Below are 49415 nucleotides of genomic sequence, written 5' to 3' on the forward strand. Positions count from 1 at the left end.
GGCCGCCATTTCAGCGGCAACGTCCAGGTCGACAAGGACAGATCGGGCGTTTTCGCTATTTTCAGTGATTGTCCGAAGGTTTTGTGCGGCAAATTCGAGGCGGTTCTGGTTGACGCCAATTGACGCACGCGCGGTCTGCAAAGAGTTGATAGCTGTGTCGACCAGACCGATACCTGTGTCGGCGTTTGCTTTGGTAGTAAGGTCAAGAGCTGCAATGTTAAGGCCAGCAGCACCGGAAACCACGTTTACAAGCGTAAAGGTCAGGTCGTCTTCCGCCGCGACTGCGCCTGTACCAACTTTGAAGCCCAGCGATGCCACAGAACCGTTAAGGACCTTCACGCCATTGAATTCAGTATCTTGTGCGATACGTTCGATTTCGGCGACAAGCTGTGTTGCTTCACCATTGATGAAACCGCGTTCGGCCGCGCCCAAGTTTTCAGATGCGGCCTGCACTGCAAGTTGTTTCATGCGTACAAGAATCGCGTCGATCGTTGTTACAGCACCATCCATGACTTGTAGGAGTGCGCCCGCCTGAGTGGCGTTGGTAGTTGCAACTTTCAAAGCTGCAACTTCTGCATTCAGTCGCGAGCCGATGGCCATGGATGCTGCGTCGTCGCGGGCGTTCATGACGCGTTTTCCCGAGGACAGCTTTGCTAGGGAATTTGTTGCCGAGTTATCTGAGTCGACCAAGTTGCGGTGCGCAACATTGGCTGCGTAGTTCGAGATTACGTTAAGAGCCATGAGTGCCCCCTAAACTGGATCAATACATATCCCATTATCGGGTCTGTTTGAACGGTCGGTGACCATTCGCGATGCCTGAGCTATCAGGCGGTTCGGGTGAGCACGCAGATTCTTTCTGGATCCGGCCTGCTCGTGAATTCTTACTTTCGAGGTCTTTGTACAAAAGTTTCCATCATCTATGCAGGACGTGTGCCAGTTTTTGAATTTCTGACTAATTGTTTGTTTTTATTAATTTATTTTGGAGTCTGGCAGGGCGCCGGGAGACGGGGACTCTGTTCGAAAGGAGCGGCTTATGATCTGGCTAGGAATATTAGTATCCCATTTGCGCGATGCGCTATTGGACCCGGCAAAAAATGCCTCTGCAATTTCAAGTGGGGGATGATTGTGATGGGCTGAAAAAAAAAACGCCGCCAATGTGGCAGCGTTTCACAACTTTTTTGCTTCAACTTCTCGTCCCGAAATCTCATCGGGATCGCGAGGGGGATCGTTAAAGGGCAAAATCAACAGGATACTTGTTGTGCGGAAAGACATGCTGCCACGCGGTTTGTTTGGCCGTATCTATGATGATGGGCGCTTGCAGGTTGACACTTAAAGACAGTTTTCCATCTTCGTGTTTGTCAATTTTGACAACAAATACAGCCGCCACGTCTTCTGGCGGTACCCCGTGCTGGGTTGCCGCGTCCTGAATTTCCTGAAAATCGACAATTTCGTTGCCCGTCATATAAGGATAGACGATGAATGAAACGTTTTCGTTGTCGTAGCTCTGCCAAAGTTTGTATGGCAACTGGGCATTTCCGGGAATATCAATCAAACCAAAATGACTGCTGTCCGAAAATCCCAGCATTTTCGCGTTCATGCTGATAGCCTTGCTTCGGTCAAGCGTCAGCTGTCCAAATCGCGTATTCAATTCGACGCTGTTGGCCTGCTCATCGAGCGGCTGGCTTGCGGCCATAATGTTGGTCTCCAGAATCATCTGATTTCTCAATTATTTTGAATATGGCGTTTTTTACCCACTGCTTCAACGAAGATAATCCGTAAGGGAGAGTTGTGTGCTCTTATTGAGGACCATATAGCTCGCTTGCAGCGAAGTTTCGTACTGCGCAAGAATGGCAATTGTCGAAGGGATGTCAGCAGCTTCGAAGCTTGTAACCGCTTCCTCGTAAAACAGTTTCAGATCAGTGTTCTGCGATTGAACATTTTCCGTATTGTGTAAGTCGACCCCGATACTTGTTTGAACATCCGTCAGGGATTTAATTGCGTTTTTTACATGCCCCAAAGCAACGTTGAGAGACGCAGGGTTTCCTGTTTCCGCAGCGATTTTCAATCCGCGGATCAATTCCTCAAACGCGCTTTCGTCAGCGTTGATCCCATATTCAATGGTAAACTCCTCGTTCAACCGTGCAGAGAGTTTTTGCTGGTTTCCCTCGTAATACGCATAGTCCGCAGCCGGGTTCGGGGCGCTAACCATTGATAATGATGTTTGCAGGTTGCCGATATCGGCAATTGCCAGCGGCCCGCCGCCGGTTGCTTCAATCACCAGCTTTACCTCGCCGCCTTCGGGATCCTGGCGCAATGTCGCCGTTGCTCCAGCGCCGGCAGCATTGATGTCATTCACCAAAGTTTGCACGTCTTGAGCATCGGTATAGGGAATAAGGGTTCCGTTGATATCAAGTGTTCCGCCCGGAGCCGTCACGCCGAGGCTTGCCAGTGTTGCTGTACCATCACCAACAGATCGTTCGGACATTTGTGTTTCAGGCAGGACTATATTATCAAAATTAACCGCACTGCTTCCGGTGTCCGAGCCACCAAACAGGTAGCGGCCATCAAGTTTTGTATTAAGCAAGACCTCAAGCTGTTCAAGAGCTGATCTCGCTGATATATTTATCGCGGCTTCGTCTGCTTGATCAGCATTTGTTGCACTCAGAATCTGGGTTTGCATATCCGTTGCAAGTTCCAGAATATTGCTCACTGCTGTTTCCATACTCTTCAGGCGCAAAGAGGTTTGCACACCATTACGATTATATTGTTCCAGGCGATTTAGATTGTTTTCGAAGCTCAAAAGACCCTGTGCTTCGGAAGCAATACCCGCGTAATCACGCGACTTGTAGCCGCTTGATGCCTGGTTCCGTAAATCGACAATATTAGATGCTTGGCCGAGCGCCTGATTGGTCAGCAAATTGTGATTGGTGAAAGTGGCAACTCTTCCGATCATGATAGATATCCTCTTCGCTACGCGAGGCTTTAAATGACGTTCATGAGGCTGTCGAACAACTCGTCAACCGTTGTGAAAACTTTTGCCGAAGCCGAGTATGCGCGCTGCAAAATGATCAAGTCTGACATTTCTTCATCCAGGTTTACCCCAGCAATATTTTGCAGCCTGTTATTGAGGTCGGCAGTTTGAGTCGCGCTAAAATCTGCCTGACTTTTGGCTGTTGATGCTTTGGCGGAATTTGTCGAAATCAAATAGGCCGCATAGCCGGTAAAGCTGGTTTTCTGGTTTGGCAGTCCACCTGCTGCATCAAAATCGATACCATCAGAGTCAAACAGGTCTGCCATTGCGAGTGCCGCGCTATTGTCACCGGAACTCAGCCCTGTTGTGATATCGAGGTTGATGGCGGTGATCAGGTTGCCGCCTCCGGCATCTTCTAGTCCCAGAGAATCTTTGTTTGAATCATTGATCATCAAGACATAGCCGCCAACACCGCTATCAAAGCGAACTTCTGCTGTCACATTCGCAGCAGTTAGCGTTGCATTGTTGTTGATCAAATTTGCAATGTCGTCCAGCGACGCGCCAGCCGGATAAGTCAAGGTCACGGCAGTTGTTGAGCCGAACTCGCCGCGAAGGACCAAGTCTCCGCCGGTGAGACCGGTAATTGCATCCGTGCCTGTTGCTTGTCCTGTTGAGGACGCATAGCTTGAAGCGTTCATCGTTCCGCGAATAATTCGTCCCGGATCGTCGGAGATCGAGCTATTTACGGTCAAACCCAGCGCTGTTGACGGTGAGTTTTCTGAAAGTCCGAGTTTGGATACGAGACTTCCTGTGTCGGAATAAGAGATGTTGGCGCCACTATCGGAGGTGATTTTCAGTCGACCTCTGCTTCCATCTTCCATGACGGTTGCCGACAGGCCCGGAATAGCGTTAATCGTCGCCGCCAAATCGGCCATGCTGTCTGAAGTGGTGTAGGGAACATTGATCCCGTTAATCGTCAATGTTCCAACTACAGAAAGCGCTGCATCGGGGTTGCTTACAGGGGATGAATAGAGGGTTGCGCCGGTTTCGTCACTGGCAAAGAAATCATTCAGCCCAAAGTAGTGTGAGAAGCCTCTGGTTTCGATGCCATTTACGTCAATCGCGCTATCCATTTCGTTGATCGCGACTTTATTTTCACCGATGCCTTCGATTATGAGTTTTCCGCTCGGCGAGGGTTCCAGGCGCGCTTGAACTCGTCCCGCGAGACCCGGTGCACTGTTGATCTGATTGATGATTTCATTAACCGTTGGCGGTGTCAGCCCGGCAAGGTCAAGGTCAAGATAGCTGGCCCCGGCCGCGAGCGAGCCGTCGGCATTCAGGGCCGCAATACGAACAGTGTTGCTTGGGCCGGCAGCCGATATTGTATCGCCCAGGTTGACAAGACGCGTTCCGCTGAGGTTTGCGGGAGGCGGAAATGCTGTGCCTTTATTATGAATTGCATTAAGTTCGTTACGCAGGTTCTGAGCAAGTTCATTTATCTGATCCTGCATTTCCGGCAGCTCTGTATCACGCATATCAAATAGGGCGCGTAGTGTGCCGGATTTGAGTTCGTCAGTGATGTCTTCACCATTCAGCGACAATCCGTCACCACCGTAGCCTGCCGAAAAGCTCGACGTTTCATTAAAGGTCAGCTGTTCAACATTACGGTCAAGCAGCACACGATTACCGGTGCCCGTCATGACAACGATTGAACCGTCACCACGTGTAAATGAGTTGATATTCATAATTTTGGACAGCTCGGTCAGCGCGTTGTCTCGTTTATCGAGCAAGTCGGCAGTTGCCTGTCCCAGATTTTTCAGTTGTACAATAGAGCTGTTTAGCTGGCCGATTTCGGACAAAAGCTGATTGGCACGACGAACGTCTGCACCGATTTGGTCGTCAGCTTCAGCACGCAGACTTTGTAACCGGTCAGACATTGTCGCGAACGATTTCACAACTTGTTCGGCCGCCTCGACAACCTCGATTTTTGGGGCATTCTGTTCGGGAGAGGTTGCGACTTGATCCATCGCGTTAGCAAGTTCGCTTATGCGCTGGCTAATCGCGGAGTTAGACTCAGGTGAGCCAAACATTTGCTGCAGGCTCTGATAAAAATTGAGACGAACTTCCGTGCGCCCTGCGTCAGCCATTTCGGCGCGCAGGGTTTTCATCAAGCCCTCGTCGATGTTCCGCGATATGCTTGAGACAGTCGAGCCCGCGCCAGTTCCGTTAAGGGTGATAGTTTCCTGCTGGGAAATCTTTCTCGAATAGCCGATGGTATTTACGTTCGAGATATTTGATGACGTCACAGCAATGCGCGCTTGTGCGGTATTCAAACCAGAAACAGCGCTGTTCAGTGCAGAGGTCAACGACATAACAAAATACCTCGTTAAAGGGTTTTATTCAGTGAAACCGAGAGAGACTTTTTCTGTTGCGGTTTCGAATAGCTGCTGATTGGTGCGGACGCTGCGTTTCCATATTTGTCATATGGACTGAAGTCGCTTGCCGCCTGCTTTTTTATCGAGTCGACTATTGTCTTTACGATGTGATCTGTGGTGCGCCGCATTGCCAAAAGAACTATTCGGTTTTTGTCGGCAACGTCATGAAAGCGTTCTTGCAGTTCTCTTAGCTCTGCGCGGATTTCTGTAGGTAGCTTTTTCAGCTCGTCCCCATGTTTGCGAAGGGTTGTTACCAACTGCTCATACCGCATGCAAAGCGCTGTTTTATCATTGATAAAACGTTCATATTCTTGCATTGGAATGGCCCGCATCCCCTGATTTTCACGCTCCAGCAGGGAAATCAGGTCATAAGTGACGCTTTTGAGTTCGATAACCATCTGTTCGGTGGTCATGGTCATTATCCTTCCTGCACCTTGAGGATTTCGCGTGTAACGGCATTTGCAATTCCGATGCCACCTGCGCGGGTCATTTCTTTGGCATATTCATCAACAAGCAGGGACCGCATCATGGTTTCGCCATGACCGCCGCCAAAGGTTTCGTTGGTTTCGATACCTGCAAACATGTGGCTCAGCATCTGGCCTAGAAACATTGATTCAAATTCCTGGCCTGCTTTACGCGCCTGGGCCTCGGTTTTGATATGTCCGTCTGTCAACTGGCTTGCACGGTTCGAGACATTGTTCTGACTGCCGTACTGGGCAGATGCCTGCGCCTGCGCCATCAATGCATTGGTGCTGTCGATCATCATCACATCACCTCGATTTCGGCTTGAAGTGCGCCGGACGTTTTGATCGCCTGAAGGATGGTGATCATGTCGCGCGGTCCGACGCCAAGGCTGTTCAGGCCATTAACCAGTTCCTGCAGGCTGACACCGCTTTCAAGCACGCCAAGCTGGTTATCCTCGCCTTCATCCACTTCGATATTGGTTCGGTCGACGGTTTCAGTCGTGCCGGTTTGCGAGAATGGGGAAGGCTGAGAAACTTGCGGAGTTTCAGTTACGCGGATGGTCAGGTTGCCCTGCGCGATAGCCACGCGGTTGATGCGAACATTTTCGCCCATCACGATCGTGCCGGTGTTTTCATCAATGACGACACGTGCGATCTGATCAGGTTCAACGCGAAGCTGTTCGATGTCCGTCAATAAAGCCACGACATTCTGATTGTAGCGTTCCGGAATGTTGATGCGAACGGTGCCGGGGTCGCTTGGGCGCGCGGCGATTTCTCCAAGATAGGCATTGACGGCTTCGGCAATGCGGCTGGCTGTGGTGAAGTCCGGGTTGCGCAAGACAACCGACATGTTCTGCATGGAATTGAGATTGAAATCGATTTCGCGTTCAACGATACCGCCATTGGCGATACGCGCGGAAGTCGGAACACCCTTGACCACGGTTTGAGCATTGCCGCCAGCAGAGAACCCGCCGACTGCAAGGTTGCCCTGGGCAACGGCGTAAACTTCACCATCAGCACCGACCATGGGAGTAACCAGAAGGGTCCCGCCCTGAAGGCTTTCGGCAGTGCCGATTGCGCTGATGGAGACATCAAGGCGCGACCCCTGACGCGAGAAAGGCGGTAGGGTGGCGGTGACCATCACGGCTGCGATATTGTCGGAATCAATGTCATCGATCTGGCTGCGCACGTTGATGCCGAGCCGTTCAAGCATGGCCACAAGGCTTTGGCGGGTAAAGTCGGCATCACCAAGATCGTCACCCGTGCCGTTCAAACCGACAACCAGGCCGTAACCTACCAGCATGTTGTCACGTACGCCTTCAAAGTCGGCGATATCCTTGATGCGCGACTGGGCGTTTGCCGGGACAACCTGCGTCAGGGCGATCATGCCGAGCACTGCTGCCTTTAATGCATATTTGCCTAGACCTTTGATCATATTCTTTGTTCCGCTTCCGGGGATGGGTTTGCCACCCGATACAATTTGCAAACACTTCTGCGAAAACCGTGCCAGATGGCAGAAAGCCAAAGCTTTGGATCACTGATTGTGCAAGTTGCCGGAAAATCGGTGTTTTTTTTGACGAGCAGACGAACTGCACGGCAATAGTGGGGTGCCGACCCGGCATTTTTTTCCCGTTGCGTCAGGCAACGCTTTGGGGGAGACTCGGCCTAACGGGATCACTGCCAAAGGGCTATGCGGATTGAGCCGACAGGCTTTGCACAGCTGATTGACGTAGTGATGGCTGCATGTTCGATCCCGGCAAGCTTACCACATAGCAGGCGGAAGTGAAAAATGAAGGTCAGCGGATCCAAAGCGACAGGCACGAATAGCACGACACGCAAGAAAACATCCGGCGGTGGCGGTGCGGGCGGTTTTGCTGATGCAATTCGTTCACTCGATTCCGCAGGCGGAGCAAGCGGGGCAGGTGGTGTGCATAGTGCGGGAACGGTCAGTGCGCTTGATGCATTGCTGGCGTTACAGCAAAGTGGTGATGCACTTGATTCCCCGAAAAAGCACGCCGTCCTGCGGGCCGAAAGCTTGCTTGAGCAGCTTGAAGGTGTGCGGGATGCTCTGTTGAGCGGGACTTTGCCTGCCAGCCGACTGCGCCAGCTTGTCGGGCTGTTGGATCAGCAGCGCGAAAATATCTCCGATCCAGCCCTTTCTTCTGTGCTGGACGAGATTGATCTGCGGGCACAGGTCGAGCTTGCAAAGCTTGAAGTTTCGGGTCTGGCCTGAAAATTTACGGTTTGGGCGATGGTTTTGGTCGCAAAACCCAAGGTTATGAAGGCTTTCAGGCTAATTCAGATTTATTTACTCAATCAGCTTGCACCCATTGCGCGCGCCCTCTATATTGCCGCGCGTTCGATGAGTCCTGTATAGAGGGCGTACATGACTATCACGCTACCACCAGACTATCGTCCCGCTGAGGACGAAGAGTTCATGAACCCGCGCCAGCGGGAATATTTCCGGCAGAAGCTTTTGGCCTGGCGGGCTGAACTGCTGCAAGAATCTTCGGAAACATTAGCGAGCCTGCAGGATGGCGGGGGACTTCAGGAACCGGATTTGACCGATCGTGCATCGGCCGAAACAGACCGGGCCTTGGAACTCCGCACTCGTGACAGGGCGCGTAAGCTGATTTCAAAAATTGATGCTGCTTTGCGTCGAATTGAAGACGGATCATATGGTTACTGCGAAGAAACCGACGAGCCGATCAGCCTTAAAAGACTTGAAGCTCGTCCGATTGCGACCCTGAGCATCGAAGCCCAGGAACGCCATGAACGGATGGAGCGCACTCGCCGCGACGACTGATCGCGTCGGGAATAATCACGGGTCGCGCCTGCGTTGATCCGGTCAAATGGCAAAAGCCAAAGCTCTGTTGGGGAATACCGGTTAGGGATAACCAAAATCAAAGGTCCGGCTGTAATTTGCAGCCGGACCTTTTTTGTTTTGGCCTGGTTCAGGCGAAACAAAACCGGCCTGTGGCAGGCCGGTTTTGGTCAATCGTGATTGCCCACGGGAATCCAGGAAAGCGCAGGCGATCAGGATCAATCAGAACGGTAGAATGACATCCATGATTTCGCTGCCGTAACGCGGCTGCTGTACATCTGAAATCGTACCGCGACCACCATAGGAAATACGGGCTTCCGCGATTTTGTCATATTCGACTTCGTTGGACGAACTGATGTCCGCGGCACGTATGACGCCCGCGATCTGAACTTCACGGACTTCGCTGTTTACCCTGATTTCCTGACGACCATGAATGACATAATTTCCGTTCGGAAGGACCTGAATGACGATGGCTGCCACGCGCAGGTCAATCGCTTCGTTACGGTCAAGCGTGCCACTGCCTCTGTTGGACGTCGCGCTGTCCATATCGAACATCGATGACGGGTTGATCGTTTCGGGCAGTACTTTGGTGAGTTCGGACTCGAGGCCAAAAAGGTTTGGCACCGCCAGATCCTCGCTATTGGTGCGGGAACGTGCGGTGGTGTTGGCCAGTGCCGCACTGTCCTGCATATCGACAACAACCGTCAGAATGTCACCAACCTGATTGGCGCGCTGGTCCTTGAAGAACGAACGTGCACCGGAACGCCATAGCGAGTTCGGATTGCTTTCTGCGATCTGCGGTGCAGGCATTGGCAAGCTTACTGGTCGATAGGTTTCTGACTGCGTGGGATTGTCGATTGCCGAGAGCCTCGGTGCCTCGCCGACTTCGGAAAGGCGTTTCATCGCGTTGCAGCCTGAAAGCAGTGCCGTGGCACCGATCAGGCCGGTTACAATTGCCAAACGGCGCATTGAAATCTGCATGTGATTAACAGGCATTTATTCCTCCTGGAATTCCTGCCTGTATCTACGCAATCCTCATGCCAGATTGCGGTTCCTGAGCGGGCAAAGCTTGCCGGGTCGGCAAGCCTTTGTCTTTCATCGTGAATTGCGGGAAATCGCCGTGCTATTGCGACATTGCGGGCAAAGCGCGAACTTCGTTCTCGGCAACAACTTCCACTTGGATGGTTTTGTTGCTGGTCATGTTCATGACGCGAATGATCGCGCCTTTTGCCCCGTCTTCAAGCGCTTTGCCGCGCGCGGTTAGCGACATGTTGGCGGTGAACAATCGGATCGTAACCAGTGCGCCGCGCCGAACAAGGATCGGATTGGAAAAGTCGCGGAACATCAGGGGTTCGTCTGATTTGATCGGGCGCAAAGCTTCTTTGCCGATAACATCGTTGATGTCGCGAATGGCGCCCGCTGGAAGACGTTCCGAGCGGACATTTCGGTATTCAACTTGATCCGGGCGCACGATCTCGCCACGCCGGACGGGTTCGATCACGACGGGAACCTGTGCCAGGGGGAAATATCTGCCGCTCATGCGGTAAGTGCGGCGCTGGGCTGTTTGCGTGCCGGTGGTGACACTGGCAATGAACCGGTTTGTCCGTTGGTTGACGTCAAGACCTGTGATCTCGACTTCGGCCGGTACATCGACAGGCAGATGGATTTGAAATGTCTCGCCGGAAAGGTCGACAGTAAAGGGCGGCTTTATTCCATGGTCGACAAGCGCATCTTTGATCGCTTCGGAAATTTCGTCGATGGAAATTGTCTGGCTTGCGCGGGTGATGACGATCTGGTCCGCCGTCGTTCGGGGGCGCCATGCAATTTTGTTTCGCTGCGCGATGCCATAAAGCCAGCGGTAATCAAGAACGGTTTGCCGCCCGGGCTGCGGGGAATGGGAAACCGGAATATCAGCCTGTTCAACGTCTATGCCGCTGAAAATGTCTCCCAATGTCACATATTGCCCTTCGACAACCGCATCAGGGCGCAACAGGATATTGGTATCCAGTTCTTGGGAGCTGGACGACGATTGCGCGTGAGACGGTACCGGGTTGCTCAGCAGCACCGGAAGCAAAAGGGCAAGGACAAGGAATATTTTCTGCATTTTCATCCGCCAACCATAGCACGGAACTGTATAAATCGCGTAAACGCAGTTAACGCGGGAAACCACTTTTTCCAAGGCTGCCCGCGCATTCATTTTCCAAGAAATTTTATCAGTTCGGAACCGTATCGAATTAACGCAGGTTGCTGACGGAGCTCATCATTTCATCCGTGGTCGAGATTGATTTGGAATTCATCTCGTATGCGCGCTGCGCCTTTATCAGGTTGGTGATTTCCTGAACGACGTTGACGTTTGAGGATTCCAGATAGCCCTGCTGAACGGTACCAAAACCAACAGAACCAGGAACACCGGTGGTGGCATCACCTGACGCCTCAGTTTCGAGGAACAGGTTATCGCCAAGCGCATCAAGCCCGGCTGGGTTGATGAAGGTTGCAAGCTGGATTTGTCCCAGATTCTGAAGTGCAACCTGGCCATCGATTTCGGCGAGCACTTCTCCTGAGGTGTTGATGGTGATGGACGTCGCGTTGTTTGGCACGGTGATACCCGGCTGAACGGCAAAACCATCTTTGGTTACGATCTGTCCATTGGCATCGAGTTTCATAGTGCCGTCACGGGTGTAAGCTGTTTCACCACTGGGCAAATCGATCTGCAGGTAACCGCGTCCCTGTATGGCAACATCAAGCTCGTTTTCGGTCAGAGATAGGGTGCCCTGACCCATATAACGCCCTATGGCTGCAGTTTTTACACCGAGGCCGACCTGAACGCCGACAGGAACAATTGTCCCAGTATCGGATGACGGGGACCCGGCGCGACGCAGATCCTGATATAGCAGGTCCTGGAATTCGGCGCGCTGGCGTTTATAGCCGGTGGTGGTCATGTTGGCGATGTTGTGCGAGGTCACATCCACGTTGGTGGATTGTGCCTGCATGCCAAGGGCTCCAATATCAAGTGATCGCATCTTCTGTCTCCTCGGTCTGCGCCATGGGCGCATATGAATTCTTTAGGGCGGGCGCCCGTTTGATCAGGCGCGAACATCGCCCAGTTTGCTAATCATGTTACGTTGACGCTCGTTCTCGCTTTCCAGCGACCGAGTCACAGACTGATAGGTACGCAACACATCAATCATCTGTGTCATTGAACTGATCGGGTTGACGTTGGATTTTTCAAGGGCACCCTGAACAACGCCGGGATTCTCAACCGGCTGGGCTCCATCGGGATCGTTCGGGTTTTCTTTGATGATGCTGTATAGGGAGCTACCTGTTTTATTCATATCCTGAACGTTATCAAACGTTACAACCTGCAACCGGCCTATCTGACCGATATCGGTTGAAATGCTACCATCGCCTTTGATTTTGACTTGTCCGTCTGCTTCATTGAAAAAAATAGGCTGGCCAGCATCGCTCAAGACCGGTAGCCCTTGATTGGTGACAAGCTGTCCGCCTGGATCAACAGTGAAGTTACCGTTCCGTGTATATTGCACACCGGTTGGGGTCTGCACTGCAAAGAACATATCCGGCTGGCTCAGTGCCACATCAAGCGGTTGTTCAGTGATTTCAATGTTGCCTACGCGTGTGTCGCGAAACTGCGCGATATCCTGAACAAGTGATATTTCACGCTCGCCGCGGAAAGGCGCGTCCTTGTTCTTCGCAACCCAATCGGTGAACATCATCTTTTCTTCCTTGTACCCGGTCGTGTTCATGTTCGCCAGGTTCTGGGAGATATTGTTCATCATGCTGCGGAGCGTCTTTTGACGCGACAAAGCGATGTAGGTAACGTTTTCCATAATTTTGCTTTCCCAAATCGGGTCGGTGTTCTGAACAGCTTGGAAGCGAAAGTTATGCCAGTTGTCTTAAGTTAATGAAATTGAACGATAAAATTTTGATCGGCATTTGTTGCCGCGCATCTTCTGAGCCTGCTTTGGCAGATCCTGCCGTGCATTATTGCCGGGTCACCTATGCCGCGGGTGATAATCGGTGGTTCCTGAACTAATGTGCTTTACAGAGTCGCTTGCATGGAAAGAGGCGGGAAACGGAATTTTAACGTCGAGGTATTATGTCTCATCATTCCGGCATAGTGTTTGCTGGATAGACAGGGTAACGGTTTTGAACGCAGGGTAACGCAGACCGATGGGTGATGATGTCGACGAAATAGAAATGGATGGTGGCGGGGGACGCAGCAAGAAATTGTTGGTCGTGGTTATCCTGCTGGTACTCCTGCTATTGGGTGGTGCTGCTGCGGCCTATTTCACGGGGCTTCTTCAGCCTGTGATTGACATGGTGACCGGCGGCGGAGGGGATCACACCGAAGAAGTGATTTCCGAAAGCGCCATCGAAGAGGCGCCGGGGGTTCCGCAAAATGTCGGGTTTGTCGATTTGCCGGAAATTCTGGTGAACCTGAACGCCGGAGGCGGTAAGCAAAGCTATCTTAAAATACGCGTCAGTCTGGAAGTTGCAGACCAGAGCATGTTGCCCCAGATCGAGCAAATGATGCCGCGTATTGTTGATAACTTTCAGGTTTACCTGCGTGAACTGCGACCGGAAGACTTGGCTGGCTCCGAGGGGATGTTCCGCCTTCGTGAAGAATTGCTGATCCGTGTCAGTGCTGCAGCAAAGCCTGCAAAAATCAACGACGTTCTGTTCAAGGAAATGCTGGTACAATAAGGTGCTGGCGGCAATGCCAGAGACACCATACAAGAAAGTATATGGGCAAGAAAGTAACGGGCCAGAAGGGCCAGGGACAAATCGCCGATGGCAGATGAAGATGATGATGACGCACTTGCCGCTGAATGGGAAGCCATGGCAGGCGGTGACGAGGATGGAGACGACGGTGGCGAGGATATGGCCGCCGAATGGGAATCCATGCTTGGCGATGAAGATGGCGGTGGTGAAGATGAGGATGTTGGCCCCGGATCTGCGCGTGTTCTGAACCAGGATGAAATTGACAGTCTACTTGGTTTTGATGATGGATCGGGCGCGGGTGACCAATCCGGCATTCAGGCGATCATCAACTCGTCGATGGTGGCATATGAACGTCTGCCGATGCTCGAAGTTGTTTTCGACCGGCTGGTGCGCATGATGTCCACCTCGTTGCGTAACTTCACATCCGACAACGTTGAAGTATCGCTTGATAACATCCTATCGCTGCGTTTCGGGGATTATCTGAACTCGATCCCCTTGCCCGCCATGCTGGGTGTTTTCAAGGCGGAGGAATGGGACAACTATGGGCTTCTGACGGTTGATTCTGCGCTGATTTATTCCATCGTGGATGTGTTGCTGGGCGGGCGTCGCGGTACGGCGGCAATGCGTATTGAAGGTCGTCCCTACACCACGATTGAACGCAATCTTGTCGAACGCATGATCCATGTGGTTCTCGGGGATTTGTCGGCGGCATTTGATCCATTAAGCCCGGTGACCTTCCGGTTCGAGCGCCTTGAAACCAACCCGCGTTTTGCGACCATTGCCCGTCATGCCAATGCTGCCATCGTTGCAAAGCTGCGCATTGACATGGAAGATCGCGGTGGTCGTCTGGAACTGCTGATCCCATATGCAACACTGGAGCCGGTTCGTGAACTGCTGCTTCAGATGTTCATGGGGGAAAAATTCGGTCGAGACTCGATCTGGGAAAACCACCTGGCGAACGAGTTGTGGCAAACCCATGTGAATCTTCTTGCGGTACTCGACGAGCAGATCATGTCGCTTGGCGATGTGATTAATCTGGAAGTTGGCAACCGTTTGGTTCTTAATACCAGTCCGACCTCGCCTGTCGAGGTTCGGTGCGGCGATGTGCCCCTGTTCAAGGGGATGATGGGGCGCAAGGGGGACAGGATCGCGATTCAGGTTCGTGACCGGGCGCGGCATAACGAGGACGACAGTTGATGGACTATGCCATCTATCTTGATCTGGTAATGATTGTGTTGCTAATTGCGACGATCATCTACGCCATGATCCTGAGCCGTCGTTTGGCGGCGTTTCGTCGCAATCGCGAAGAAATGCAGAACTTTCTGACGGCTTTCAATGCGGCAAACGAACGAGCCGAAGTTTCAATCCGCGCGCTGAAGGAAATGGCCGAGCAATCCGGCGAAAAATTGCGTGAAGATATCGAAAAGGCCAGTGGGCTGCACGAAGATCTGTCCTTTATGGTAGATCGGGGTGAAAGCATTGCCAACCGACTGGAAAAGGCGGCAAGTGATGTCAATGCCACCCGCCGCGGTGTCGGCGGGGCAAAGTTTGCCGAGGCCGGAAATGTTACCGGTAACGAGCGAAACAACGTTGTTGATGACAGGCAGGGTGTTGAAACCCGAGCAGAGGAACTGGCTGCCCGGTTGATGCGTGATGTTGAACGCGGCGCAATGCCTGGCGCATCGACGTCTTCTTCGACCGAACCGTCTGGTGGCGGATATGGTTCGGGCATGCGATCTGGTGGATCGCCCGTACACGAACCTGCTTCTGATCCTTATGAACAAGATGAAGATGCCGGGCGCTCCGAAGCCGAACGTGAACTTCTCGCCGCTTTGCGGTCTGTCCGTTAGAGGCGTTGCGGATAGGATCAATCAGATAAAATCGCCATGATTGCTAAAAAACAGTTAGGGCGTCTTTTTTCGACAAATTTGGTACCTACCTGTTAGTATATGATTTGAAATTCAATATGGGCGTGCAAGCGTCCCATTTGCCGGGTGAATGAATGTCTGCTGTGCGTATCCTGCCGTTGGTGGTCGTGGTTGGTTTTGTCGTTTTAACGGTCAAGATCGTCGGACTGTTTTCGGATGAGCCCAAAGGCGACGAAGCGGCTGATGCATCGGGTATCAGTGTGGTTCAGGTTGCGCGTGCCCAGGCTCCTGATCCGGCGGCGGCTCCGGATCAACCTGCGGAAACAGGTGCGCCCGGGCTTGATGACCCGATGGGGATGATGGAAGGTGACGGCACTGGCGGTATTGATGGTGCGGGTGATGCGCCGCCGATGCTGGGCGGTGATCCAACCCTTTTCACACAGGAAGAAATCGATCTTTTGCAGAACCTTTCGGTGCGGCGCTCGGAACTTGATCGAAAAGAACAGCGCCTTGATGAGCGCGAGAGCCTGCTTGCTGCTGCTGAAGCCCGGATTGACGCCAAGATCGAGGAAATGAAATCGCTTAAAACTGCGATCGAGGATTTGGTGGCAACCAAGGAAGAGCAGGAAAGTGATCGGATCAAGAAGCTGATCAGTGTCTATGAGAAAATGAAACCGAAGGATGCCGCGCGCATCTGGAACGATCTTGATATGGAAATCCTGTTGCAGGTTGCACTTGGTATGCGCGAGGCAAATACTGCTGCTGTTTTGGCGGAGATGTCGCCAGACCGCGCACGTGCTCTGACAACAGAGTTGGCTTATAAACAGGATATAAACATGTTGCCGCTTCAATAATCTCAAATGGTGCTGATCCGGGGCGCTGACCGTTATCTGGAAGGGCATCAACCAGACGATTATTACAGTGTGTTCAACATGATGGGTGTTATTAGGGAATTGTGAAAAGCCTTGATTAACCATTGTTAAATAGGTACATCACGATTATAGGGGCCTTACCCTTATGCACAGGGAATACAGGGGTAAGGGTGAGAGATTTGATAGCATGATGGAGTGGTGAATGGCCGTCGATCCGAATATGCCGATCCTGATTGTGGATGACTACAAAACCATGTTGCGTATCATCCGCAATCTCCTGCGGCAGTTGAACTTTACGAACATCGAAGAAGCGACGGATGGCAGCATGGCTTTGCGCAAACTGCGCGAAAAGTCGTTCAGCCTTGTGATTTCTGACTGGAATATGGAGCCGATGACCGGTCTTCAGCTTCTGAAAGAAGTTCGCGCTGATACAAAGCTGAAGGATCTGCCCTTCATCATGATCACCGCAGAGGCGAAAACCGAAAACGTTGTCATGGCAAAAAAAGCCGGCGTTTCGAATTATATCGTCAAGCCGTTCAACGCAGAGACGTTGAAGGGCAAACTCACCACCGTGATCGGTGAGTTTTGATTAGGGGCGCGGGGCTTTAGTCCCGCGATACCGTAGATGTCCAAAACGTCCAAAGACGAATTGCGGCAGCTGTTGCTGGACCTTAAAGCGCGTCTTGATGGCGATGAGCTTAAGGTCGAGCAACTGTCTGACCTGATGGATCAGCTTTCCCGCTTTGTTTCGGAAGGTGACAAGCCATCAGACGACCAGAAACGCCTGTTTGGTGAACTGGATGAACTTTCGGGCATCATTCGCAAGATGAAATCCGAAATAGCATCTTTGCGGCCGGACGATATCAAGGCGGAATATATTCCCAACGCAACGGACGAGCTCGACGCGATTGTCGATGCAACCGCCGGTGCGACGCATGAAATCCTTGATGCGATGGATACGCTTGAGGAATTTGCTGCAAGTCTTCCCCCTGAGCAGGCTGAAATCGTAACCAGCGCGACCATGCGCGTTTATGAAGCCTGCAACTTCCAGGATATCACCGGTCAACGTACGACCAAGGTGATCAAGGCCCTGAAATCAATCGAAGAAAGGGTCGAGGGTTTGGTCAAGGCATTTGGTGATGAAATTGCCAAATATGCTGCGTCCAATCCGCGGAAGAAAAAGGAACCTGAAGGTGAAGAAGCCTTGCTGAACGGGCCGCAGCTCGACGGCAAGGGGGTTTCGCAGGCTGACATCGACGCGATGTTTAGCTAAATGGGACGGTTATGGCGGAAATAGAGGACGACGGACCAAGACCACCAAGCCCGCCCGCAAACGGTGCCGTAGCACTGTTCCTCGCCCTCTATCTCCTGCTTCTGGCATTCTTCATCCTTCTGAATACGATTTCGACATTCGAAGAAGTCAAAACCCGCGAAGTACAGGAAAGTCTGTCTTCCGCGTTTGCGGCCATTCTGCCGCCAACCACCAGTCTGCAAACGGTAACCTCGATCGAGGGACCGGTGGTTTCGGCCGAAGATACCCAGGACAAGCTGGGATCATTATTTCAGACAGCGATCAAGGTCGTGCGCGTCCAGGTGATACAGCCGGGCACGCTGATGGAAGTCATCATGCATGTCGACCAGTTGTTTGAACCCAACTCGATTCTAATCAGGGACCGTCAAGGCGAATTCATGGATCAGCTCGCGGAAGTGCTGGCCGATGACAGTGGTTATGCGTCCTACGAGATGGAAATGGTCATGGGCAGCGAGGTCGGTTCAAAAGGCACTGTCGAGATTGCAAACAACCTTCAGATCGGTCGGGCGGGGGCATTCGCCCGCGACCTTATTGATCGCGGGGCCCCAGATAAAAATCTTTATGTTGGCATCGATCCGGGGGCTGATCCTTTTATCGTTACTTTCCGTTTCTTCTGGAATTTCGGTCCCAAAGAGCCGCCAGCACCGGTCACGACACCAGCCAACGCAGGCGGCACCAGCAATGGCGCGATACCGGCACCTGCGTCAAATGGTTCGGGTAACGCTGGCGGTGGAAAAATGCTTATTCCATTGCCCGGCGCAGGCCAGCCAGGGATAAACGCACCGATTCCCTTGGCTCCGCAATCCGGGGGGAACGGCTGATGGATGAACCAAAGCGCGATGATGGCCCCAAAGGGCCGCCGCCATGGATGCTCAGCCTTGCGGATCTTATTTCGCTTCTGCTGACTTTCTTCGTGATGCTGTTTGCAATGTCAAAGGTCAAGATTGACCGTTGGGACGAGGTTGTTGATTCTTTGTCCCAGTCAATAAAACCGTCACCGGTTGAAGAAAGCGATGAGCCCGTTGCGCAGCTTAATATCCCGCGTGTTTATCGCAAGCCCGCGATGAATCTTGATTACCTGAGCGCTGTGATCGATGACGCCATTGATGACAACGATGTACTGGGTGATGCCACGCTGAGCCGTGAAGCAGATAAGCTTGTGATTTCGTTACCCGGGGACATCCTGTTTTTCAGTGGCAGTTCCGAGATGACGGATCAGGCCCGCAAGGCGCTGTTTGTACTTGGCGGAGTACTTGGGAATATCGGGAACCGGATTGGTGTGCAGGGGCATACTGACCCGCGCCCGCTCAGCGGTCGCGGACTTTATGCTTCGAACTGGGAGCTCTCCCTTGCCCGTGCTGCTGCCGTTGCCAACGAACTTAAAAGATCCGGCTATACAGATTACATAAATATTTACGGATTTGCGGCATCAAGATACGACCAGCTTCCGGTTATGGCAGACGAGCAGACACGTTTCACAATGGCTCGTCGGGTCGACATTGTTATTGAACCCCATAGCGGAAGCGGGATCGGAGGTTCGTAAGAATGCTTTTGGTCGTAGCGCGTTTCCTGCTGGCTGCCGTGATTGTGGTAGCCAGTCTGGCAGTATTGCCAGTTACCGGAATGCGCCCCGCACTCGCTCAGGCGGCAGATCCCGTGATCATCCGCTCGGGCGCACATAGTGGCTATGGACGTATCGTTCTGCAATGGAACAAGCCCGTCAATTACACCGCTGAAATCATCGGTGACCAACTTGTTGTGCGTTTTGACCAGCCGCTGGTTGCTTCCATGCGCGGTGTTCTTGGCCCCGTATCCGATTATGTCAGCGATGGTTTTTTTGATCCGGACGGACGTACGGTCGCCTTCGTCCTACGAGACGATTTCGAAGCCCGTGTTTTCAATGTCGGCACCAATGTCGTCCTTGATATTCTGGATAAACCGGCTCTCGCACCTGCTCCTGTGCAATCCGCGTCACCCGCGCCAACGCCGCCGCGTCCTGCACCAAACCCACAAGGGGAAGTTGCGTCCGAACCATTCCCAACACCTCAAACCCGGCCGGATACTGCGTCTGTACCTGCAGTTGTTACACCTGCCGCCACCGCGCCGGAGCTTGAAATTCGGGTTGGGCGGCACCCGACATTCTACCGTCTGGTTTTTGATTGGCCCACCCGCACGGATTATGTGTTGAATGGCGATCAGGGTAATCAGATATTGGCCTTCACCAGCCCTGCCCGCATCGATGCTACTGGTGTAACGCGTCGGTTGCCGGAAGGTGTCACGTTGCGCCAAAGTGCAACAGATCCTTTATCTGTTGAGATCGCGACAAATCCGCCGCGCGCGTTGCGTCATTTCCGTTCAGGCAACAAGGTTGTTGTTGATCTGATGGGAGTCCAGGGCGACCCTGCCGATTCCAGTGCATCGAGAGCCGCTGCGCCGCCGACCACGGCAGCCAGACGCACGCCATCCCCAAGCCCCGCACCTACTGCGCCTGCCGCACCAGAAGTGCCGTCGCAAACAACTGTGGAAACGCCCGGTGTTGCTGAGGCTGCGGGGGGGAGCCCGTCGTCCCCCGTGAATGATCCGATTGCACGTGGTTTGGCGGAAAAACCCGATATTCCGATTTCGCCAGATGCTGTTGCGCCAGCACGCGAAAGTATTGGCAATCTTGCGGTGACAGTCGCCCAGGATGCAACCAAACTGACACTGGGCTTCCCGTTCAACCGTCCGGGGGGGGCTGCAATATGGTCGCGTGCCGGCTTCCTTTGGATGGTTTTTGATGTTCGCGCGAACCTTGATCTGGATGCCGTGCGTCAGAATGCCGCCCAGATCATCGGAGTGATCGAGCAGATCGACAGTCCTTATGCGACGGTATTGCGCATGACCATCCCTGACGGTGTGGGGCTTTACAGCACACCATCAGAAAATGGTGACTGGGATGTAACCTTGCAGCAGGGCTCCATGCAGCCGATCGAACGGCTGGGACCTTCTATTGAGCTCGATAATCAAACTCGCGCCCGCCTTGTTGTGCCGTTGATCAATATCAGCCCTACAATTCCGATTGAAGACCCGGAAGTCGGTGATTCGCTTCGCGTCGTGCCAACACGGGAAATGGGGTATGGCATCGAGACAGCGTTGCGGTATCCGGATTTTGAAGTTCTTCCGTCGGTGCAGGGCGTTGTCGTCGCACCGGTTAACGAAAGTGTACAGGTCACGAACCGGGATGATGGAAAGGCGGTTGTGGTGACGGCTGCCGACGGTTTGAATATCTCGCCCGAGGGGGCACGCCTTCTGGCATCGGCGACAGGGGTGCGCGCACGTGCGGGGGATGGCCGCGAAGGTTTGATTTTCGAACTGGATGATTGGCGTAGCGGTGGGCTTGATAACTATAGCAAGGCAATTCATCAGTTGCGTCGCGATCTGGCCGAAAGCGGTGATGAGCATCGGAACAAGGCACGTCTTGAACTGGCGCAATATTACCTGGCAAACGGGCTTGGCCCCGAAGCAGACGCGGTTGCCTCGACAATGGAAGATGACGACCCGCTGATTGCCCAGAAATTGCAGTTCCGTGCACTTAAGGCAGCAATCAAGTTTCTTGATCGCGAATATGACGAGGCGGCCCGCCTTCTGGAGGATGAGCGCCTGCGTGCCATTCCCGAAATGCAGTTGTGGCGTGCAGTGACATTTGCTGCGCGTGGTCGTCCGAATGACGGGGCGCGTGATCTGCTTGAAAGCGTTCATATCCTTGATAACTATCCGCCAGAATTATTGTCGCGGCTGGGGCCACTTGCCGCGGAGCAGGCCCTGATCGTTGGTAATCCGGACGCGGGTATGGACCTGATCGAGAAGATGCTTGTGACCAAGGGGATCAACCCGAGCAAGATCAAGGATGTCGAGTATCTGAAGGGCATTTTCGAAGAAGAGGCAGGCGAATTTGAACAGGCTATCGCAACCTGGGATGAGGTTGCCGAGGGCAGTAATCGCAAAGCGCGGGCGCACGCAATATTTGACCGCACCGAGCTTTTGATGCGGCTTGAACGGCTGACACTTGATGATGCGATCGAGCAGCTTGAAAAACTGCGTTTTGCATGGCGTGGCGATGGGTTTGAGATGGCATTGCTGCGCAGACTTGGCGAATTGCAGATCAAGAACAAGCAATATCGTGAAGGCCTTAATACCCTGCGTCAGGCGGCGATCTTCTTCCCCAACAGCCCGTCGGCGACCGAAGTCACCGATCTGATGCATAACACGTTCGAATCAATTTACCTTGGCGACGAGATCAACAACATCTCGGCTATCAAGGCTGTCGCGCTGTATGACGAGTTCCGCGAACTGACCCCGGCCGGAGAAAAGGGCGATGAGCTTATTCGTCGTTTGGCTGACCGCATGGTTGACGTTGAATTGTTCGATCGTGCCGAAGCTCTTCTGGAACATCAGGTCGATTTCCGCCTGACAGGCACCGAAAAGGCACGCGTCGGTGCACGTCTGGCGTTGGTATATCTGCTTGATAACAAGCCCGAAGAATCCATTCGCGTACTTGATAACAGCGATGTTCCCGGGGTATCCAGTGAATTGGAAACTCAGCGCCGTCACCTGCGCGCGCGCGCGCTCCTCGATACCGACCGCGGGGCCGAAGCCATGGCATCGCTTGAAGGTGACCTGTCCAAGGATGCCGAGCTTTTGCGTGTCGAATATTACCGGGATACCCGCGACTATCTCTCTGCGGCTGAAACCTTCCAGCGCCTTGTGGGCGAGGATCAGGGCAATGTCATTGAGAATTTTGGTGACGAACGGGCCCGCTATGTCCTGAACTGGGCCGTCAATCTGGCGATGGGCGGGCAGGAACGCACGCTTAATATGTTGAAGCGGCGCTATGGAATTGTTATGGCGCAAAGTCCGTATGCCGAAGCCTTCAGCCTGATCACCTCCAGTCCGTCTCAGGGCTTGATCGACTATCGCACGTTGGCAAACAAGGTTGATGAAGTCGAGAGTTTCCAAGGATTTCTGGGCAATTATCGTGATCAGTTGGAAAAGTCACAGCTTAGTGCTATAAACTAATAGTGATATTAGTGTTTTGATTGGCTTTCTGTATCTGTAAGGTTCGGAAGTCGGGTCTTGTCCTATTTGGTGGAAGCAGTGCTGTGATGGATCGTGCACTTAAAATGGTCTATTACGATGACGCGAAGGTTGAGCGTGATATTTTCGCGCAGCTTTCGCTTGCGCTGAGGCATTTTCGCGGCGTTGGTATGCCGCGCGACGAGGGTGCCACCCGCAAAATTCTTGATCAGATTCACCGTCAAAGCCGTGCCTTTGCTGCCATTTGCTATGGCTTCATGCGTTCCAAGGGAATCGGTGTGGCCGAGGATCAGGGCGAAGGCGAACAGTGGTACCGCGAAGCGGCATACTGGTTCCGCGAAGAGGCACTGGGTGGTGAAGGTATTTCGGCCAACAATCTTGGTTATCTTTATGCCAAGGGGCTTGGGGTTCCTGAAAACCCGGAAACAGCTGCCGAATGGTTTGAACAGGCTTCGGAAAACGGTTCGATCGCTGCCCTTTATAACCTTGGGGTCTGCTACCTCAATGGATGGGGGGTTGATCAGAGTGACGAGATGGCGGTTGAATATCTCCACCGCGCGAGCGAGCAGAATGATCCCTCCGCGGCAAGTGTTCTGGCTTATCTCTATCTTGAAGGACGCGGGGTAAGACGCGATCCGTCGAAATCGTTTGAATATAACCTGCGCGCGGCACGTGCCGGCAGCGTCGAGGCGGCATCAGCACTTGGTTATGCGCTTGGCGTCGGGCTGGGTGCGGAACGCAATATTGCCGAAAGCATCAGCTGGTTTGAAATGGCCGCGAACGAGGGCGATACCTATGCTCAGGCCAATCTCGCCATGTATTTCTGTCATTCGTCGGATCTGAAGCTGTTTAATCGTGGCTGGACCATGTTGATGAACGCGTGTGATCAGGGCGATATTTCTGCCAAATACCAGATGACACAGATATTGATCTTTGGCGTTGCCCATCGTGAGCCGGATTATGCTGCGGCACTTGATCTTGCCATGGACCTTGCTGAACTTAGCCACCCGGGCGGTTATCACCTGATCGGTGTGATGTATGAACATGGTCTTGGTGTGCCGGTTGATATGGCCCGTTCGGCAAGCTGGTATGAACGTGCCGCACGTAAGGGCTCGGCTAACGGGCAGGCGGCTTTGGGGCGGCTTTATGCGATTGGCAGTGGTGTCGATCAGGACAACATCATGGCTTATTACTGGCTGCGGATGTCAGCACCCTCGGCAGGAAGCCAGGCTTACCGTGAAATGGAAGCGGTGCGTGCGCGCATGAATGAACGTGAACGCCAGCAGGCGGACCGCTACGTTGCGGATAACCCTGCACCGCGCCGTGGCAGCTTTGGTCTGAAGCCACTTGAAAAGAACGTTTTCAAGACGGGTAAGCGCTCTGCCTGACGCAGGTCCAAGTCATAATCAAAAAGCCTCCTGCTTCTGCAAGGTGGCTTTTATTTTGGTGTTCTCGTAAATGCTGGCTACCCGCCAAAACTTTCGACCAGTGACCCCGATATCAGATACCATCCATCGACCATCACAAAGAATATCAGCTTGAAGGGTAATGAGATGATGACCGGCGGCAGCATCATCATACCCATCGACATCAGGATACTGGCAACCACCATGTCGATGATCAGGAACGGGATAAACAGCAGGAAGCCGATTTCAAACGCACGGCGGAGTTCACTGATCATGAAAGCCGGGATCAGAGCCCGCAGCGGAATGGTTTCTGGTCCGGTGACTTCGACATTTGCAAGATTGACGAACAGTTCAAGGTCGCGGTCGCGGACCTGCGTCATCATGAAGTCATGAACCGGTCGCACCGATCTTTCCATGCCTTCAAATTCGTCGATATCGCCGTTGATCATCGGTTGCAGGCCTTCGTCCCAGACCCGCTCCATCGTTGGCATCATGATGAATAACGTCAGAAACAGCGCCAGACTCACCATGACCTGATTGGGCGGCGATTGCTGAATGCCAAGGGCAGTACGCAGCAGGCTGAGAACCACAACAATCCGGGTAAAGGATGTCACCATCATCAGGATAGCGGGTGCAAGGCTAAGCACCGTGAGCAGACCGATAAGCTGGATCATCCGGCCAGACGACGTTACGCCCGGACCATCCCCAAGGTCGAAATTGAATGTCTGCGCGTGAACGGTATCACCACCAAATCCGATGGCAATCAATGGCACCAGCGACCAGATCGCGATCAGAACCAGCCAGCGCGGCACGTAACCGTTACGCGCTTGATGCTTCTGTTTGGTTCGATCCTGTCGGGAATGCGAAATGAGCGCGATGGTCATGCGGGTTGTTTCCCGTTGGTCTTTGTCGGCGGGGTATCGATTGGTGATGCATCCGGCAGGCCGTCGTCACTGTGAATGCGGATATCGTCGCTGAGAACTTCGGAAAAATGGGTGCCGATATTGCGTTCGATCACGCAATCGCCGGACGGCCCCAGCAGTACCAGATGTTCCGTGTCGTCGCGTTTAAAAAGAACCAGACGTCTTTTTGTATCAACAGGAACGACTTCCACGATGGAAAGTCGGCGTTCCTTGCTGCGGCGGTTGATGTTGCGCGCACCGGGGATAAAACGCCGTGCCACCAGCGCCAAAACCCCGATCATGCCCAGCACAAAAACCAGAGCAGCCACAAATCGGAAATAAGCGCTAAATTCCATCAGGTTACCTTCCCCGCGACGAACCTGTTGCATAGCCCGATTCAGTCAACCGGAACCTGTTCTGTTTACCGTGCACGGCCCCGGCAGGCAAGTCACCATGCAGTTCCGCGATCAGATAGCAAACCACGGAACGGCGGAACTTGTGTTGCTTAGCGGGTGGTGCGGGCAGCATTGGCATAGGCGTTGGTTGCCTGTGCATTGTTGCTAAGACCGCGCAACTGGCGTTGCAGTTCGGAATATTCCTTGTGCATTGTGGTTTCCAGACGCGCGAGATCGTCGGTTAGTGCCGCCAGAAGTGGGGCGACTTCGCGACGCTGTTCGCTGTTCATGGCACGGGCCTGAACGCAAAGATCGGAAATCTTGGTTTCGAGTGTATTGAGTTCGACCACTTTGCCGTCATCAACAAATCGTTGGCTGGCAGTGATCAGAGACAATACCCGTTTGAGATCTTTCTTGAACTGGTCGGGTTTGAATTGTTCAGGGCTCATTTGGATTTTCCCGGTTGAGATCTGCAAAACTGGTTGCCGACACCTGATCGATATTCGATGTTGTCGACCGCTTCTTGGCCGGATCACCGTAAATCCGGTTGATACGGTATATGTAGTTCAGAATTTCGGCGACAGCGGCAAACGCTTCGAGCGGAATTTCGCTGTCGACGTCGACGGCCATCAGAATTTCGGCAAGATCGCTGTCTTTTCGGACTTTGATCCCGTTGGCAAAAGCCAGTTGCAAGATTTGTTCCGCAACACTGCCTTCGCCCTTTGCGCTTAATATCGGGGCGTTATCCCGGCCATGCGCATAGTGTAACGCCACAGCTTTCTGATCGCCGGAACCGGGCGCGGCAAGATTTTCCGTACCAATTTCGCGCGGATCGGTGATGTCGACCTTGGGTCGGTTACCGGTCATTCTTGCCCATCCCGCCAAAATCCAGCGTCTTGATTGACTCTTATTACCTTAGCAAGCTTCGACCATAGCTTGAAGATGGTCAACAAAACGTTGCGCCGATGATCAGCAGGGTAAATGTCGAGGGGCCGTAATGCAAAGGACGCATTGGGGGCTTGTATGCAGAGGGTCAATATCCCGGCTACCTGCCAGGAGGATGACGATAGTGCCTGTCGTATGTCGGTGGTCTTGCTTCCCCGGCTCTTGCCGGTAGATCGCGCGACCGGAAAATCAGTCTTTACCGTCGTCTTTGTCAGCGTCAGGACTGTTTTTCATATTGTCGGCAACCGCATTGGCCACCTGGCCCAACTGATGCACAAGATCCGCACTTGCCGAAGCCGAGCGATTTTCTTCCTGAATGCGATCATAAAGTTCGCGACGCAGGACCTGCACATCCTCGGGAAAGGTGAAGCCCAGCTTCACGGTTTTGCCGCGAACCTCAACGACGGTAACTTCGATGTTGTCGTCAATAACAACGGAGTCGCCAACTTTTCGCGTGAGATAGAGCATGAAATGTCCCGGTTTCGATAGATGGCGAAAGAAGTTCACCAGACGCGACACAATATGCCCGCTTTGTTCGCCGCGGTCCAGTGCCACCAATCATAGCTAAGCCTGACATTGTAATTTAACGATTTTCCGACATTTGGCACGGTATATGCAAAGTAGGTTCCAGCATTGGGCCGGGCGGCAAAAAAAACGCCTTTCTCATAATCTCGGTCTCGATCCGGGCCATGCGTTAACTTCGGCTTTACCGGACCGCCCAATACTGGGGGCGCGATAATAGGAGCAGGCAATGGATATCGGCAAACTCAGCATGTTCGCCAATCTGAAAGAAAAGATGGATTGGCTGACACAGCGTCAGGAAGTCATCGCGCAGAATATTGCCAACTCCGATACGCCGAATTATCGCCCTGACGACCTTAAAAAATTCGACCCGAAAACCGTTGGTCGCGACCGTCAATTCATTCTGGCGATGCAGGCAACCACACCGGGTCACAGCCAGGGGCTGCACAAACCGCAGAACTTCAAGGACGAGGAAGTGCGTAAGAACTATGAAGTGGCACCTGGCAAAAACGCCGTGATCCTTGAAGAACAGATGGTCAAGATGAACGAAAATCAGGTCGATTATCAGACCATGACCAAACTTTATGCCAAGCACAAAACAATGATGATTTCGGCCTTGGGGCGTTAATTGGCAGCGTTGAAGGAATAAGCGATCATGGAACTTTACAAAGCTTTTAAAATTTCCGCTGCCGGCATGCGCGCACAGGGTACCCGCCTTCGTATCGCTGCTGAAAACGTTGCCAACGCCGACAGTCTGCCGACTGCACAGGGGCAGGACCCGTACCGCCGCAAGCTGCTGACTTTCAAGAATGTCATGGATCGCGAAGTTGGCGTCGAACTGGTCAAGGTCAATAAAGTCATGACGGACAAGTCCGATTTTGGTATGAAATACGAACCAAGCCATCCGGCCGCCAACGATCAGGGCTATGTGCAGACCCCGAATGTTGAAACACTGGTCGAAATGATGGATTTGCGCGAAGCACAGAGAAGCTATGAAGCCAACCTCAATGTGATACAGTCTTCGCGTAGCATGTTGCTCAAGACCCTTGATATTCTGCAGTAGTTTAAAAATATCTGGTCTGCAAACGCCGCTTTAAGGATACGAACCGATGGTTGCCAGTTTTAACGATGCCATTTCTGCCTACCGGAACGCTGCAAGCGGCAAAACCGCAAGTGTCGCCGAACGTGTTGGCGGTAACGGTCAGACGGTCAATCCGGGGGAAAGTTTTGCCGACATGGTCAAAGGGGCGGCAATTGATGCCCGCGCAACCATGATGAACAGCGAACAGATGACCCAGAAAGCAATCGTTGGCGATGCAGAACTGCATGAAGTGGTCACCGCTGTGTCGGCGGCCGAAGTCACGCTGCGTACCGTGGTCAGTGTCCGTGACAAGGCAGTCGAAGCTTATCAAAGCGTATTGAGCATGCCGATCTGACGGTGATTGAATTGTCGGATGGATGCCTGGGACAAGCCGCACGATTTTCGTGCGGTTTTTTGTTTTCGGGGCGATCAAATTGAAATTGCAGGAAATCATGGCCCATCACCGGCCTTATCCTGTATGAATGGTGTAACGTGACGGAAGACGAGGCAGGAAGACCCTATGGATCAAGCGGAAATCATGGACGTGGCCTATGATGCCGTATGGACGTTGATCAAGGTGACGACTCCGTTGATGCTCATCGCGTTGGGGGTCGGTCTGATCATTGCTCTTTTTCAGGCTTTAACCCAGATTCAAGAGATGACACTGACTTTCGTTCCTAAGATTCTGGTTATTTTTATCGCTTTACTGGTGCTTCTGCCTTTCATGATGACCGAGCTGACGGAGTTTATGGGGCGAATGGTCGACCATTTTATTGGTTTGCCTAATTAGGAAGGCACTGTTTTCCTTGCAGAAGTTGTTTCGTCGTATGGCGATGTGGTGACGAAAGCTGTCGCATGAATCTCGACGATTTTTTGAGCTTGAATGTCTATGTGGTCCTGATGAGTTTCGCCAGGATTGGCTCGGCTTTCGCCCTTATGCCTGGAATCGGCTCCAGAATGGTTCCCGCGCGTGCCCGGCTTTTATTCGCTTTTTGGGTGTCAGTCCTGATCTCGCCTTTGTCTTCACCGCTGATTCCAGCGCAGCCTGCGGATGCGTTGACGACATTCGTCTATCTAGTTCACGAAATCACGATCGGGCTGTTTTTTGCCCTGTTTGCACAGGTTATGATGGCAAGCTTGCAGATAGCGGGCTCAATTATTGCCTATACATCATCTCTTGCGAGTGCTTTTACCAACGATCCGATTTCGGGGGCTCAAAGTGCGGTTACCGGCAATTTTGTTACTCAAATTGGCTTGGTTTTGCTGTTCGCAACCGGAATGGATCATTTGATGATCCAGGCAATCTTTGAGAGTTACTCTCTTTTCCCACCCGGCGGAGTGTTGCCTGCTGGTGATATGAGTGAATTTTTTGCGCGTGCAATTAACGAAAGTTTTTTGATCGCGATTAAGCTCTCTTCGCCGTTTCTTTTGGTTTCTATCGTGTTTCAGATCGCACTCGGACTGCTCAATAAATTAATGCCGCAATTGCCCGTGTTTTTCGTCGCCATGCCAGCACAAATTTTATTAGGGTTTTTGTTGTTTGCTCTGGCTTTGCCTACCATGATGATGGTGTTTCTTAATTATTATGAAAACGGATTGGAAAGTTTTGTAAATCCGTAATTCTTTGCCTCTGTTCAACAACAGGGTGGCTAAAGTCAAGGACCTGAGATGGCCGAAGACGACGACGACAGTCAAAAAACAGAAGACCCCACAAGTAAAAAGCTTGAAGACGCCCGAAAGAAAGGCCAAGTCCCCGTATCGAAGGAAGTGGGGAGCTTCATGCTTTTATTTGGTGGCGGTCTCGTCATGCTGATGGTCGCTCCTGGTATGGCAGAAACAATTCGCGATATGGCGGTTGCCTATATTGCTCACCCTCATCTGATGGATGTTAGCAATGCTGGAATACCCGCTTTATTCAGGCAAATTTTGACTGGCATGTTTTACATACTGGCGTTGCCGTTTCTGCTACTGGTTTGTTTCGCTGCTGCAGGGCATCTCTTGCAAAATGGTCTGGTTATTGCCGTAGACCGCATTGCACCAAAGCCTGAGAAACTCAATCCGTTAAAAGGCCTGAAAAACCTCTTCTCGATGAAGAGCATGGTCGAGTTCGCAAAAAATATACTCAAAATCGCCTTGGTCGGGGCGGTATTGGGATTGGTTATCTTTCCCGAGCTAATGGATATCGAACTCTACCCGCAAATCCCGATCGAATTACTTTTGCAACGGCTTTACGACATGATCGTCATTCTGATGATCGCGGCCATTTCATTGACAGCGGTGATTGCCGGGCTGGATTTTGCCTATCAGCGGTACGAATTCAATAAACAGATGAAGATGTCCAAGCAGGAGATCAAGGACGAATATAAACAGACTGAGGGCAGCCCGGAAATCAAGGCCAAGGTCCGCCAGATCAGGATGCAGCGCGCCCAGCAACGCATGATGCAGAACGTTCCGACCGCCGACGTCGTGATCACCAACCCGACCCACTATGCCGTGGCGCTTAAATACGACATCAATGCGATGGAAGCTCCGATGTGTGTGGCCAAAGGTCAGGACAATATCGCGCTTAAAATCCGTGAAGTAGCCGAAGAAAACAACGTGACCATTATGGAAAACCCGCCAGTTGCGCGTGCCCTGTTTGCAACAGTGGAAGTCGATCAGGAAATCCCGCCGGAACATTACAAGGCGGTGGCCGAAATCATCTCGTTCGTTTTCCGCCAGCGTGGCAAGAAGCTGGGCTGACTGCGCGACCTCCTGCCAATCGCAAATTCGGCCTTTCGACATTATTGCGCCAAAATTCAGCCGTTAATCCCGGTGACAAGCAGCCTGCCTCGTTATCTGTTTGTTTCTGTTTCCGGGAAGTCGACAAAACATGCCTGCCTTTAAAAGTGCCGTTCTGGCAACTGCTGCCATTCTATTTTTTATGGTTCCGTTTGGGATATCAATGGCTGCATCGGCCAATGATCGACTGTTGGATGCCATTCACACGGTTGAAACCCGACTTGATGCGCGGGTTGGTGTCAGTATTCTGAATGTTGAAAACGGACGGGAATGGCAATATCGCGCCGATGAACGTTTTCCGTTAACCAGTACCTTCAAGCTGCTTGCCTGTGCGGCGGTGCTGCATAAGGTAGACCGTGAAAGCGAAACGCTGGATCGCCGGATTACTTACCGCTCAGATGATCTGGTCACTTATTCCCCGATTACCGAAAAGCATGTTGATAGCGGGATGACGATTGGGGAGCTGTGCGAAGCCGCATTGCATCTGAGCGATAATACAGCGGCGAACCTTGTTCTGGATGTGCTGGGTGGGCCAGATGTGCTGACGGCTTATTTGCGTGATATCGGTGACGATGTGACGCGCCTTGATCGGATCGAACCCGATTTGAATGCTGCAACACCTGGCGATGCGCGCGATACGACCACACCGAACGCCATGCGTGCCACGCTTACCTATTTGTTGCTTGGTGATGCACTGTCTCTGGAATCCAGACAGATTTTGGAAGATTGGTTGACGGGAAATCAGGTTGGTGGTCCGTTGCTAAGGGCCGGTTTACCCGATGATTGGAAAATTGCGGACCGTACTGGTGCGGGGGGCTTCGGATCGCGTGCGATTGTTGCTGTGATCTGGCCGCCGGAACGAAAACCAGTGATTGTTGCGATCTATATCACGCATACTTCCGCCTCAATGGAGGAGCGGAACGCTGCGATTGCCGATCTGGGGCAGGAAATTGCCGCTGCGATCATGCGCTAGGGCGCGATCCCACGCAGGGTGCATGATGCGTTCCAGCTAATGTAAAACTTGCCGGTAGCCAGTCAGGCCAATAGCAGCTAAAAGTATAGAGCAATATTGTAAGTTATTGGCGTTAAAGGCGGTCGCGTGCTGTTTCGGGGAATTATCCTTGCTGTAAGTGTCGCATTTGTCGCTTTTGTTTATGTCCTGTTACAGGTCATGGCAAAGGCTGGTCTTGATGCGCGTATCATGTGGATCATTGGGTCCATGGTCACTGGGGTGGCGATCGTCGCGGTGGCCGCCCTTTCCCTGTCTGCGCGCTGGCGATCATCAGCTGATCATGATCTCGCCCCGCTGTTAAGTGGCCTGTCGCATTCCGATATTGGTGTTGCCCTGATTGATGCCTATGGTCGCACGCTTTATGCCAACCCCGCGTTCCCCCGCAAGCTTGGTATTGAACCGGGCGAAGACATGCTTGCCGCCCTTGAGGCACGGTTAAGTTATCTGGACGTCGGCAGTTCCGAGCTGGCCGATTTGCGGACACGTGCAATGCGGGGGGAAGCGGGCGAGATTTATGTCGATTTTTCGCAAGCCAAAAAGCGTGAACAGCTTGCGCTTGCTGCACCTTCCGACACCGCGGCAGATGATGCCGAACGAAACAGTGACACCGCGGTCGACGATGCTTCGGCAGAAAACATTGTTGAAGAAGCCTATGATGCGGGTACGGTCTGCCTTCGGATTTCGGTAACAGCAGCAAATGCGCGCGCCGGTCAGATGCTCTGGACCGTTGACGGTATCGATCCATCTGCGATGCCCGAAGCAGGACGTTCGCTTGTCGTTGCCGAACAGTCTGCTGCCTTTGGCGCGTTTGTGACGGGTTCCGACGATGAGATGACGGTCGGCGGGGTGGCTTCGCGGATGGCAGATGGTGCCGGAAGCGAGCAGGCTGATCAGATGATTGAGCGCCTGCCTGTGGGGGTTTGCGGTCTTGATGAAGAAGGTCGTATTCTTTACCTGAACCGGCGTCTGGCAAACTGGTTGGGCGGTGAACCGCAAGATTTTGCCAGTGGTACGCTGGAACTGGCGGACCTTATCGTCGGCGATGGCATGAATGGCGAAGTCAAGCTTAAGGTCAAAGGTGGCGAGCCGATCAAATGCTTTGTCACTCATTCGATCAATGCGCCCGGCACCGGTCCGATTCGAAGCCAGGCCGTCGTATTCCCCGATCCGATGCCAGCCCATGAATGGGAACATGCCCTTGCCGAAACCGAGCGTCGGGTGCGCTGGTTCTTTGATGACAGTCCGCTTTCGATTGTTCTGGCTGATATGTCGGGCACGGTTACCGACGCCAACCGTGCCTTTATCGAAACGGCGGGTCAACGTCATGAACGGGTGATTGGTCGTTCCATTCTTGAACTGATCCTGCCGGAAGACCGCGACGAGGTCGCGCGCTATCTGTCCAAGGCCGTCATGGGCATGGGCAAAGGCGGCCAGATCGAGGCTCGCTTGCAAGGCTCGCGCGGCGTTGCCGCGCAGATTTACCTGCAACGTGTGGCCGGACGGTCGGGTGAAGCCGGTGCGCTTCTGCTGAACTTCCTTGATACGACCGAACAAAAGAACCTTGAGGAACAATTTGCCCAGTCGCAGAAAATGCAGGCGGTCGGGCAGCTTGCGGGTGGGGTTGCGCATGATTTCAATAACCTGCTGACTGCGATGATCGGCTTCTGCGATCTGCTGTTGTCGCGCCACGGGCCGGGTGACCCAAGCTTCGCCGACATCATGCAGATCAAACAGAACGCCAATCGTGCCGCCAATCTTGTCCGGCAGCTTCTGGCGTTTTCGCGCCGTCAGACATTGCAGCCCAAAATCATCAATATCACCGATGCGCTGGCGGAAATGTCGAACCTGCTGCGCCGCTTGATTGGTGAGAAGATCGATCTGAAGGTCAGCCATGGTCGCGATATCGGTTTGGTGAAGGTTGATCCGGGGCAGCTTGATCAGGTGATCATCAATCTGGTTGTCAATGCGCGCGATGCCATGGCAGCCAATGGCGGGACCCTGACGGTTCAGACCGGCACCGAGATTGTTGACGAAGCCCGCAACACAGGCACCGAACTGATCCCGCCGGGGGATTATATTCGGATCGAGGTTTCCGATACCGGTATCGGCATTCCCAAGGATAACCTGACGCGTATTTTCGAACCCTTCTTTTCGACCAAGCAGCGGGGCGAGGGCACAGGCCTTGGTCTGTCGACCGTTTACGGGATCGTCAAACAGACCGGTGGTTTCGTGGCCGTCCAGTCCGAGCCCGGTGTCGGCACGACCTTTACGATCTATCTTCCGCATTACGAGGCGACCGAAGAAGAACTGGCCGAAACCCGTGCGGTGGCCGAAGAAGCCCCCTCACGCGATCTGACCGGTACCGGCGCGATCCTTCTGGTTGAAGACGAGGACGCGGTGCGGACATTCGGTGCGCGTGCGCTTCGCGGCAAAGGCTATGACGTGCTTGAAGCCAATAATGGCGATAACGCGCTTGAAGTTCTGGCGAAAACCGATAAGACCATCGATCTGGTTATTTCCGATGTGGTGATGCCAGGTATTGATGGCCCGACCCTGATCCGTATGTTGCGCGAAAAACGCCCGGATTTACGCGTGATCTTTATTTCGGGCTATGCCGAAGATACCTATCGCGACGAACTTGACGAAGAAAACGGCGTGCATTTCCTGCCCAAGCCCTTCTCGCTGAAGGAGCTTGCGACCAAGGTCAAGGAAGTGCTTTAAGAAGCCAGACTCGTTCTCATAAGCTGGCTGCGGATTCTGCCCCCAATGTTGATTGTCAAAATTGTTTGCTGTTCGGATCATGTGTCCCGTCACGGACCGGGGACGATGAATTAATGTGTCCTCGCAATATCGGCCTTTGCACGTTTTGCCATGAATTCGGCAAGCATGCGACTTTCCGTATGTCTGGCCTGACAGTTTTGGTTCTGGTTTCGATCCTGAGCCTTTCAACATTAACCCGCGCCAGTGAAAAGTGCCTGTTTATTGCCATGCCCGAAGTCCGGATGACCGGGGACGGCATCGAGCCATATCGTTCTGCCATGCAACAGGGAGGGCTATGCGTCAAACCTGTGCGCATGCCCCTTGCAAGGGTTGCTCAGGCATTGTCCCATGGCGAAATCGACGGTGTTTTTGCCGAGCTTGAGGGATTTCAGCAAAATGTTGACCGGCCGATCCTAAGGGGAAATATACGTGTTGGTTTGGTGGACGGAATGCTGGTTGTACCGTCGGGAAAGATATCGGGAATTGACGATTTAAAGGATGAAACCGTTGGTGTTTGGCTGGGGGCGAAGTGGTCTAACGCACTTTTGGCTGATTATCCCAATGTCGTGCATGTTCCGCGCGGTCCCGAAATGATGCAGAAGATGCTGCAATACGGGCGATTGGATGCAATTCTGCTTGATAACTATTCGTTGTCGGTCACCGGCGGTGTCCCCGACGGATTTCAGGCTGTTCCTGTCATGAGCCTTTCAGTTTACAGCTGGCTTGCTGCGGACCATGCCGATTTGCTCCCAGCTTTTGATAGGGGCACGGAACTGTTTTTACAGACGATCATCGAGTGGCGCCAAAAGGGACAATAACCTGCGGACGGTATCCGTTGGCCTATCCCGAAAGATAAAATATCGACATGCCATAAAGGCACAGGATTGAAACGCTTTCCCAGCCGATATTGGCAATTCCCCTGCGTTCGCGGTTAAGCATGCCCAACAGAAGGATGCCGGTCATCAGAATGACAAGGGCGATGGTGAACAGGTGCTGCTGGTTGAAGGCTGCGTAAATCGATCCGTCGCGATAAGCAAAGTCTGATGCCGCCAGAAACAGAACATCAAACGCATTGCCGCCGATAATATCCCCGACTGCCAGATTGACAGCCCCCATACGGACAGCCGCAATTGCCGAAACAAGTTCGGGAAGTGATGTAGCTATCGCAGTCAGGAAAGTACCCACGGCGGTTTCGCTGATGCCGGTTTTCTCGACGATTGCCAGTCCGCTTTCACCAATAGTGTAACCCGCGATTGCTGTTATCGCGGCAAAGCTCAGAAACTCCGTCCAAAGGCGAAGTGTGCTTTCGGGATGGTAGTCTGCATCGTCTTCCTTGGCGTCCTCGTCGGTCAGGTCGGTCCTGCGAGGTCGCCACATCGGTTGATGGCGGATTTCGGCAAGCAATGACAGGCCAAAGCCATACAGAATGAACAACAGGATCGATACCGGGTGGATGTGAAGCACCATCCAGTCCGGTCCGCCATAGGCCAGAAGCGGCAGGGCAAGCATACTGACCAGAAGGGTCGCCTGCGCCAGTCCCGTGGCGCTGGCGGCGGCATGTTCCAGATTGCCCTTGCGATACAGAAAATCAGCGATTGCCAGAAAGGTCGTCTGGGCCGCAATGCCACCCAGCGCATTGCCGATGGCAAGATCGGTGTGTCCTTGCCACGCCGTCGTTACCGAAAGCACACTTCCGGGCAGGCTGGTCGACATGCCGACAAAAACAGCACCGGCTATGATTTGTCCCATGCCGGTCCGTTCGGCGAGTTTGAGGGCAACCGTTGCCAACCGAGTTCCGGCGAAGCCGATCACCACTGCACAGATTGAAAACAGTCCGATAATGGACCAAAGCGGAAGGGTTGCAATTGCAGGCAGCATCAAAACGTCTTTTGTTCGGATCTGGCCGCATTTGCATCGGGGCGGCTTTACCTGAACTTTAAGACGCGTCGGGTGCTGTCATGTTCCATGATTGTGTAAAGTTAAAACACTTCGTCTTCCGGGCGTGCCAGCGGTTTGTTTTCTGAGTGTTCTATCGCTTCTTCGCGGGCGCGATGCGTGATGTCAATCGGCTCGCCCTGACGGTTATCGGGGCGAACGCGTCCAAAGAAATCGGAAAGTTCCTTGGCAACGGTTTCCGGTGACGTGACCTGACGCAGTGTAAAGCTGTGCCCCAGCCGGTCGGTAACATGCAGATCGCCATAATCAAAGATATTGCCGATTACACTTTTGTTGATCTGGGTGCTTTTGATCGACTCAAATCCTCGGTCATCCTGATCCTTGCGCAACACACCGCTTCGCGTGACGATGCGGTTGTTGGTGATAACGCGTTCAAAGAAAAACAGATCGCGAATAGCGGTCAGGGGTAAAAGGATGCTGTCGCGTGCCGCGCGCGTTGAGACGCCAAGGGCCCGTTTCAACAGCTTCCAGATAATCGAAATCAGCGCGATGATCACCCCAAACAGGGCAATCGAAAAAACGAATTCATATTCTTCCCAGACCCGGTCAAGTGCAGCAAAGGCTTCAGGACCGGTCAGAAGGGCGCGTGCCTGCGGCATCAGGAAATCGTAAATTGCTCGCCAGTGATAGGATGCGTAAATCAGAACAGCAATCCAGATGATCTTGATGATACCGGGGACAAGGATCGAAACCGGTGAAATCGGCAGATCCATGATGACCACCTCGCCATCATGCAGATGACGGCGAATGCCCTTAAACGGTTTGCTTTCCGCGGTGGTCTCATTTTTCCGGCTCATGCAGTCTTTCCTGTTTTATGCCAATCGGTCCAACATAGGCCGCGATCCGCAATTGGCAAGATACAGAAGGATTTACCCCCTCAAAAGGCACCATCTGTTGCAAAATATTCGGCCAAAAACGTATCGCGCGCACCAAAGCCGGGCGATTTTGCCGGGCGCGTGCTGTCATGGGTCAATCTGGCAAAGGCGATGGTCTGGCTGCCGCGTGTTGCCCAGCCAACGAACCAGCCCCAGGGTTGCCCGTTTATCGGGCTGCCATCGGCATTTTGCGACAGGCCTGCGCCGGTTTTGCCAAATACATGCCAGCCATTTGCCTGAACACCGATGTCAAACAGTCCCATTGCAATTTCCCGGGCCTGTTTGCTGACGGGCAGTTCGCCCCGGATCATTTTTGAAATGAATTCAACCTGTTCGGCAGGCGAGATTTGCAAGGAAGAGCTTAGCCATGATCGCGTCAGGCCGTTCTGTTTTCCGGCATCCCCGGATACATCGGCATTTCCGTAATCAAAGGATGTGACATAGTTGCGAAACCTTGCCTCTCCCAGTCTGATATTGATCTGTTGCGAATACCAGACGACGGATTGTTCGATCCAGTATTGCGGATCCGTATCCCCGCGCCATGCGGCGCGCCAGTCGGGATAGCCTTCCTTGAACGACCATACGGGATGATGGGCATCCTTAAGGATGCCACTATCAAATCCCATCAGACTGATGGCGATCTTGAAGGTCGAGGCCGCCGTCGCGCGGGCTGCGCATTGGCCTTCTTCGACGATGGTCCTGCCGGTTTTTGCATCCGATATCAGGGTGCAGACCGTTGTGGTTTCCGCCTTGGCAATCATCGGGGTGAATAGCACAGCAAGAAGCAAAATCAGGCCGGTATGTTTCAAAACGTGATCCTTGATCAACGGTGAAAACCCGAAGCGTAGGGGGGGAATGTTGAAAGTACATTTAATCCGGTAAGGGTCTTTGATCGGGCTTTGTTTGCCATTGGAAATTCAGATTGCCAAACCCCGATAAAGCGGGTTTATGTTCCCAAACCGGTTGCGCCACAATCCGGTTCCAAAGCTTATATGACAACGTCCAAGCAAGAGCCCCGCATGATCCCGTTTTTCGGTGAAGCAGCCGCCTTTACTGCCGCGATGGCCTGGGCGACGTCGAGCATGATTTTCTCCAATATTGGCGGAAAGGTCGGCGCACAGACGGTCAATCGCGGGCGTCTGGCGTGTTCAATTACCTGTCTGACGGTGCTGCATTGGATACTGGAAGGCCAGCCCTGGCCGAATGCGGTTACGTGGGAACAGCTTGGCTGGTTGTCACTGTCGTCGGTTCTTGGCCTTGTGATTGGCGATGCCATGCTGTTTCAGGCCTTTGTGACCCTGGGGGCGCGGTTATCGATGCTGATGATGTCGACTGTGCCGATTATGGGGGCTGTGTTGGGCTGGGTTCTGTTTGACGAAGTCCTCAGCCTTCAGGAAATGTCGGGTATTGCGCTTGGCATTGGCGGCATTCTTTTGGTCATCATGATGAAAAAGGGGCGTCCTGTCGGGTTGGAAGGACGCAATTATCTGGTTGGTATCCTGTTTGGACTTGGCGGTGCCATTGGTCAGGTCGCGAATCTGGTGACGGCGAAATATGCACTGATCAGCGGTTATTCTGCGCTGTCGGCCACATGGATCAGAACCTTTGTCGCGGTTGTGATTATGGGGGGAATTGCGATTGCCATGGGGCGTGCTCGGCGCACGATTGTGGCGTGCAGCGCACCTGATGTCGGGCGGTGGCTGTTTCTGGGGGCTTTTATCGGCCCGGCGCTTGGCGTGTGGCTTTCGATGGTGGCGGTTCAGAATGCCAATGTCGGTATCGCATCAACGCTGATGGCGTTGCCACCGGTTTTGCTGATTGTCTATGAAGGTGTGGTTCTGCGCCGCCCCGTTGGCCTGCAGGCTATCGTCGGGACCTGCATGGCCTTTGGGGGTGTTGCGCTTTTATTCCTGCATTAAGTGCGATTTTCTCTGCCTTTTGATCCTGGTGATCCAGCCCGGCAGAAAGGCAAGATTGGTTATCAGGCTGAAACCGAACAGGATTGCAGCCCAGACCGGCAGGTCAAGCAAGGCGCTGTTTCCCTGCAATCCGGGGGTTGGGGCCGAGGATTGTGTTCCCGATGGCGGTATTTTTTCCGATGAATGGATCAGGACAACCTGATGACCCATGCCGTCTGATACCATTATTTTCCAATGCGCATCGGTATCATCTTCAGGGCGTAATGCCGGAACCGCGACGGCAAGGCGTCCGTCACGATCAGTTCTTCCTTTTTGCCAGGTTTTCCCGTCCGGTGACGTCACCATGGCTTCGGCAAATATCATTGGTGTGCCATCTGTATAGCCGAACTGATAGATGGTGGCGGTCCGGTTCTGGTCAATCTGCCATCCCGCCCCGTGGGCAATCGCCGGGAACGATCCTGCACAAAGCAGGATCGCGCAGGCAATTGCCGGGATCATCAAACGTCCAAACGATTGCAGCATGTGGCGGCCTATTGGCTGGCATCGAAAGTCAGGGTTGCCCGCAGGTTATGTACCCGGACAGATGCATCTGAGTCCGGGACATCGGCCGCAACCCGAACTATCCAAAGACCCGGTTTCGTAATCCGGATTTTGGCAATCCCGCTGACACGATCATCGCTGAAAGTTTCGGTATAATAGGCATAAGACGATGGCGTGTCGGTAAATCCGGCATAGGTTGCCAGGACACTGGTCGAATAAGGTTGCCCGTCCAGCAGGATTTGAGCCGCAACGTCTTGGCCGATTGCCGTCACGCGCGGATCGGAAAGCGGCACGATTTCAAGTTTGTGCCCCAGAGGGGAAGAAATGAAATCCGCGTTTTGGGAGCCTCCAGTCAGGTTTTTGGAAAATTTTTCAAATCGGGATGACGCAACCGCATCGGGATGTGCGTCCGGCCCGCCTTCTTTCCAGCCATCGGGCGTTTGTGACCAGATTACCGGCAGGCGATGTCCGACAAGCCATGCGGGTTCTTCTTTGGAAAGGGTGAATGTGCCAGTCAGATTGGGGGCATCCGCATTTTCAGTGACATCAAGTTCGGTGGTGGCCGAGGGGGTGATCAATTGTGCACGGACATGCTTTGGCGCTTCGGCTTCTTCCGGAGTGCCGAAAACATGGGTCGAATCGAGGATGAAGGCAGCAGTGTCCTTGCCATTCGCGGGGGTGGTTTTGCTGCTGGCGACAAATTCATGGGCCGCTGCGCCAAAGCCGATCAGGCACCCCAGTGCGGCAATTGCAAGCGGGGTTGTGAACTTTGATTGAAACATCTGCTATCCTTTGGGAGATTAGGGAAGTTGAAAGGCGGTATGAACTTTTCAAAAATGTTCATACTAGTCAAGCTGATGATTCTGAAAGGGAATTCGTATGACCCGCGTGACCGTATCAATCGAAGACGATTTGATGGAGGCGTTCGATGCTTTCCTTGAGCATCGCGGCTACACCAACCGGTCAGAAGGTTTTCGTGACCTGATCCGGGAAAAGCTCCAGAATACCAAGCTCGACGAAGACACCGGCGGCGTTGGCATAGCGGTTCTGAATTATGTCTATGATCATGAAGAACGTATGCTGGCATCACGGCTGATGAGTGCGCAGCACGAACATCATGACCTGACCGTTTCGACCGTGCATTTCCATATTGATCACGATACGTGCCTTGAAAGCGTGACCTTGCGCGGCAAGCTTTCCGATATTCGCAAATTCGCCGATCAGGTTCTGGCACAACCTGGCGTGCGCCATGGGCAGCTTTATTCGGTTCCGGGTGAATTGCATGTCGAAACCCATCATCACGGCGATGACGATCATGGACATGCACATCGGCACGAACATCTGAAAATCACGACCTGAACCGGGCTTCTCCGAATTGTTTTAAAAATCCCGGCACAAGCCCGGCGACAATTTTATTTATCCGGGTTTGAATTCTTATCCACCAGAATGAGAACAAACTTGCAACATCCATTTTTTTGTGCGAGTGTTCACATTATGTTCTCAATGCGTTTGCCGGAAAATGGTTGGCGTGATGTCAGTTATCCGGCGGGGCACCTAGCGGTGGCGTTCCGCATTTAGGACCGGGGAACCGCCTGCGTTGCATCCTACCCGGCCCTGTGGAATAAGAGAGTTCGAAAAATGATTCAGACCGCGCTGCATTTGGTGGATAAAGATACGATGGATAAGCAGAAGGCACTCGAAGCCGCCCTTGGGCAGATCGAACGCGCATTTGGCAAGGGCTCGATCATGAAGCTCGGCCAGCGCGATAGTGCGGTGGATATTTCAGCCATTTCGACCGGGTCGCTTGGGCTTGATATCGGGCTCGGGATTGGCGGCCTGCCGCGTGGCCGTATCGTCGAAATTTACGGGCCGGAAAGCTCGGGTAAAACCACACTGGCTTTGCACACCATTGCGGAGGCCCAGAAACTTGGCGGGACCTGTGCCTTTGTCGATGCCGAACATGCGCTTGATCCGGGTTATGCCCGCAAGCTCGGGGTGAATACCGACGAACTCCTGATTTCGCAGCCTGATGCGGGTGAACAGGCGCTTGAAATCGCCGATACGCTGGTGCGTTCCGGTGCGATTGATGTGCTGGTCGTCGATTCGGTTGCCGCCCTTGTGCCACGTGCCGAACTTGAAGGCGAAATGGGTGACACCCACGTCGGCCTGCAGGCCCGCCTGATGAGCCAGGCATTGCGTAAACTGACCAGCTCGGTCTCGCGTTCGAACTGCATGGTCATCTTCATCAACCAGATCCGTATGAAGATCGGTGTGATGTTTGGCAGCCCGGAAACGACCACGGGTGGTAATGCGCTTAAATTCTATGCGTCTGTTCGTCTTGATATTCGCCGGATCGGTCAGATCAAGGACCGTGACGAAGTCGTTGGCAACCAGACCCGTGTGAAGGTCGTCAAAAACAAGATGGCTCCGCCGTTCAAGCAGGTCGAATTCGACATCATGTATGGCGAAGGCATTTCCAAGATGGGTGAAATCCTTGATCTTGGTGTCAAGGCGGGCATCGTTGAAAAATCCGGTTCCTGGTTCTCGTATAATTCGACCCGTATCGGTCAGGGCCGCGAGAATGCCAAAACCTTCCTGCGTGAAAATCAGGAAATGACCGCCGAAATCGAACGCAGCATCCGCGAAAGTGCAGGTCTGATCGCCGAGGCGATGACCAGCATGAGCGAAGATGAACCGTCAAACGATGACGACGCGTAATTAAAAGCGGACTGAATAATCAAACGGGCGCTTTGGGCGCCCGTTTTTGTGTCTGATCCGTTTTGTTGGCAGCGTGTGTAACGCAGGCCAACATGGATTTCGCGATATGGCGCGAAGCGGGAGTCAGGGGTGCTGTGCTTCCTGTTGCCATTGGCTGGGCGTTTTGCCCGTTATCCTTAAGAATTCCCGATTGAAATTCGACTTGGTGTTAAAGCCGCTTGTCAGCATGGTCGTTGTGACAGTCTCGCCCTTGTCCAGTTCGCGGCAAGCATGTTCAATCCGGTATTTGTTGATGAAGCGCGAGACATTTTCACCGGTCGTGGCGTTGATCGCGGTCGAAATCTGTTTCAGCGGGACGCCCATACGTCGGGATATGTGTGCAAGCGTCAGATCCGGGTCAAGATAAAGCTGTTCGCGTATCTGCAAATCTTCAAGCTGGGCCATTATGGTCCGATGTTCCGGGGTGCTGGGTGTTGTCCGCACGTGATCGGAAGGCTGATTTTGTTCCCCTGATTGGACATCCGCATCAACATCAATTGCAATGTCGGGCGACAGAGACAGAAAGCCGATGGTCAAGAGAGCCAGGGATGATGTGATGCTCAGGATCAGGCCGACAATCTGATCGTTTCCATCGATCTTGGCGACGATGATCAGCATGTCGCTGATGGCCGACGCGATCAGGGCGAAGGCGATGAAGCGCCAAACCAGTGCCGGGATATGGCCCGCGGTCAGAGGCATATGGGCAAAATCACCGCCCTGACGATGAAGCATCACCAGAATTGCCGCCCCGTATCCGACAAAAAGGCTGCAAAGCACAACATCAATGATTGCCGGTAAAAGAAACACGCATAGGGCGACGATCGCTGGTACCGAGAAATGCACCCAATCCCGTATTTGCAGGCGCGCACGAAGACTTGCTTCCAGAAAGGCCATCCAGGCCAGAGCCGGGATAATGGATGCGGTGATGGGTTGAAGCCATCGCAGGCTGGCAAAGCCATAATACTGAACAATTCCGACCAGAATGCTTTGTCCGGCTGCAGTAAGCAGCAGCGCAATAAGCATCCTGGGTGTTCTTCCGCCCACAACCGCGCGGACAAAGAGAAAGCCTAAAACCAGTGCAACTATAATTGGGACGGGGAGGACAAGCATCGGACAGTCAGTTCCCGACAAAAGGTATCAAAACCGGTTTTGGGACGTTCACAAACCCGTTTGAGGACGCAGGAAATCCTGTTTTGGGCAAAAACGTTCCGGCACGCTTAACTTAGGACAAGGATCCTGATGATGAAACCGATATATCTTGCCGTCGCCTTCTTTCTGGCCGCGGGCCCGAAGACATCGCCTGTCTTAGCGGAACCGCAAACCGATTATGCCGGATATGACCGTTTTGATGTGCGCGCAGCCCATCGTTCCATGCCAATCGCGGCCTCGGTCTGGTATCCGGCAGATACCTTTATCTATCGTGCGCCGGTCGGCCGCAATATCATCTGGAAGGGAACAGATGCGTATGTCGGTGCGGCAATTGCGCCGGGGCAACATCCGCTGGTTCTTCTTTCCCATGGCTCGGGCGGCAATATGGATGGACTTGGCTGGCTGTCCTCGCAACTGGCGTTGCGTGGGGCGATTGTTGTTGCGGTCAACCATCCCGGTACGACATCGGGGGATTCGTCACCGCGACGTACACCGCTTATCGGCGAACGTGCCGCAGATATCAGTGCCACCCTTGATCAGGTCCTCTCCAATACGGCTTTTGCTCCTTACATCGATCATCAGAATATTTCCGCGATCGGGTTTTCATTGGGGGGTACGACGGTTTTAAACCTTGCGGGGGTACGGTTTGATCAAACGCTTTATGCGCAATATTGCGACAAATTCGGCAATGCGGCCCAGGATTGCGATTTTTTGCGCAAAGGGGGTGTTGATCCTGATCATCTTCCTGATGACTTTGTTGCTTCCAGCCGGGACGACCGGATTGTCCGCTCTGTCGCGATAGAGCCAGGCATGGGGTTTGCCGCGACACAAACCAGCCTGGCGGAGGTAACTTCTGCCATGCTCTTTATCGGCCTTGGCGAGGAAAACAAATGGGTGGCTGCTGATTTTGGGCCGAACGGCAGTAATCTGGTCGCGCGGATCAAAAATGCATCTTCAGCAACGTTTGCGCCAGCATATCATTTGACGTTTCTTGGCGAATGTATGCCTAGGGCTGCCGAGATACTTAAAGAAGAAGGCAGCGAGCCAATCTGCTCCGACCCTCCCGGTACGGATCGCGCCCAGATTCATCAAAAGATTGTTTCGGCGATTGCGGAATTCCTTAACTTGTCCGGTTCCTGAGCGGAGAATAAAGCTTAGGAAATGGTAAAAGAGGGCCTGAAACGTCCTCTTTATCAATTTGCCCAAAAATGATCACGATTGGCTACAACCCGCAAAAATAAAGGCATTTGATCTGCCTTAATTGCGTCAGATCAGCAGCTTGGCAGTAGCGCAAGGAACTTTTTCTTTCCGGCTCCGTTATGGATGGTGTGAAGAAAATCACGTCGAGCAAACAGGAGAAACTGAAATGTCCGACTTTTTGAAAAAGATTTTCGCCGTTGCGATGATTTCTGGCATGGGCCTTGGCCTTGCCGCTTGTGAAACCGCCGAAGGGTTTGGCCAGGATATGGAAAATGCCGGTGAAGCCATCCAGGATGAAGCCAGCGAGTAAGGCATCATCGCGGATTTTTCGTTCGCTGACGGGACTTTTGGATCAACTCCATCACCCGCAAGCAGCTAAAGCCTAAATAAGGAGATAACATCATGTTGGGTTGGGCAGTCTTTTGTCTCATTCTGGCGCTTGTCGCCGCCGTCCTTGGTTTTGGCGGTTTGGCAGGGACGTTTGTCGGGATCGCCAAGATCCTGTTCTTCGTCTTCCTCGTCCTGTTCGTGGTTTCGCTTCTGGTCAACGCGCTGCGTGGCCGCCGCCCGCCGGTCTGACAAAGTACGCTAACGCTTTTTGATCCGGGTTTTAGCCAACCACAGCACCGTAACCCGAGACGAACACGACAAACTGTTAAAACAGGGCTTTCATGAACGCCCTGTTTTTTTGCGTTTTACTGATCTGAATTATGGTCGAACCGGTATCTTGGGCGTTTAATGTTTGCTGCTCAAAAACGGTCCTGATTTTGGCGATGGCCTGATTAACCGCCCGAAAAACCCTGCTTCTTTCTGGCAGTTCACGCAGCACCGTGTTGATCGATTGATCCCGTTTGTTTGAGCAAACAGGAGAAGACCATGTCTGACATCTGCAAGAAGATTTTTGCGATTGCCCTGATATCATTTATCGGATTTGGCATTGCGGCGTGCGAGACGGCAAACGGCTTTGGCCGTGATGTCGAGGATGCCGGAGAAGCGATCCAGAAAGGGACCGACTAGGAGCAGGTTGATCTACTGCGCGGTCGCGGTCTGACGATCTGATCGTCGTCAAAACACATGATGCGGGTAAATGGGAACGGGTATGTAAATGCATGCCCGTTTTTTGTTTGGCATTTGAATTCACGCTGAAGGAAAGAGTTGCCAGCAGCACGTGACCCCGACAAGATAGCGACTGATTTCGGAAGCCACATGCCTTGCGTCAGAAGCAGGCCGCGGCCGCCTTCAAAATCAACATGTCGTTAAAGGCAGGAGCATTCAAACAATGGCTATTCTTGTAAAACGTATTCTGGCACTGGCCCTGATTGCGGGCTTTGGCATGTCGCTTGCGGCGTGTGAAACTGCCGCCGGATTTGGTCGCGATGTTGAAAAACTGGGCGAACAGATTCAGGAAGGCGTCGAAAAGTAACCCATCCTCAAGTTCCGGAAAGTTCCCGCCGTGATCACCTGCTATCTGAAATACGTTATCGACATGCATAAAATCCCTGAGTTCGAGGATTATGCCCGTCGCTGGATTCCCATCGTCAATCGGATGGGCGGGACGCATCACGGCTATTTCCTGCCGCATGAAGGCGCCAGCAGCATCGCCTATGCCCTGTTCAGTTTCCCGAGCCTTGCGGCATACGAAGATTACCGCAATCGCATGGCCGATGATGACGAATGTGTTGCAACACTCGAACTTGAAAAACGCAACCGCAGCATCATCAGTTACGAACGCAGTTTCATGCGCCCGGTTCTTGATTAGGTCGGCATATCTGATCAGGGCGTTGTGGCGTGCCGGTGCGGTGCCGGATGCATAAATCGTCACTTAAACACCGCAAAGCCTTTCCCCGACTGGACAGCACAGGGCCGAGCCGCTAAATAGGGCAGTCGCGCCGTAGGTTTGCGGCAGCGATTGTTCCGCGTTTTCCGGGTTGGAGAGAGATGCAGACCGTTAACGATATCCGCACCACGTTTCTGGAATTCTTCCGCAAGAACGGCCACGAGGTCGTGTCTTCCAGCCCGCTGGTACCGCGTAATGACCCGACCCTGATGTTCACCAACGCAGGGATGGTCCAGTTCAAGAATGTTTTCACAGGTCAGGAACAGCGCGATTATTCACGCGCGACCACCTCGCAGAAATGCGTGCGTGCCGGTGGCAAGCATAACGATCTTGAAAATGTCGGTCATACCGCCCGTCACCACACCTTCTTTGAGATGCTCGGCAACTTTTCGTTTGGCGACTATTTCAAGGAAAACGCGATTGAATTCGCCTGGAACCTTATCACTAGGGAATACGGCCTCCCGGCAGACAAGCTGCTGGTCACCGTCTATCACACCGATGACGAGGCCCATGGTCTTTGGAAAAAGATCGCCGGTCTTACTGATGACCGTATCATTCGTATTCCGACCTCGGATAACTTCTGGTCGATGGGCGATACTGGTCCGTGCGGCCCTTGTTCGGAAATCTTCTTTGACCATGGCGACAAAATCTGGGGCGGTCCTCCGGGCAGTGCCGACGAAGACGGCGACCGGTTCATCGAAATCTGGAACCTCGTCTTCATGCAGTACGAGCAGATGGCGAATGGCGAACGCGTCAATCTGCCAAAGCCGTCGATTGATACCGGCATGGGCCTTGAACGTATTGCCGCCGTCCTTCAGGGCAAGCACGATAACTATGATATAGACCTGATGCGGGCCCTGATCGAAGCATCGGCGGATGCCACCAGCACCGATCCCGATGGTCCGCATAATGTGTCGCACCGCGTGGTTGCCGACCATCTGCGCTCGACCAGCTTCCTGATTGCCGATGGCGTTCTGCCGTCCAATGCGGGTCGTGGTAACGTTCTGCGTCGTATCATGCGCCGCGCCATGCGCCATCTGCACATGATCGGCACGCAAGACCCCGTGATGTATAAACTGGTCCCGGCACTGGTGCGCAAAATGGGCGGTGCCTTCCCGGAACTGGTTCGGGCGCAGGCATTGATTGAAGAAACCCTGAAGCTTGAAGAGCAGGGCTTTAAAACCATGCTTGATCGCGGTCTCAAGATGCTTGACGACGCGACCGATGGCATGACCGAGGGCGCGACCCTTTCGGGCGATGTGGCGTTTAAGCTTTATGATACTTACGGCTTCCCGCTTGATCTGACGGCTGATGCGCTTAAACCGCGCAAGATCGGCATTGATGAAAGCGGTTTTACCTCGGCTATGGAAGAACAGAAAGCCAAGGCCCGTGCCGCATGGTCGGGTTCGGGCGAAGCTGCAACCGAGGAAGTCTGGTTTGACATCAATGACCGTGATGGCGCGACCGAATTCTTGGGCTATGAAACCGAAAATGCCGAGGGCGTTGTCACGGCTCTGATCAAGGATGGTGCGGAAACCAAAACCGCGACCAAGGGCGATGAGGTTGCCATCGTTGCCAACCAAACCCCGTTCTTCGGGGAATCCGGTGGTCAGCAGGGCGATGCCGGCGTGATCAAAACCGAGAAGGGTGCCGTGATTGAAATCACCGACACCCAGAAGAAACTCGGTGCGCTTCATGTGCATCTGGGCAAGGTTGTCGAAGGTGATGTTTCGGTTGGCGATGCCGCTGAATTCCGCGTCGATCATACCCGCCGTTCGTCCTTGCGCGCCAACCATTCGGCAACGCACCTTCTGCACGCGGTGATGCGCAAGCATCTGGGTGATCACGTCACCCAGAAAGGATCGCTGGTTGCCAAGGATCGTCTGCGTTTCGACGTATCGCACCCCAAACCGATCACCGCCGAAGAAGCCGCTATAATCGAATTCGACGTCAACCGTCTGATCCGCGAAAACAGTGAAGTCACCACCCGTCTGATGACCCCGGACGAGGCGATTGAACTGGGGGCGATGGCGCTGTTTGGCGAAAAATACGGTGATGAAGTCCGCGTTGTTTCGATGGGCCTGCCCGAAGCGAACGAACATGCCTATTCGCTTGAACTTTGCGGTGGTACGCATGTCAAACGGACCGGCGATATCGGTATGTTCAAGATCGTATCCGAAGGTGCGGTTTCAAGCGGTGTCCGCCGTATCGAAGCCCTGACTGGTTCGGATGCCGCAAGCTATATGGCGGCCCGTGATCAGCTTCTGCAAACAATTTCGGCCGATCTCAAAGCCGTTCCCGAAGATGTTCCGGCACGTGTCAAAGCCTTGCAGGATGAACGCCGCAAGCTTGAACGCGAAGTTTCCGACCTGCGCAAGAAACTGGCAACAGCCGGTTCGGGCGGGACATCGGGTGCTGACGCGTTCAAGGAAGTCAATGGTGTCAAATTGGCCCTGCGTGTTCTGGACGGTATTCCGGCCAAGGAACTCAAGGGCATGGTTGATGAATTGCGCGATCAGATGGGATCGGGGATTGTTGCCCTTATCTCGACCGATGGCGGCAAGGCATCAATCGTTGTCGGCCTGACCGAAGACCTCGCCGGTAAATTCAGTGCGGTTGATCTGGTCCGTGTCGGTGTCGAAAAGCTTGGCGGCAAGGGGGGCGGTGGCCGCCCGGATATGGCACAGGGCGGTGGCCCCGACGCCGATCAGGCCGACGCGGCACTTGCCGCGATTGAGGCAACGGTTGCTGGCTGATATTAAGTGTTTTCATTATCTTTCTATCGTCTGAGCGACAAAAAGGGCCCCGATCGGGGCCCT

Annotated in this window: 53 protein-coding genes; 31 read left to right on the forward strand and 22 right to left on the reverse strand. The window is 53.2% G+C overall.

Annotated elements, in window-relative coordinates; all coding sequences use genetic code 11:
- From SMB34_RS11620 to SMB34_RS11650, 7 genes are all read right to left on the reverse strand, one after another.
- A partial coding sequence (locus SMB34_RS11620; protein ID WP_037990336.1) for a flagellin occupies positions 1 to 741 on the reverse strand: 741 nt, incomplete at its 3' end.
- 487 nt (positions 742 to 1228) lie between these two features.
- Entirely contained in the window at positions 1229 to 1714 is a 486-nt protein-coding gene (fliW, locus tag SMB34_RS11625) for a flagellar assembly protein FliW (protein WP_037990302.1), read from the reverse strand.
- A 45-nt stretch (positions 1715 to 1759) separates the two neighbouring features.
- Positions 1760 to 2953 (reverse strand): flagellin N-terminal helical domain-containing protein, encoded by a 1194-nt coding sequence (locus SMB34_RS11630; RefSeq protein ID WP_007092326.1) that lies wholly within the window; start codon positions 2951 to 2953, stop codon positions 1760 to 1762.
- Positions 2954 to 2982: 29 nt separating this feature from the next.
- On the reverse strand, positions 2983 to 5343 hold the full coding sequence (flgK, locus tag SMB34_RS11635) for a flagellar hook-associated protein FlgK (protein WP_007092327.1): 2361 nt from the start codon (positions 5341 to 5343) through the stop codon (positions 2983 to 2985).
- Between the two features lie 14 nt (positions 5344 to 5357).
- Positions 5358 to 5819, reverse strand: coding sequence for a hypothetical protein (locus tag SMB34_RS11640; RefSeq protein WP_139328334.1), 462 nt, complete (start codon positions 5817 to 5819; stop codon positions 5358 to 5360).
- Between the two features lie 5 nt (positions 5820 to 5824).
- On the reverse strand, positions 5825 to 6172 hold the full coding sequence (locus tag SMB34_RS11645; protein ID WP_037990303.1) for a rod-binding protein: 348 nt from the start codon (positions 6170 to 6172) through the stop codon (positions 5825 to 5827).
- A complete protein-coding gene (locus SMB34_RS11650) occupies positions 6172 to 7305 on the reverse strand; it encodes a flagellar basal body P-ring protein FlgI (RefSeq protein WP_007092330.1) in 1134 nt (377 codons plus the stop codon). Before SMB34_RS11650 ends, SMB34_RS11645 begins: the two co-directional genes overlap by 1 nt.
- 354 nt (positions 7306 to 7659) lie before the next feature.
- Here SMB34_RS11650 and SMB34_RS11655 point away from each other — a divergent pair, with 354 nt between their 5' ends.
- Positions 7660 to 8103: a flagellar assembly protein FliX gene (locus tag SMB34_RS11655; RefSeq protein ID WP_007092331.1), complete on the forward strand. Its 444-nt coding sequence runs from the start codon at positions 7660 to 7662 to the stop codon at positions 8101 to 8103.
- Between the two features lie 153 nt (positions 8104 to 8256).
- A complete protein-coding gene (gene dksA / locus SMB34_RS11660) occupies positions 8257 to 8676 on the forward strand; it encodes an RNA polymerase-binding protein DksA (protein WP_007092332.1) in 420 nt (139 codons plus the stop codon).
- A 240-nt stretch (positions 8677 to 8916) separates the two neighbouring features.
- Here the strand turns inward: dksA and flgH are convergent, their stop codons facing one another.
- The 4 genes from flgH to flgF all read right to left on the reverse strand — a co-directional run bounded on the left by flgH (position 8917) and on the right by flgF (position 12539).
- A complete protein-coding gene (flgH, locus tag SMB34_RS11665; protein ID WP_139328333.1) occupies positions 8917 to 9690 on the reverse strand; it encodes a flagellar basal body L-ring protein FlgH in 774 nt (257 codons plus the stop codon).
- Positions 9691 to 9817: 127 nt separating this feature from the next.
- On the reverse strand, positions 9818 to 10798 hold the full coding sequence (gene flgA, locus SMB34_RS11670; protein WP_139328332.1) for a flagellar basal body P-ring formation chaperone FlgA: 981 nt from the start codon (positions 10796 to 10798) through the stop codon (positions 9818 to 9820).
- A 130-nt stretch (positions 10799 to 10928) separates the two neighbouring features.
- Positions 10929 to 11714 carry a flagellar basal-body rod protein FlgG gene (gene flgG, locus SMB34_RS11675; protein ID WP_007092335.1) on the reverse strand — a complete coding sequence of 262 codons (786 nt, stop codon included), beginning with the start codon at positions 11712 to 11714 and terminating at the stop codon, positions 10929 to 10931.
- A 63-nt stretch (positions 11715 to 11777) separates the two neighbouring features.
- Entirely contained in the window at positions 11778 to 12539 is a 762-nt protein-coding gene (flgF, locus tag SMB34_RS11680) for a flagellar basal-body rod protein FlgF (protein ID WP_007092336.1), read from the reverse strand.
- A gap of 343 nt (positions 12540 to 12882) precedes the next feature.
- Here flgF and SMB34_RS11685 point away from each other — a divergent pair, with 343 nt between their 5' ends.
- The 10 genes from SMB34_RS11685 to SMB34_RS11730 all read left to right on the forward strand — a co-directional run bounded on the left by SMB34_RS11685 (position 12883) and on the right by SMB34_RS11730 (position 23947).
- Complete coding sequence (locus SMB34_RS11685) at positions 12883 to 13416, forward strand: flagellar basal body-associated FliL family protein (RefSeq protein WP_007092337.1); 534 nt, start codon at positions 12883 to 12885, stop codon at positions 13414 to 13416.
- Between the two features lie 87 nt (positions 13417 to 13503).
- Positions 13504 to 14631, forward strand: coding sequence for a flagellar motor switch protein FliM (gene fliM / locus SMB34_RS11690; protein WP_007092338.1), 1128 nt, complete (start codon positions 13504 to 13506; stop codon positions 14629 to 14631).
- Complete coding sequence (locus tag SMB34_RS11695; protein ID WP_037990305.1) at positions 14631 to 15284, forward strand: DUF6468 domain-containing protein; 654 nt, start codon at positions 14631 to 14633, stop codon at positions 15282 to 15284. Before fliM ends, SMB34_RS11695 begins: the two co-directional genes overlap by 1 nt.
- Positions 15285 to 15436: 152 nt before the next feature.
- Positions 15437 to 16156 carry a MotE family protein gene (locus SMB34_RS11700; protein ID WP_037990307.1) on the forward strand — a complete coding sequence of 240 codons (720 nt, stop codon included), beginning with the start codon at positions 15437 to 15439 and terminating at the stop codon, positions 16154 to 16156.
- A gap of 220 nt (positions 16157 to 16376) precedes the next feature.
- On the forward strand, positions 16377 to 16763 hold the full coding sequence (locus tag SMB34_RS11705) for a response regulator (RefSeq protein ID WP_007092341.1): 387 nt from the start codon (positions 16377 to 16379) through the stop codon (positions 16761 to 16763).
- A 36-nt stretch (positions 16764 to 16799) separates the two neighbouring features.
- Positions 16800 to 17447, forward strand: a complete 648-nt coding sequence (locus tag SMB34_RS11710) for a protein phosphatase CheZ (RefSeq protein WP_007092342.1) — start codon at positions 16800 to 16802, stop codon at positions 17445 to 17447.
- Positions 17448 to 17458: 11 nt separating this feature from the next.
- On the forward strand, positions 17459 to 18307 hold the full coding sequence (locus SMB34_RS11715) for a flagellar motor protein MotB (RefSeq protein WP_007092343.1): 849 nt from the start codon (positions 17459 to 17461) through the stop codon (positions 18305 to 18307).
- Complete coding sequence (locus SMB34_RS11720) at positions 18307 to 19029, forward strand: OmpA/MotB family protein (protein ID WP_037990309.1); 723 nt, start codon at positions 18307 to 18309, stop codon at positions 19027 to 19029. Before SMB34_RS11715 ends, SMB34_RS11720 begins: the two co-directional genes overlap by 1 nt.
- Positions 19030 to 19031: 2 nt before the next feature.
- A complete protein-coding gene (locus SMB34_RS11725) occupies positions 19032 to 22541 on the forward strand; it encodes a tetratricopeptide repeat protein (RefSeq protein WP_037990312.1) in 3510 nt (1169 codons plus the stop codon).
- An 86-nt stretch (positions 22542 to 22627) separates the two neighbouring features.
- Entirely contained in the window at positions 22628 to 23947 is a 1320-nt protein-coding gene (locus SMB34_RS11730) for an SEL1-like repeat protein (protein WP_037990314.1), read from the forward strand.
- A 77-nt stretch (positions 23948 to 24024) separates the two neighbouring features.
- On the opposite strand, the gene fliP is transcribed toward SMB34_RS11730, so the two are convergent.
- From fliP to csrA, 5 genes are all read right to left on the reverse strand, one after another.
- The gene (gene fliP, locus SMB34_RS11735; RefSeq protein WP_007090585.1) at positions 24025 to 24849 is read right to left on the reverse strand and encodes a flagellar type III secretion system pore protein FliP; all 825 of its coding nucleotides are present in this window, start codon (positions 24847 to 24849) and stop codon (positions 24025 to 24027) included.
- Positions 24846 to 25223: a FliO/MopB family protein gene (locus SMB34_RS11740; RefSeq protein ID WP_037990338.1), complete on the reverse strand. Its 378-nt coding sequence runs from the start codon at positions 25221 to 25223 to the stop codon at positions 24846 to 24848. The genes fliP and SMB34_RS11740 overlap by 4 nt, the downstream gene beginning before the upstream one ends.
- A gap of 149 nt (positions 25224 to 25372) precedes the next feature.
- A complete protein-coding gene (fliT, locus tag SMB34_RS11745; protein WP_037990317.1) occupies positions 25373 to 25711 on the reverse strand; it encodes a flagellar protein FliT in 339 nt (112 codons plus the stop codon).
- Positions 25701 to 26129 (reverse strand): EscU/YscU/HrcU family type III secretion system export apparatus switch protein, encoded by a 429-nt coding sequence (locus SMB34_RS11750; protein WP_037990319.1) that lies wholly within the window; start codon positions 26127 to 26129, stop codon positions 25701 to 25703. The genes fliT and SMB34_RS11750 overlap by 11 nt, the downstream gene beginning before the upstream one ends.
- 267 nt (positions 26130 to 26396) lie before the next feature.
- Positions 26397 to 26675 (reverse strand): carbon storage regulator CsrA, encoded by a 279-nt coding sequence (gene csrA / locus SMB34_RS11755; RefSeq protein WP_051682268.1) that lies wholly within the window; start codon positions 26673 to 26675, stop codon positions 26397 to 26399.
- Positions 26676 to 26958: 283 nt separating this feature from the next.
- Here csrA and flgB point away from each other — a divergent pair, with 283 nt between their 5' ends.
- The 9 genes from flgB (at position 26959) to SMB34_RS11800 (ending at position 35181) form a co-directional block, all read left to right on the forward strand.
- Complete coding sequence (gene flgB / locus SMB34_RS11760) at positions 26959 to 27357, forward strand: flagellar basal body rod protein FlgB (RefSeq protein WP_007090580.1); 399 nt, start codon at positions 26959 to 26961, stop codon at positions 27355 to 27357.
- 27 nt (positions 27358 to 27384) lie between these two features.
- Positions 27385 to 27792 carry a flagellar basal body rod protein FlgC gene (gene flgC / locus SMB34_RS11765; RefSeq protein WP_007090579.1) on the forward strand — a complete coding sequence of 136 codons (408 nt, stop codon included), beginning with the start codon at positions 27385 to 27387 and terminating at the stop codon, positions 27790 to 27792.
- Between the two features lie 46 nt (positions 27793 to 27838).
- Positions 27839 to 28165, forward strand: a complete 327-nt coding sequence (gene fliE / locus SMB34_RS11770; RefSeq protein ID WP_007090578.1) for a flagellar hook-basal body complex protein FliE — start codon at positions 27839 to 27841, stop codon at positions 28163 to 28165.
- 165 nt (positions 28166 to 28330) lie between these two features.
- On the forward strand, positions 28331 to 28600 hold the full coding sequence (fliQ, locus tag SMB34_RS11775; protein ID WP_007090577.1) for a flagellar biosynthesis protein FliQ: 270 nt from the start codon (positions 28331 to 28333) through the stop codon (positions 28598 to 28600).
- Between the two features lie 65 nt (positions 28601 to 28665).
- Positions 28666 to 29430: a flagellar biosynthetic protein FliR gene (fliR, locus tag SMB34_RS11780; protein ID WP_037990320.1), complete on the forward strand. Its 765-nt coding sequence runs from the start codon at positions 28666 to 28668 to the stop codon at positions 29428 to 29430.
- Between the two features lie 48 nt (positions 29431 to 29478).
- Complete coding sequence (flhB, locus tag SMB34_RS11785; protein WP_037990321.1) at positions 29479 to 30552, forward strand: flagellar biosynthesis protein FlhB; 1074 nt, start codon at positions 29479 to 29481, stop codon at positions 30550 to 30552.
- Between the two features lie 181 nt (positions 30553 to 30733).
- Positions 30734 to 31564, forward strand: coding sequence for a class A beta-lactamase (gene bla, locus SMB34_RS11790; protein WP_205618046.1), 831 nt, complete (start codon positions 30734 to 30736; stop codon positions 31562 to 31564).
- A gap of 126 nt (positions 31565 to 31690) precedes the next feature.
- Entirely contained in the window at positions 31691 to 34324 is a 2634-nt protein-coding gene (locus SMB34_RS11795) for a hybrid sensor histidine kinase/response regulator (protein WP_037990325.1), read from the forward strand.
- A gap of 281 nt (positions 34325 to 34605) precedes the next feature.
- Positions 34606 to 35181 (forward strand): type 2 periplasmic-binding domain-containing protein, encoded by a 576-nt coding sequence (locus SMB34_RS11800; protein WP_139328248.1) that lies wholly within the window; start codon positions 34606 to 34608, stop codon positions 35179 to 35181.
- A 22-nt stretch (positions 35182 to 35203) separates the two neighbouring features.
- On the opposite strand, the gene SMB34_RS11805 is transcribed toward SMB34_RS11800, so the two are convergent.
- The 3 genes from SMB34_RS11805 to blaOXA form a co-directional block, all read right to left on the reverse strand.
- Positions 35204 to 36241 (reverse strand): sodium:calcium antiporter, encoded by a 1038-nt coding sequence (locus SMB34_RS11805; protein ID WP_007090571.1) that lies wholly within the window; start codon positions 36239 to 36241, stop codon positions 35204 to 35206.
- A gap of 101 nt (positions 36242 to 36342) precedes the next feature.
- Positions 36343 to 37116 (reverse strand): PH domain-containing protein, encoded by a 774-nt coding sequence (locus SMB34_RS11810; RefSeq protein ID WP_037990328.1) that lies wholly within the window; start codon positions 37114 to 37116, stop codon positions 36343 to 36345.
- Positions 37117 to 37196: 80 nt separating this feature from the next.
- Positions 37197 to 38003: a class D beta-lactamase gene (blaOXA, locus tag SMB34_RS11815; RefSeq protein WP_037990343.1), complete on the reverse strand. Its 807-nt coding sequence runs from the start codon at positions 38001 to 38003 to the stop codon at positions 37197 to 37199.
- A gap of 210 nt (positions 38004 to 38213) precedes the next feature.
- On the opposite strand from blaOXA, the gene SMB34_RS11820 reads away from it, so the two are divergent.
- Positions 38214 to 39113 carry a DMT family transporter gene (locus SMB34_RS11820; protein WP_037990346.1) on the forward strand — a complete coding sequence of 300 codons (900 nt, stop codon included), beginning with the start codon at positions 38214 to 38216 and terminating at the stop codon, positions 39111 to 39113.
- Here SMB34_RS11820 and SMB34_RS20690 read toward each other — a convergent pair.
- The gene (locus SMB34_RS20690; protein WP_007090568.1) at positions 39099 to 39635 is read right to left on the reverse strand and encodes a hypothetical protein; all 537 of its coding nucleotides are present in this window, start codon (positions 39633 to 39635) and stop codon (positions 39099 to 39101) included. The two genes, SMB34_RS11820 and SMB34_RS20690, sit on opposite strands and share 15 nt — an antisense overlap.
- 8 nt (positions 39636 to 39643) lie before the next feature.
- Positions 39644 to 40435 (reverse strand): DUF4198 domain-containing protein, encoded by a 792-nt coding sequence (locus tag SMB34_RS11830; RefSeq protein WP_007090567.1) that lies wholly within the window; start codon positions 40433 to 40435, stop codon positions 39644 to 39646.
- 97 nt (positions 40436 to 40532) lie between these two features.
- Between SMB34_RS11830 and nikR the strand changes: the two genes are divergently transcribed.
- Positions 40533 to 41012, forward strand: coding sequence for a nickel-responsive transcriptional regulator NikR (nikR, locus tag SMB34_RS11835; protein WP_007090566.1), 480 nt, complete (start codon positions 40533 to 40535; stop codon positions 41010 to 41012).
- 279 nt (positions 41013 to 41291) lie between these two features.
- Positions 41292 to 42371, forward strand: a complete 1080-nt coding sequence (gene recA / locus SMB34_RS11840; protein ID WP_007090565.1) for a recombinase RecA — start codon at positions 41292 to 41294, stop codon at positions 42369 to 42371.
- Between the two features lie 123 nt (positions 42372 to 42494).
- Here the strand turns inward: recA and SMB34_RS11845 are convergent, their stop codons facing one another.
- The gene (locus SMB34_RS11845) at positions 42495 to 43433 is read right to left on the reverse strand and encodes a helix-turn-helix domain-containing protein (RefSeq protein ID WP_051682267.1); all 939 of its coding nucleotides are present in this window, start codon (positions 43431 to 43433) and stop codon (positions 42495 to 42497) included.
- A 216-nt stretch (positions 43434 to 43649) separates the two neighbouring features.
- On the opposite strand from SMB34_RS11845, the gene SMB34_RS11850 reads away from it, so the two are divergent.
- The 7 genes from SMB34_RS11850 to alaS all read left to right on the forward strand — a co-directional run bounded on the left by SMB34_RS11850 (position 43650) and on the right by alaS (position 49352).
- A complete protein-coding gene (locus SMB34_RS11850; protein WP_240478818.1) occupies positions 43650 to 44699 on the forward strand; it encodes an alpha/beta hydrolase family protein in 1050 nt (349 codons plus the stop codon).
- Positions 44700 to 44925: 226 nt separating this feature from the next.
- A complete protein-coding gene (locus tag SMB34_RS11855; RefSeq protein ID WP_007090562.1) occupies positions 44926 to 45069 on the forward strand; it encodes an entericidin A/B family lipoprotein in 144 nt (47 codons plus the stop codon).
- 92 nt (positions 45070 to 45161) lie between these two features.
- Positions 45162 to 45338: a DUF1328 domain-containing protein gene (locus SMB34_RS20900; RefSeq protein ID WP_007090561.1), complete on the forward strand. Its 177-nt coding sequence runs from the start codon at positions 45162 to 45164 to the stop codon at positions 45336 to 45338.
- A 297-nt stretch (positions 45339 to 45635) separates the two neighbouring features.
- Positions 45636 to 45776 carry an entericidin A/B family lipoprotein gene (locus SMB34_RS11865; RefSeq protein ID WP_007090560.1) on the forward strand — a complete coding sequence of 47 codons (141 nt, stop codon included), beginning with the start codon at positions 45636 to 45638 and terminating at the stop codon, positions 45774 to 45776.
- 262 nt (positions 45777 to 46038) lie between these two features.
- The gene (locus SMB34_RS11870) at positions 46039 to 46182 is read left to right on the forward strand and encodes a hypothetical protein (protein WP_007090559.1); all 144 of its coding nucleotides are present in this window, start codon (positions 46039 to 46041) and stop codon (positions 46180 to 46182) included.
- A 30-nt stretch (positions 46183 to 46212) separates the two neighbouring features.
- The gene (locus tag SMB34_RS11875) at positions 46213 to 46518 is read left to right on the forward strand and encodes an NIPSNAP family protein (RefSeq protein WP_007090558.1); all 306 of its coding nucleotides are present in this window, start codon (positions 46213 to 46215) and stop codon (positions 46516 to 46518) included.
- Between the two features lie 179 nt (positions 46519 to 46697).
- A complete protein-coding gene (gene alaS, locus SMB34_RS11880; RefSeq protein ID WP_037990333.1) occupies positions 46698 to 49352 on the forward strand; it encodes an alanine--tRNA ligase in 2655 nt (884 codons plus the stop codon).
- Positions 49353 to 49415: the final 63 nt, after the last annotated feature.

Origin of the sequence: Thalassospira permensis NBRC 106175 (assembly GCF_000714555.1) — a bacterium.
Classification (GTDB): Bacteria; Pseudomonadota; Alphaproteobacteria; order Rhodospirillales; family Thalassospiraceae; genus Thalassospira; species Thalassospira xiamenensis.

Coding starts and splice junctions, on each gene's coding strand:
- SMB34_RS11730 (WP_037990314.1), top strand. CDS start 22,628: ATGGATCGTGCACTTAAAATGGTCTATTACGATGACGCGAAGGTTGAG.
- fliT (WP_037990317.1), bottom strand. CDS start 25,711: ATGAGCCCTGAACAATTCAAACCCGACCAGTTCAAGAAAGATCTCAAA.
- SMB34_RS11720 (WP_037990309.1), top strand. CDS start 18,307: ATGGATGAACCAAAGCGCGATGATGGCCCCAAAGGGCCGCCGCCATGG.
- alaS (WP_037990333.1), top strand. CDS start 46,698: ATGCAGACCGTTAACGATATCCGCACCACGTTTCTGGAATTCTTCCGC.
- SMB34_RS11725 (WP_037990312.1), top strand. CDS start 19,032: ATGCTTTTGGTCGTAGCGCGTTTCCTGCTGGCTGCCGTGATTGTGGTA.
- fliM (WP_007092338.1), top strand. CDS start 13,504: ATGGCAGATGAAGATGATGATGACGCACTTGCCGCTGAATGGGAAGCC.
- SMB34_RS11715 (WP_007092343.1), top strand. CDS start 17,459: ATGGCGGAAATAGAGGACGACGGACCAAGACCACCAAGCCCGCCCGCA.
- nikR (WP_007090566.1), top strand. CDS start 40,533: ATGACCCGCGTGACCGTATCAATCGAAGACGATTTGATGGAGGCGTTC.
- dksA (WP_007092332.1), top strand. CDS start 8,257: ATGACTATCACGCTACCACCAGACTATCGTCCCGCTGAGGACGAAGAG.
- flgK (WP_007092327.1), bottom strand. CDS start 5,343: ATGTCGTTGACCTCTGCACTGAACAGCGCTGTTTCTGGTTTGAATACC.
- SMB34_RS11800 (WP_139328248.1), top strand. CDS start 34,606: ATGACCGGGGACGGCATCGAGCCATATCGTTCTGCCATGCAACAGGGA.
- flgC (WP_007090579.1), top strand. CDS start 27,385: ATGGAACTTTACAAAGCTTTTAAAATTTCCGCTGCCGGCATGCGCGCA.
- SMB34_RS11650 (WP_007092330.1), bottom strand. CDS start 7,305: ATGATCAAAGGTCTAGGCAAATATGCATTAAAGGCAGCAGTGCTCGGC.
- SMB34_RS11630 (WP_007092326.1), bottom strand. CDS start 2,953: ATGATCGGAAGAGTTGCCACTTTCACCAATCACAATTTGCTGACCAAT.
- SMB34_RS11820 (WP_037990346.1), top strand. CDS start 38,214: ATGATCCCGTTTTTCGGTGAAGCAGCCGCCTTTACTGCCGCGATGGCC.
- flgA (WP_139328332.1), bottom strand. CDS start 10,798: ATGCAGAAAATATTCCTTGTCCTTGCCCTTTTGCTTCCGGTGCTGCTG.
- SMB34_RS11750 (WP_037990319.1), bottom strand. CDS start 26,129: ATGACCGGTAACCGACCCAAGGTCGACATCACCGATCCGCGCGAAATT.
- SMB34_RS11805 (WP_007090571.1), bottom strand. CDS start 36,241: ATGCTGCCTGCAATTGCAACCCTTCCGCTTTGGTCCATTATCGGACTG.
- SMB34_RS11645 (WP_037990303.1), bottom strand. CDS start 6,172: ATGATGATCGACAGCACCAATGCATTGATGGCGCAGGCGCAGGCATCT.
- SMB34_RS11740 (WP_037990338.1), bottom strand. CDS start 25,223: ATGGAATTTAGCGCTTATTTCCGATTTGTGGCTGCTCTGGTTTTTGTG.
- SMB34_RS11685 (WP_007092337.1), top strand. CDS start 12,883: ATGGGTGATGATGTCGACGAAATAGAAATGGATGGTGGCGGGGGACGC.
- bla (WP_205618046.1), top strand. CDS start 30,734: ATGGTTCCGTTTGGGATATCAATGGCTGCATCGGCCAATGATCGACTG.
- fliE (WP_007090578.1), top strand. CDS start 27,839: ATGGTTGCCAGTTTTAACGATGCCATTTCTGCCTACCGGAACGCTGCA.
- flgH (WP_139328333.1), bottom strand. CDS start 9,690: ATGCCTGTTAATCACATGCAGATTTCAATGCGCCGTTTGGCAATTGTA.
- SMB34_RS11710 (WP_007092342.1), top strand. CDS start 16,800: ATGTCCAAAACGTCCAAAGACGAATTGCGGCAGCTGTTGCTGGACCTT.
- SMB34_RS11845 (WP_051682267.1), bottom strand. CDS start 43,433: ATGCTTATTGCGCTGCTGCTTACTGCAGCCGGACAAAGCATTCTGGTC.
- SMB34_RS20900 (WP_007090561.1), top strand. CDS start 45,162: ATGTTGGGTTGGGCAGTCTTTTGTCTCATTCTGGCGCTTGTCGCCGCC.
- SMB34_RS11850 (WP_240478818.1), top strand. CDS start 43,650: ATGATGAAACCGATATATCTTGCCGTCGCCTTCTTTCTGGCCGCGGGC.
- SMB34_RS11695 (WP_037990305.1), top strand. CDS start 14,631: ATGGACTATGCCATCTATCTTGATCTGGTAATGATTGTGTTGCTAATT.
- recA (WP_007090565.1), top strand. CDS start 41,292: ATGATTCAGACCGCGCTGCATTTGGTGGATAAAGATACGATGGATAAG.
- csrA (WP_051682268.1), bottom strand. CDS start 26,675: ATGCTCTATCTCACGCGAAAAGTTGGCGACTCCGTTGTTATTGACGAC.
- fliP (WP_007090585.1), bottom strand. CDS start 24,849: ATGACCATCGCGCTCATTTCGCATTCCCGACAGGATCGAACCAAACAG.
- SMB34_RS11705 (WP_007092341.1), top strand. CDS start 16,377: ATGGCCGTCGATCCGAATATGCCGATCCTGATTGTGGATGACTACAAA.
- SMB34_RS11865 (WP_007090560.1), top strand. CDS start 45,636: ATGTCTGACATCTGCAAGAAGATTTTTGCGATTGCCCTGATATCATTT.
- SMB34_RS11855 (WP_007090562.1), top strand. CDS start 44,926: ATGTCCGACTTTTTGAAAAAGATTTTCGCCGTTGCGATGATTTCTGGC.
- fliR (WP_037990320.1), top strand. CDS start 28,666: ATGAATCTCGACGATTTTTTGAGCTTGAATGTCTATGTGGTCCTGATG.
- fliQ (WP_007090577.1), top strand. CDS start 28,331: ATGGATCAAGCGGAAATCATGGACGTGGCCTATGATGCCGTATGGACG.
- flgG (WP_007092335.1), bottom strand. CDS start 11,714: ATGCGATCACTTGATATTGGAGCCCTTGGCATGCAGGCACAATCCACC.
- flhB (WP_037990321.1), top strand. CDS start 29,479: ATGGCCGAAGACGACGACGACAGTCAAAAAACAGAAGACCCCACAAGT.
- SMB34_RS11640 (WP_139328334.1), bottom strand. CDS start 5,819: ATGACCACCGAACAGATGGTTATCGAACTCAAAAGCGTCACTTATGAC.
- SMB34_RS11830 (WP_007090567.1), bottom strand. CDS start 40,435: ATGTTTCAATCAAAGTTCACAACCCCGCTTGCAATTGCCGCACTGGGG.
- flgF (WP_007092336.1), bottom strand. CDS start 12,539: ATGGAAAACGTTACCTACATCGCTTTGTCGCGTCAAAAGACGCTCCGC.
- SMB34_RS11810 (WP_037990328.1), bottom strand. CDS start 37,116: ATGAGCCGGAAAAATGAGACCACCGCGGAAAGCAAACCGTTTAAGGGC.
- SMB34_RS11655 (WP_007092331.1), top strand. CDS start 7,660: ATGAAGGTCAGCGGATCCAAAGCGACAGGCACGAATAGCACGACACGC.
- flgB (WP_007090580.1), top strand. CDS start 26,959: ATGGATATCGGCAAACTCAGCATGTTCGCCAATCTGAAAGAAAAGATG.
- SMB34_RS11870 (WP_007090559.1), top strand. CDS start 46,039: ATGGCTATTCTTGTAAAACGTATTCTGGCACTGGCCCTGATTGCGGGC.
- SMB34_RS20690 (WP_007090568.1), bottom strand. CDS start 39,635: ATGCTGCAATCGTTTGGACGTTTGATGATCCCGGCAATTGCCTGCGCG.
- SMB34_RS11700 (WP_037990307.1), top strand. CDS start 15,437: ATGTCTGCTGTGCGTATCCTGCCGTTGGTGGTCGTGGTTGGTTTTGTC.
- fliW (WP_037990302.1), bottom strand. CDS start 1,714: ATGATTCTGGAGACCAACATTATGGCCGCAAGCCAGCCGCTCGATGAG.